General features: G+C 71.9%; 35 protein-coding genes and 1 riboswitch (1 of these 36 cut by a window edge). Of the genes, 17 read left to right on the top strand and 18 right to left on the bottom strand.

Features of this window, described 5'->3' with window-relative positions; all coding sequences use genetic code 11:
* Window positions 1-275: 275 nt before the first annotated feature.
* The 6 genes from ACIQU6_RS11845 to ACIQU6_RS11820 all read right to left on the bottom strand — a co-directional run bounded on the left by ACIQU6_RS11845 (window position 276) and on the right by ACIQU6_RS11820 (window position 7441).
* Entirely contained in the window at window positions 276-1652 is a 1377-nt protein-coding gene (locus ACIQU6_RS11845) for an aminotransferase class V-fold PLP-dependent enzyme (RefSeq protein WP_403481466.1), read from the bottom strand.
* A gap of 198 nt (window positions 1653-1850) precedes the next feature.
* A riboswitch (SAM riboswitch) is annotated at window positions 1851-1968 on the bottom strand.
* Window positions 1969-2053: 85 nt separating this feature from the next.
* Window positions 2054-3118: an anthranilate phosphoribosyltransferase gene (trpD, locus tag ACIQU6_RS11840; protein ID WP_403481465.1), complete on the bottom strand. Its 1065-nt coding sequence runs from the start codon at window positions 3116-3118 to the stop codon at window positions 2054-2056.
* Window positions 3119-3259: 141 nt separating this feature from the next.
* Window positions 3260-4897 carry a ubiquinol-cytochrome c reductase cytochrome b subunit gene (locus ACIQU6_RS11835; RefSeq protein WP_274916099.1) on the bottom strand — a complete coding sequence of 546 codons (1638 nt, stop codon included), beginning with the start codon at window positions 4895-4897 and terminating at the stop codon, window positions 3260-3262.
* Window positions 4894-5937, bottom strand: coding sequence for a Rieske 2Fe-2S domain-containing protein (locus tag ACIQU6_RS11830; RefSeq protein ID WP_403481464.1), 1044 nt, complete (start codon window positions 5935-5937; stop codon window positions 4894-4896). Before ACIQU6_RS11830 ends, ACIQU6_RS11835 begins: the two co-directional genes overlap by 4 nt.
* Complete coding sequence (locus ACIQU6_RS11825; RefSeq protein ID WP_403481463.1) at window positions 5934-6743, bottom strand: c-type cytochrome; 810 nt, start codon at window positions 6741-6743, stop codon at window positions 5934-5936. Before ACIQU6_RS11825 ends, ACIQU6_RS11830 begins: the two co-directional genes overlap by 4 nt.
* A 77-nt stretch (window positions 6744-6820) precedes the next feature.
* Window positions 6821-7441, bottom strand: coding sequence for a heme-copper oxidase subunit III (locus tag ACIQU6_RS11820; RefSeq protein ID WP_403481462.1), 621 nt, complete (start codon window positions 7439-7441; stop codon window positions 6821-6823).
* Between the two features lie 284 nt (window positions 7442-7725).
* On the opposite strand from ACIQU6_RS11820, the gene ACIQU6_RS11815 reads away from it, so the two are divergent.
* Window positions 7726-8139, top strand: coding sequence for a hypothetical protein (locus ACIQU6_RS11815; RefSeq protein ID WP_274916095.1), 414 nt, complete (start codon window positions 7726-7728; stop codon window positions 8137-8139).
* 27 nt (window positions 8140-8166) lie between these two features.
* Here ACIQU6_RS11815 and ACIQU6_RS11810 read toward each other — a convergent pair whose 3' ends face one another.
* The 4 genes from ACIQU6_RS11810 to coxB all read right to left on the bottom strand — a co-directional run bounded on the left by ACIQU6_RS11810 (window position 8167) and on the right by coxB (window position 12660).
* The gene (locus ACIQU6_RS11810; RefSeq protein WP_403481461.1) at window positions 8167-9444 is read right to left on the bottom strand and encodes an Ig-like domain-containing protein; all 1278 of its coding nucleotides are present in this window, start codon (window positions 9442-9444) and stop codon (window positions 8167-8169) included.
* A 131-nt stretch (window positions 9445-9575) separates the two neighbouring features.
* Window positions 9576-9974, bottom strand: a complete 399-nt coding sequence (locus tag ACIQU6_RS11805) for a cytochrome c oxidase subunit 4 (protein ID WP_403481460.1) — start codon at window positions 9972-9974, stop codon at window positions 9576-9578.
* On the bottom strand, window positions 9971-11701 hold the full coding sequence (ctaD, locus tag ACIQU6_RS11800; protein WP_274916092.1) for a cytochrome c oxidase subunit I: 1731 nt from the start codon (window positions 11699-11701) through the stop codon (window positions 9971-9973). The genes ACIQU6_RS11805 and ctaD overlap by 4 nt, the downstream gene beginning before the upstream one ends.
* Window positions 11698-12660: a cytochrome c oxidase subunit II gene (gene coxB / locus ACIQU6_RS11795; RefSeq protein ID WP_274916091.1), complete on the bottom strand. Its 963-nt coding sequence runs from the start codon at window positions 12658-12660 to the stop codon at window positions 11698-11700. The genes ctaD and coxB overlap by 4 nt, the downstream gene beginning before the upstream one ends.
* A 282-nt stretch (window positions 12661-12942) precedes the next feature.
* On the opposite strand from coxB, the gene ACIQU6_RS11790 reads away from it, so the two are divergent.
* Window positions 12943-14343: a cysteine desulfurase/sulfurtransferase TusA family protein gene (locus ACIQU6_RS11790; protein WP_403481459.1), complete on the top strand. Its 1401-nt coding sequence runs from the start codon at window positions 12943-12945 to the stop codon at window positions 14341-14343.
* Between the two features lie 58 nt (window positions 14344-14401).
* Here ACIQU6_RS11790 and ACIQU6_RS11785 read toward each other — a convergent pair whose 3' ends face one another.
* Window positions 14402-15376: a carbohydrate kinase family protein gene (locus ACIQU6_RS11785; RefSeq protein ID WP_403481458.1), complete on the bottom strand. Its 975-nt coding sequence runs from the start codon at window positions 15374-15376 to the stop codon at window positions 14402-14404.
* Window positions 15377-15684: 308 nt separating this feature from the next.
* Here ACIQU6_RS11785 and ACIQU6_RS11780 point away from each other — a divergent pair, with 308 nt between their 5' ends.
* Window positions 15685-17148, top strand: coding sequence for a hypothetical protein (locus ACIQU6_RS11780; RefSeq protein ID WP_403481457.1), 1464 nt, complete (start codon window positions 15685-15687; stop codon window positions 17146-17148).
* Window positions 17149-17241: 93 nt separating this feature from the next.
* On the opposite strand, the gene erpA is transcribed toward ACIQU6_RS11780, so the two are convergent.
* The gene (gene erpA / locus ACIQU6_RS11775) at window positions 17242-17595 is read right to left on the bottom strand and encodes an iron-sulfur cluster insertion protein ErpA (protein ID WP_274916087.1); all 354 of its coding nucleotides are present in this window, start codon (window positions 17593-17595) and stop codon (window positions 17242-17244) included.
* A gap of 329 nt (window positions 17596-17924) precedes the next feature.
* On the opposite strand from erpA, the gene nadA reads away from it, so the two are divergent.
* Window positions 17925-19112: a quinolinate synthase NadA gene (gene nadA, locus ACIQU6_RS11770; protein WP_403481456.1), complete on the top strand. Its 1188-nt coding sequence runs from the start codon at window positions 17925-17927 to the stop codon at window positions 19110-19112.
* 308 nt (window positions 19113-19420) lie between these two features.
* Complete coding sequence (locus tag ACIQU6_RS11765; RefSeq protein WP_403481455.1) at window positions 19421-20338, top strand: 4Fe-4S domain-containing protein; 918 nt, start codon at window positions 19421-19423, stop codon at window positions 20336-20338.
* Between the two features lie 123 nt (window positions 20339-20461).
* Here ACIQU6_RS11765 and ACIQU6_RS11760 read toward each other — a convergent pair whose 3' ends face one another.
* From ACIQU6_RS11760 to ACIQU6_RS11740, 5 genes are all read right to left on the bottom strand, one after another.
* Window positions 20462-23635, bottom strand: coding sequence for an efflux RND transporter permease subunit (locus tag ACIQU6_RS11760; protein WP_403481454.1), 3174 nt, complete (start codon window positions 23633-23635; stop codon window positions 20462-20464).
* Between the two features lie 233 nt (window positions 23636-23868).
* Window positions 23869-24555, bottom strand: coding sequence for a response regulator (locus ACIQU6_RS11755; protein ID WP_403481453.1), 687 nt, complete (start codon window positions 24553-24555; stop codon window positions 23869-23871).
* 16 nt (window positions 24556-24571) lie between these two features.
* On the bottom strand, window positions 24572-25882 hold the full coding sequence (locus ACIQU6_RS11750; protein ID WP_403481452.1) for a sensor histidine kinase: 1311 nt from the start codon (window positions 25880-25882) through the stop codon (window positions 24572-24574).
* An 81-nt stretch (window positions 25883-25963) separates the two neighbouring features.
* Window positions 25964-26242, bottom strand: coding sequence for a hypothetical protein (locus ACIQU6_RS11745; RefSeq protein ID WP_403481451.1), 279 nt, complete (start codon window positions 26240-26242; stop codon window positions 25964-25966).
* Between the two features lie 82 nt (window positions 26243-26324).
* Complete coding sequence (locus ACIQU6_RS11740) at window positions 26325-27107, bottom strand: PspA/IM30 family protein (RefSeq protein ID WP_274919269.1); 783 nt, start codon at window positions 27105-27107, stop codon at window positions 26325-26327.
* A gap of 343 nt (window positions 27108-27450) precedes the next feature.
* On the opposite strand from ACIQU6_RS11740, the gene ACIQU6_RS11735 reads away from it, so the two are divergent.
* Window positions 27451-28047, top strand: coding sequence for a DUF3043 domain-containing protein (locus ACIQU6_RS11735; protein WP_403481450.1), 597 nt, complete (start codon window positions 27451-27453; stop codon window positions 28045-28047).
* 65 nt (window positions 28048-28112) lie between these two features.
* On the opposite strand, the gene ACIQU6_RS11730 is transcribed toward ACIQU6_RS11735, so the two are convergent.
* Window positions 28113-28325, bottom strand: a complete 213-nt coding sequence (locus ACIQU6_RS11730) for a hypothetical protein (protein WP_274916079.1) — start codon at window positions 28323-28325, stop codon at window positions 28113-28115.
* Between the two features lie 210 nt (window positions 28326-28535).
* Between ACIQU6_RS11730 and ACIQU6_RS11725 the strand changes: the two genes are divergently transcribed.
* From ACIQU6_RS11725 to aceE, 11 genes are all read left to right on the top strand, one after another.
* Window positions 28536-29780, top strand: a complete 1245-nt coding sequence (locus ACIQU6_RS11725) for a bifunctional adenosylcobinamide kinase/adenosylcobinamide-phosphate guanylyltransferase (RefSeq protein WP_403481449.1) — start codon at window positions 28536-28538, stop codon at window positions 29778-29780.
* A gap of 62 nt (window positions 29781-29842) precedes the next feature.
* Window positions 29843-30490, top strand: coding sequence for a class I SAM-dependent methyltransferase (locus tag ACIQU6_RS11720; RefSeq protein ID WP_403481448.1), 648 nt, complete (start codon window positions 29843-29845; stop codon window positions 30488-30490).
* Window positions 30491-30587: 97 nt separating this feature from the next.
* A complete protein-coding gene (cobT, locus tag ACIQU6_RS11715) occupies window positions 30588-31634 on the top strand; it encodes a nicotinate-nucleotide--dimethylbenzimidazole phosphoribosyltransferase (protein WP_403481447.1) in 1047 nt (348 codons plus the stop codon).
* 105 nt (window positions 31635-31739) lie between these two features.
* Window positions 31740-33488, top strand: a complete 1749-nt coding sequence (locus tag ACIQU6_RS11710; protein WP_403481446.1) for a phosphatidylglycerol lysyltransferase domain-containing protein — start codon at window positions 31740-31742, stop codon at window positions 33486-33488.
* Window positions 33485-34201 (top strand): hypothetical protein, encoded by a 717-nt coding sequence (locus tag ACIQU6_RS11705; protein ID WP_403481445.1) that lies wholly within the window; start codon window positions 33485-33487, stop codon window positions 34199-34201. The genes ACIQU6_RS11710 and ACIQU6_RS11705 overlap by 4 nt, the downstream gene beginning before the upstream one ends.
* 52 nt (window positions 34202-34253) lie before the next feature.
* Window positions 34254-35060: an adenosylcobinamide-GDP ribazoletransferase gene (locus tag ACIQU6_RS11700; protein ID WP_403481444.1), complete on the top strand. Its 807-nt coding sequence runs from the start codon at window positions 34254-34256 to the stop codon at window positions 35058-35060.
* Window positions 35061-35249: 189 nt separating this feature from the next.
* Entirely contained in the window at window positions 35250-36794 is a 1545-nt protein-coding gene (locus tag ACIQU6_RS11695) for a leucyl aminopeptidase (protein ID WP_403481443.1), read from the top strand.
* 313 nt (window positions 36795-37107) lie between these two features.
* On the top strand, window positions 37108-38496 hold the full coding sequence (gene lpdA / locus ACIQU6_RS11690; protein WP_403481442.1) for a dihydrolipoyl dehydrogenase: 1389 nt from the start codon (window positions 37108-37110) through the stop codon (window positions 38494-38496).
* Between the two features lie 53 nt (window positions 38497-38549).
* On the top strand, window positions 38550-40283 hold the full coding sequence (gene sucB, locus ACIQU6_RS11685; protein WP_403481441.1) for a 2-oxoglutarate dehydrogenase, E2 component, dihydrolipoamide succinyltransferase: 1734 nt from the start codon (window positions 38550-38552) through the stop codon (window positions 40281-40283).
* A gap of 195 nt (window positions 40284-40478) precedes the next feature.
* Window positions 40479-41102 (top strand): GntR family transcriptional regulator, encoded by a 624-nt coding sequence (locus tag ACIQU6_RS11680; protein ID WP_403481440.1) that lies wholly within the window; start codon window positions 40479-40481, stop codon window positions 41100-41102.
* A 316-nt stretch (window positions 41103-41418) separates the two neighbouring features.
* Window positions 41419-44086, top strand: the 5' portion of a protein-coding gene (gene aceE / locus ACIQU6_RS11675) for a pyruvate dehydrogenase (acetyl-transferring), homodimeric type (protein WP_403481439.1). The gene runs 8 nt beyond the window's last position; 2668 of the gene's 2676 nt are visible here — the first part of the coding sequence; it begins with the start codon at window positions 41419-41421; the stop codon falls past the right edge of the window.

Here is a 44086-nt window from a genome sequence, read left to right as displayed (position 1 = left end):
TTCTTTCCCCCCCACAACGGGGTGGGGCGGGGCGGGTGGGGTGGGGGTGCCAGACGTAAAGCGAAGCAGTCTGGCACCCCCACCCCGCAGGCCCGTCACCGCACCCCAACAGCACCGCGCAGCGGACCGGCGGACCCGTCGGCTCGCCCCGCGCAGCGGACCGGCAGCGGACCAGACAACGCGACCCGCCCCGCCCAAGCGGACCGGCCCGCGCCGCAAGGCGCAAAGACAGCGACCCGCGCGGCGGGAGAGCCAACAACGTGGGAAGCAAACCGCTACGCGCTACGCGCGGGCACGCAACGGCCGTCCTCCACCCGGTACTTCCACCGCGCGCCGTCGGCGACGAGTTCCCGGACCGCCCGGACGAACCGGGCGAGGTGCTCGTCCGGCGTCCCCGCACCGAAGCTGACGCGGATCGCGTTCAGGGAGCGTTCGCCGGGGGCCGCCTCGGGGGCGCCGCACTCGCCCGGGTCCTGGGGGGCGCTGCCCAGGAGCGTGCGGACCAGGGGGTGCGCGCAGAACAGGCCGTCGCGGACGCCGATCCCGTACTCCGCGGAGAGGGCCGCGGCGAAGTGCGAGCTGTTCCAGCCGTCGACGACGAAGGAGAGGACGCCGACGCGCGGCGCGTCGTCGCCGAAGAGGGAGAGGATCCGGACCTCGGGGACGTCGGCCAATCCCGCCCGGACCTGGGCGATCAGCTCCTGTTCGCGGGCGACGAGGCCGTCGAAACCGGCCTCGGTGAGCGCCCGGCAGGCGGAGGCGATGGCGTAGGCGCCGATGACGTTGGGGGAACCTGCCTCGTGCCGGGCGGCGGTGGTGTGCCACTCGACGTCCACCCCGCCGTCGGCGCGCCGGGCCACCTTGCGGCTGGCGCCGCCGCCGGCCAGGTACGGATCGGCGTCCTGGAGCCAGTCGGCGCGGCCGGCCAACACCCCGGCGCCGAACGGCGCGTACAGCTTGTGGCCGGAGAACGCGACCCAGTCGACGTCGAGTTCGCCGAGGTCCACCGGGTGGTGCGGGGCGAGTTGGGCCGCGTCCAGCACGATCCGGGCGCCGTGGGCGTGCGCGGCGGCCGCCAACTCCCGTACCGGCCACAGCTCCCCGGTCACGTTCGAGGCGCCGGTGACGCACACCAGCGCGGGGCCGTACGGCTCGCGGGCGGCCAGCGCCCTCTCCAGGGCGTCCACCGCCTGCCGCGGGGTGCGCGGCGCGTTGAGGTAGGTCACGGCCAGGTCCGCGCGGCGCTCCCAGGGCAGCAGCGAGGCATGGTGCTCGGTCTCGAAGACGAACACCCGGGTGCCCTGCGGCAGCGCGGCGGCCAGCAGGTTCAGCGAGTCGGTGGTGGAACGGGTGAAGACGAGCTGGTCGTCGGGGCGGCAGCCGAGGAAGTCGGCGACCGTCTTGCGGCTGTTCTCGAAGAGATCGGTGGAGAGTTGGGAGAGGTAGCCGGCGCCGCGGTGGACGCTGCCGTAGTACGGCGCGTAGCCGGCCACGTCGTCCCAGACCCGCTGGAGCGCGGGGGCGCTGGCGGCGTAGTCCAGCGCGGCGTAACCGGCCTCGCCGCCGGTCACCAGCGGGACGGTGACATCCCGTCCCAGCACGGGCAGCGGGGCACAGACGGCGCGGTCGGCGGCAGCGGCGGAAACAGACATGGCGAACTCCCGTGAGAGGTAAGCGAATTCACCGCGGTGGGGGCGTCCTCGGGGGCCCGGGGGGCGCGGAGGAACGGCCGACACGGCACTGCGGTGTGAAAGAAGAAGAGCTGAAGGGCGCGGGAACGGGGCCGACGGCCCTAGCGCATTCGCTGCATCACGGGGGGGCTCCCTCGGGGACCAGGATCCCTGGCGAGGGATCCGCGCTTGCCGCAGACCTCGCTGCCTGCGGCCTGGTCATCACCCGGGGCACCCCGCCACGGAAGGAGGGTTGCCGGACAGCGGGCCGGGGCCTGTGTCGCTGTCACTCGTGACCTGGGCATGAATCATGCCACACGATCTTCGGTGCGCAAGCCCCGGTCCGCATTCCGGACCGGGACCTGCGTCACATCCGCCGGCCGTCAGGCGTTGCTGGCCGCCGCCCAGCGCTCCAGGGTCCGCTTGGCCGCCCCGGAGTCGAGGGACTCGGCGGCCCTGCCGAGGCCGTCCCGGATCCGCTCGGTCAGCGGGGCGCCGGACGGCTCCAACGCGGCCAGCGCCGCCGCCGCGTTGAGCAACACCGCCTCCCGCACCGGGCCGGTCTCGCCGTCCAGCAGCCGGCGGGCGACCTCCGCGTTGTACGACGCGTCCGCGCCGCGCAGCGCAGCCACCGGCACCAGGTCGATGCCGACGTCCCGGGGGTCGAACGGCTCCTCGCGGACCGTGCCGTCGCGCACGATCCACACCCGGGAGGTGGCGGTGGTGGTCAGCTCGTCCAGCCCGTCGTCGCCGCGGAAGACCAGCGCGGAGGAGCCACGCTCGGCGAGCACCCCGGCCAGGATCGGCGCCATCCGGGCGTCCGCGACGCCGGTGGCCTGGGCCTTGACCCGGGCGGGGTTGGTCAGCGGGCCCAGCACGTTGAAGGTCGTGCGGATGCCCAACTGGCCGCGGGCGGCCGCCACATGGCGCAGTGCGGGGTGGAACTTGGCCGCGAAGCAGAAGGTGATGCCGGCCTCCTCGGCGACCTCCACGACCCGGCGCGGGCTCAGGTCCAGATTGACGCCCAGCTTCTCCAGCACGTCGGAGGCGCCGCTGGCCGAGGACGCGGCGCGGCTGCCGTGCTTGACGACCTTGGCGCCGGTGCCGGCGACCACGATCGCCGACATGGTGGAGATGTTGACGGTCTTCGCCCCGTCGCCACCGGTGCCGACGATGTCGACGCTGGGGCCGGGCACGTCGATCAGGCTGGCGTGCGCGTACATCGTCCGCACCAGGCCGGAGATCTCCGCGACCGTCTCGCCCTTGGCGCGCAGCGCGACCGCGAAGCCGGCGATCTGCGCGTCGGTGGCCTGACCGCGCATGATCCGGTCCATGACCCAGGCGGTGTCGTCCGCGGTGAGGTCCTGGCCGTCGAGGAGGGTGTTCAGCACGACCGGCCAGGAGCGGTCCGCCACGCTGCCGCCGCCCGCCGGGGTCACAACGTTCATGGTCCACGCTCCTGGTTCGTCTCTCGCCTGTGTCGTCACCCTATCGACCTCCGCGGACGCCGAAGGGCCCCGTCCACAGGAATGGACGGGGCCCTCTGGGTGGCGTACTACCAGCGGTGCGCGCGGGGGCGCCCGCGGGGATCAGTGGTGGCCGTGGCCGCTGGTGATCTCCTTGTACTCCTCGACGGTCGGCTTGGCGATGACGTTGTCCTCGCCGTAGTAGCCCTTGGAAAGCTTGGCGCGCAGCTTCTGCGTGCGCTTGAGCTTGCGCCGAACGCCGTTCTCGTCGACCTCCGGACCGAGTTCGAGCGGCTCGGGCTGCTCGTGCTGGGTCAGGAAGTGGAGCTGCTCCTGGTTGAGCGGCTCGTGGACCTCGATGAACTCACCGTGCGGCAGGCGCTTGATGATGCCGGACTCGCGCCCGTGCAGCACCTTGTCCTTGTCGCGGCGCTGGAGGCCCAGGCAGATCCGCTTGGTGGCGATGAAGGCCAGCACCGGCCCGACGAAGAACGCGATCCGGACGAACCAGGTGATCGCATTGATCGACAGGTGGAAGTGCGTCGCCCACAGGTCGTTGCCGCCACCGATCAGCATCACGAAGTACGCGACGAGCCAGGCCACACCGAAGCCGGTGCGGGTCGGGGTGTTGCGCGGGCGGTCCAGGATGTGGTGCTCGCGCTTGTCGCCGCGGACCCAGGACTCGATGAACGGGTAGACCGCGATGGCGACCAGGACCAACGGGAAGATCAGGATCGGGATCAGCACACCGAAGTTGATGGTGTGGCCCCAGAAGTTCCACTCCCAGCCCGGCATGACACGCACCAGGCCCTCGGCGAAGCCCATGTACCAGTCCGGCTGCGCACCGGTGGACACCTGGTCCGGCCGGTACGGGCCGATGGCCCACACGGGGTTGATGCTGGCGACCGCGGCGATCACCGAGATCACACCGAAGACCAGGAAGAAGAAGCCTCCGGCCTTGGCCATGTAGACCGGCAGCAGCGGCATGCCGACCACGTTGTTGTTGGTCTTGCCGGCACCCGGGAACTGCGTGTGCTTGTGGTAGAAGACCAGGATCAGGTGCGCCACCAGCAGGCCGAGCATGATGCCCGGCAGCAGCAGCACGTGGACCGCGAAGAACCGCGGGATGATGTCGTGCCCGGGGAACTCGCCGCCGAAGATGAACATCTGCAGGTACGAGCCGACCAGCGGCATCGCCAGGATGACGCCCTCGATGAAGCGGACACCGGTGCCGGAGAGCAGGTCGTCCGGGAGCGAGTAACCGGTGAAGCCGGTGAACATGCCCAGGACGAACAGCAGGAAGCCGAACAGCCAGTTGACCTCACGCGGCTTGCGGAACGCACCGGTGAAGAACACCCGCATCATGTGGACCATCATCGCGGCCAGGAAGACCAGCGCCGCCCAGTGGTGGATCTGCCGGATCAGCAGACCACCGCGCACGTCGAAGCTGATGTTCAGCGTCGACTCGAAGGCCTGGGTCATCTTGATCCCGTGCATCGGCACGTAGGACCCGTGGTAGGTGACCTCGGCCATGCTCGGGTGGAAGAACAGCGTCAGGTAGACACCGGTCAGGATGATGATGATGAAGCTGTAGAGCGCGACCTCACCCAACATGAAGGACCAGTGGTCCGGGAAGATCTTGCGCATGTTGGACTTCGCCAGGCTGTAGATGCCCAGCCGGCCGTCGGCCCAGTCGGCGATCCGCTCGCCCCGCGGCGCCTGGCCACGGCGCGTGGTGGTCGCGGTTGTCTCGTTACTCATCCGCGCTCCCAGAAGCTCGGGCCGACGGGCTCCGCGAAGTCGCTTACGGCTTCGAGATAGCCGTCCTTCACCGTGATGTGCAGCTGCGGCAGGGCGTGACCGGCCGGGCCGAAGATCACGCGGCCACCGTCGGAGAGGTCGAAGGTCGACTGGTGGCAGGGGCACAGCACGTGGTGCGTCTGCTGCTCGTACAGGGAGATCGGGCAACCCACGTGGGTGCAGATCTTCGAGTACGCCACGATGCCCTCGTGCGACCAGGCCAGCTCCTGCTTGTCCTTGATGTTCTGCGGCTGGATCCGCACGAGCATCAGGGCGTCCTTGGCGATCTTGTTGGCGAAGTCCTCGTCGCTCTCCTCCAGGCCCTGGGGCTTGGCGAACGTGAGGGAGCCGACCGCGATGTCCTCGGGACGCAGCGGGAGGTTGGTCGACTGGTTGACCAGGCGGACGCCCTTCTTCCAGCCGGTGGTCCGCAGCTTCTTCTCGGGCAGCGGACCGAGGTCACGCAGCAGCACGACGCCGGAGAGCGGCACCAGGGCCATCGCACCGAACATCGTGTTGCGGATCAGCTTGCGCCGACCGAGCTGCGACTCCTTGGCACCCTCCGCGAAGTCCGCCAGGACCTTCGCCTTGACGTCGGGGGTGGCCTCGATCGGGTGCCGCTCCTGCGCCACCTCCTCGTCCGACATCAGCGTGCGGGCCCAGTGGACCGCGCCGGCGCCGATGCAGAAGAGCGCCACACCCAGCGTCAGGCCGAGCGCGAAGTTCAGCCCGCTGATGTGCCCCAGCGGGAAGATGTAGACGATCTTGTCGATCGGGATGGCCACGTACGACGCGATGAACGCGACGGTGGCGAGCATGGACACCATGAAGAGGAAGGCGACGGTGCGCTCGGAGCGCTTGGCGGCCTGCTCATCGATGTCCTGGACGCGGTGCTCGTGGGGCGGCAGCCCGGGGTCGGCGAAGGGGTTGTCCGCCTTCCCTACCGCGCCCTCGTGAGTCGTCTCCCGCTCACTGGGAAGGTTTTCTTCTGTCTCACTCATGACTTCTTGGCCTTCGTAGTCCGGGCTGCGACCCAGATGGCGACCGCGACACACGCACCCAGCCCGAAGATGTAGCCGAAGAGACCTTCGGTCACCGGGCCCAGACCACCGAGTTCCATACCGCCCGGGGTCGCGGTCTTGTCGCCGTTGACGGCGCCGAGGTACGCGACGATGTCCTTCTTGTTCTGCGGGCTCAGCGTGCCGTCACCGAAGGAGGGCATGTTCTGCGGGCCCGTCTGCATGGCCTCGTAGATGTGCTTCGGGTCCACGCCTTCCAGCGTCGGTGCGAACTTGCCGTTGGTGAGGGCACCGCCCTTACCGGTGAAGTTGTGGCACTGCGCGCAGTTGGTGCGGAACAGCTCGCCGCCCTTGGCGACGTCGGCGCCCTCCGCGCTGTACTGCGTCTTGTCGGGCACGGACGGGCCCGGGCCCAGCGACGCGACGTAGGCCGCGAGCTGGTCGATCTGCGCGTTGGTGTAGATGTTCTTCTTCCGCGGCACCTGGGCGCCGGGCTGCTGGGCCGGCATACGGCCGGTGCCCACCTGGAAGTCGACGGCGGCGGCGCCCACGCCGACCAGGCTCGGGCCGTCGGAGCTGCCCTGACCGCCGGTGCCGTGGCAGCTTGCGCAGCCCACGGCGAAGAGCTTCTTGCCCTCCTTGATGGCAAGAGACTGGGCGGTGTCATCGGCTTGAGCCTTGTCCGCCGGCGCGAACGCGGCGTACAGCCCCCCAGTGACCGCCAGCGCGAAGAGTAGGACGACGAGCGCCGCCAGCGGATGGCGCCGTCGTGCGGAGAGCTTTTTCACGGATTACCCCGGTGTCAGGATCTTCTGCGTCGATGCTTTGGCTATGTCTGTCCGATATACGAGTCCGGCCGGACCTGTTACCGGATCAAGTAGATCGTGGCGAAGAGGCCGATCCAGACGACATCGACGAAGTGCCAGTAGTAGGACACGACGATGGCCGCGGTGGCCTGTGTGTGGGTGAACCTCTTGGCCGCGTACGTCCTGCCCAGGACCAGCAGGAAGGCGATCAGACCGCCCGTCACGTGCAGTCCGTGGAAACCGGTGGTCAGGTAGAACACCGAGCCGTACGGGCCGGACGAGAGCGAGAGGCCCTCGTGCTTGACCAGATCGGTGTACTCGAAGACCTGACCGCCGATGAAGATGGCACCCATGATGAAGGTGACCACGAACCACGCGCGCAGCTTCTTGACGTCGCCGCGCTCGGCGGCGAAAACGCCGAGCTGACACGTCAGCGAGCTGAGCACCAGGATCGTGGTGTTGGTCGCGGAGAACGGGAGATTGAGCGCATCGGCGGATTGCTTCCAATACGCCTCGCCCGTTACGGACCGGAGGGTGAAGTACATCGCGAAGAGGGCCGCGAAGAACATCAGCTCGGAACTCAGCCAGATGATGGTTCCGACGCTGGTGAGGTTCGGCCGATTGACCGACGGGTGCGCGTGCCCGGTATCTACTGTCGTTGCTGTCGCCACGACCGACATTATGTCGGTCGCTTATCCCGCCCTCACTCCGGGGGGTGCCGTTCGGTGTGTCAAGGCCCTATGGCCTGCTCGTTCGAAGCGTCCCGACAGTCGCCCGATGGGGGGAAGCGCGCGGTGCCGAGCGGCCGTCGGCCCCTGGAAAACCCGGTCCTGACGGGGCGTCGGCCGCCAACGGAGGCCGTACGGCCTCTCCTATCGGGGCCCGGTCCGGGAGTAGCATCGCGCAACGGTTTGATCCAAAAGCCGTGCCGCTACGTAGATGCCGCGACAAAGGTGGAGGAACGATGCAGGCGACTGCCACGGTGCTGGTCTACAGCGACAACGCCAACACCCGCGAGCAGGTCCGGCTGGCGGCCGGACGGCGCCCGGCCCCCGACGCCCCGCAGATCGAGATCCTGGAGTGCGCGACCGCCCCGGCCGTCCTGGAAGCCCTGGAGCAGGGCGGCATCGACGTCTGCGTGTTGGACGGCGAGACCGCGCCGGCGGGCGGCATGGGCGTCTGCCGGCAGATCAAGGACGAGGTCTTCCAGTGCCCGCCGGTGCTGCTGCTGATCGGCCGCCCCCAGGACGCCTGGTTGGCCACCTGGAGCCGCGCGGACGCCGCGGTGACCCATCCGTTGGACCCGGTGGCGTTCGCCGACGCACTGGCCGGTCTGCTGCGCCGACGGAGCCTCACCCAGGACGTGGTGCCGGCCTGAGGGCCCTGAGCGGTCGCTGAGCGGCCCTCAGACCTGCGGACGCAGCCGGGCGTCGGCGGCGGGATTCTGCTCGCGCTCGGCCGCGCCTGTGGTCATGGGGGCCTTGCTCTTGAGCGCGCTGCCGGCCCGCCAGTCCTTCCAGGGCATGTTCCAGTCGCCGAAGCCGTTGTCGAACGGCGTCATGGTGTCGCCGCTGCTGTTGACGACCTTGACGACGTCGCCGACCCGGACGGTGTTGAAGAACCACTGGGCGTTGCCGGTGGACATGCCGGTGCAGCCATGGCTGACGTTGGCGGCGCCCTGGGAGCCGACCGACCAGGGGGCGGCGTGCACGTACTCGCCGCTCCAGGTGACCCGGGTCGCCCAGTAGACCGGCAGGTCGTAGGAGTCCGAACTCCCCTCGGCGATACCGACGGTGGCGCTGCGCATCCGCACGAAGCTCTCCTTGCCGAGCACGACCTTGACGCCGTTGCGGGTGGAGAAGCCCGGCTTGCCGGTGGTGACCGGGATGGTGTTGATGACCTTGCCGTTGCGCGTCACCGTCATCTGGTGCGCGCCGGCGTCGGTGACCGCCTCGACCCGGTCACCGGTGGTGAGCCGAACGGGCTTTGCGGGGCCGCCGTAGAGGCCACCGGTGATCTTCAGGCCGTCGAGGTTGCTGTGCACGGCGACGGTGGCGTGGGCCGGCCAGTAGTCCTTGGGGCGGAAGTGCAGCTTCTTGTTGTCCACCCAGTACCAGGCGCCCTCCACACGGGGCGAGGAGTCGACCTTCAGGGCGCTCTCGACGACGGCCCGGGCCTTGGGGTCGGTGACCGGCTTGCTCAGCTCGGCGGTGACCGGCTCGCCGACGCCGTACTCCCCGCTCTGCGGGCCGAACTTGACGGTCAGCCGGTCGCCGACTTCCTTGGTGTTGACCACCAGGGTCTTGCGGCCCGGGGTGCCGTCCTCCTCCTCGGTGCTGACCTGCACCGTGTAGCGGGTGCCGGCAGCCAGCGGCACGGTGGTGCGCCAGTGCCGTCCGTCGGCGCTCAGTTCGCCGCGTACGTAGCGGCCGGTGACATCGGTGGCGGTGACGTCCGTGATCCGGGAGTCGTCCCCCTTGAGGGAGACCTCAAGCGGCTTGTCGGGGTCCGCCTTCTGCTTGCCGTCCGTCGGGGTGTTCGCCGATATCTGGTCGGACGCGTCGTAGGGGTTGGCCGAGAGGGTTTCCGACGACGAGCCCCCGCACGCGGTGGTGCTCACCGCGAGGGGCACGAGCAGGAGGCCGCAGCTCAGCACCTTCCGGGTTCGAGGTCTGTGACTCATGCCCCAAACGTAGGAAGAATCCCCCTTGGTGGCGCGCTGGAGGACTGCAAACGGGTCGGTCCCGGACACCTGTTGGGGTGTCCGGGACCGACCCGTGCGGCGTGTCTGCCGCGCTTCTCGCCTGGTGTGTACTACTGGGTGCGGTTCTCGCCGCGGTAGTACTCGAAGACCCAGCCGAAGAGGGCCGCGAGGATCACCGGCAGGGAGAAGTACAGCAGCCAGAAGCCGAAGACCACGCCCAGGAAGGCGAGCGCGCCGCCGACGCCCAGGAAGAGCGGCTGCCAGCTGTGCGGGCTGAAGAAGCCCAGTTCACCGGCGTCGTCGGCGACCTCGGCGTCCTCGTTGTCCTGTGCGCCCGCGTCGACCCGCCGGGCCGTGAAGGCCAGGTAGTAGCCGACCATGATGCACAGGCCGAACGCCAGGAAGAGCGCCGTGGTACCGGCCGGCTCCTTCGACCACACGCCGTAGACGACCGCCATGGCGAGGATGAAGACGCTCAGCCAGATGAACATCTTGCCCTGGATCTTCACTTGCCCGCCTCCTTGCCGCCGGCCAGCGCCTTGTCACCCTCGCGACCGTTGTGCAGCGCGTCGAGCGCCGCGATCTCGGGGTGGTGCAGGTCGAACGCCGGGGATTCGGAACGGATCCGCGGCAGGGTGAGGAAGTTGTGCCGCGGCGGCGGGCAGGAGGTCGCCCACTCCAGCGAACGGCCGTAGCCCCAGGGGTCGTCCACCTCGATCTTCTCGCCGTACTTGGCGGTCTTCCAGACGTTGTAGAAGAACGGGAGGATCGACATGCCGAGCAGGAACGAGCTGATCGTGGAGATGGTGTTCAGCGTCGTGAAGCCGTCGGCGGCGAGGTAGTCCGCGTAGCGGCGGGGCATGCCCTCGGCGCCCAGCCAGTGCTGGACCAGGAACGTGCCGTGGAAGCCGATGAACAGCGTCCAGAACGTGATCTTGCCGAGGCGCTCGTCGAGCATCTTGCCGGTGAACTTCGGCCACCAGAAGTGGAATCCGGCGAACATCGCGAAGACGACGGTGCCGAAGACCACGTAGTGGAAGTGGGCCACCACGAAGTACGAGTCGGAGATGTGGAAGTCCATCGGGGGCGACGCCAGGATGACGCCGGTCAGACCACCGAAGGTGAAGGTGATCAGGAAGCCGATGGCCCAGAGCATCGGCGTCTCGAAGGAGAGCGAGCCCTTCCACATCGTGCCGATCCAGTTGAAGAACTTCACGCCGGTCGGCACGGCGATGAGGAACGTCATGAAGGAGAAGAACGGGAGCAATACGCCGCCCGTCACATACATGTGGTGCGCCCACACCGTCACCGAAAGGCCGGCGATGGAAATCGTCGCGGCGATCAGGCCGATGTAACCGAACATCGGCTTCCGGGAGAAGACCGGAATGACCTCGGAAATGATGCCGAAGAACGGTAGGGCAATGATGTACACCTCTGGATGGCCGAAGAACCAGAAGAGGTGTTGCCAGAGCAGTGCGCCGCCATTGGCCGCGTCGAATACGTGGGCACCGAATTTACGGTCCGCCTCCAGGGCGAACAGCGCGGCGGCCAGCACCGGGAAGGCGAGCAGGACCAGCACACCGGTCAGCAGCACGTTCCAGGTGAAGATCGGCATCCGGAACATCGTCATGCCGGGGGCGCGCATGCAGATGATGGTGGTGATGAAGTTGACCGAGCCGAGGATCGTGCCGAAGCCGGAGAAGGCCAGACCCATGATCCACATGTCGGCGCCGACGCCCGGCGAACGCACCGCGTCCGAGAGCGGCGAGTAGGCGAACCAGCCGAAGTCCGCGGCACCCTGCGGGGTGAGGAAGCCGGCGACCGCGATGAGCGAGCCGAAGAGGTAGAGCCAGTAGGCGAACATGTTCAGCCGCGGGAACGCCACGTCGGGCGCGCCGATCTGCAGCGGCATGATCCAGTTCGCGAAGCCGGCGAACAGCGGCGTCGCGAACATCAGCAGCATGATCGTGCCGTGCATCGTGAACGCCTGGTTGAACTGCTCGTTCGACATGATCTGCGTACCCGGGCGGGCCAGTTCGGCGCGCATGAGGAGCGCCATCAGGCCGCCGATGCAGAAGAACGCGAACGACGTGACCAGGTACATCGTGCCGATGGTCTTGTGGTCAGTGGTCGTGAGCCACTTGACGGCAGCGATACCGGGTTGCTTCTTGCGTACGGGTGGTGCTGCCGGAGCCGATTCGGCGGCGGCACCCTGAGGTTCGTTGAGGATGCTCACTGGTTCTTGGTCTCCGCATTCCTGGCGTGGTCAGTCTGCTTGATACCCGCCGGCAGGTACCCGGTCTGACCCTTCGCCGCCAGGTCCTTCAGGTGCTGCCGGTACTTGGCAGGCGAAACGACCTTGACGTTGAAGAGCATCCGGGAGTGGTCGACGCCGCAGAGCTCCGCACACTTGCCCATGAAGGTGCCCTCCTTGTTGGGGGTCACCTCGAAGACGTTGGTGTGGCCCGGGATGACGTCCTGCTTCATCAGGAACGGCACCACCCAGAAGGAGTGGATGACGTCGCGCGAGGTCAGCACGAACTGGACGGTCTCGCCCTTCGGCAGCCACAGCGTCGGACCGGGGTTGCCGGTCTGCGGGTTGCGGGTGGCCGGCGTGCCGTAGTCGTAGACGCCCTCCGCGCCCTGCGGCGCGGACTTCTTCCACTTGTCCGGAATCGCGGCGAGCTCAGGAGAGTTGATGTTCGTGGTCGACTTGTTGCCGTCCACGTTCTCCAGGTAGTTGAACGCCCAGCTCCACTGGAAGCCCACGACGTTGATGACGTGGTCCGGCTTCTTGGAGGTCTTGAGGAGCGCGCTCTCATCGCGGGCGGTGAAGTAGAACAGCACCGCGATGATGATGAACGGGACGATCGTGTACAACGCCTCGATCGGCATGTTGTACCGCGTCTGAGCGGGGACCTCCACCTTGGTCCGGCTACGGCGGTGGAAGATCACGCTCCAGATGATCAGGCCCCACACCAGCACGCCCGTTGCGAGGGCGGCGGCCCAGGAGCCCTGCCAAAGAGAGAGGATCCGCGGCGCCTCGTCGGTGACGGGCGTTGGCATGCCGAGGCGGGGGAAGTCCTTGTATGTGCAACCAGTCGCGGTCGCCAGGACCAGGCCCGCAGCAAGCACCTGCGGCAGCTTCCGCCGCATCGGGCGCCGCGACGAGCGGTCGGAGCCGTTGGGACTCACGTAGCGCCTTCCCGAGAGTCTCGCCCGAGCGGTCGGCTGCGGCCTTACTCGCTGGTCGGTCGCCGCCCTGCTTCGGGCAGGGGTTTGGATGTTTATGCGGACCAAACCCTACTGGACGCTATTTGGGGTCGCGCGGGGAGGGTGCCCAACGCGCCGCGCGGCACCCCTAAGGGGTAGCCGAGCCCGTGCGGAGCAGGCGTTTTGGGGCCCGACGGCCGCCCGCCGGCGGGCATCTGACGGGCCGCCCGGCAACGGCCCCACCGGTGCTCTACCGTCTCGTACGTGCCCTACTTCGACGCCGCCTCCGCCGCCCCGCTGCATCCCGTCGCCCGGGAGGCCCTGCTCGCCGCGCTCGACGAGGGGTGGGCCGACCCGGCCCGGCTGTACCGCGAGGGCCGGCGGGCCCGGCTGTTGTTGGACGCGGCGCGGGAGGCCGCCGCGGGGGCGGTCGGGTGTCGCGCCGACGAGCTGACGTTCACCCCATCGGGGACGCATGCGGTGCATTCGGGCATCTTCGGTGCGTTGGCGGCCCGTCGGCGGGTGGGGCGGCGGCTGGTGCACTCCGCCGTCGAGCACTCCTCGGTGCTGCACGCCGCCGAGGTGCACGCGGCGGACGGCGGGACGGTGACGGAGGTTCCGGTGGACCGAGCGGGCCGGGTGGCGGCCGCTGAGGTGGCCGCCGCGCTCGGCGGGGACGCCGCGTTGGTGTGCCTGCAGTCCGCCAACCACGAGGTGGGCACCGAGCAGCCGGTGGCGGAGGTGGCCGCGCTCTGCCGGGCGGCCGGGGTGCCGCTGCTGGTGGACGCGGCGCAGTCGGTGGCGTGGGGACCGGTGCCGGGTCCCTGGTCGGTGCTGACGGCGAGCGCCCACAAGTGGGGCGGGCCGCCCGGGGTGGGGCTGTTGGTCGTCCGCAAGGGAACCCGGTTCGCGCCCCAGGGACCGCTGGACGAGCGGGAGTCGGGCCGTAGCCCGGGGTTCGAGAACCTGCCGGCCGTGGTGGCCGCGGCGGCGTCGCTGCGCGCCCTGCGGGCCGCCGTGGAGGGCGGGGCGGACGAGGCGGGGCGACTGCGCGGGGTGGTGGACCGGATCCGGGCGCGGGTGCCGGAGCTGGTGCCGGACGTGGAGGTGGTCGGCGATCCGGTGCGGCGGCTGCCGCATCTGGTCACCTTCTCCTGCCTCTATGTCGACGGGGAGGCGCTGCTGCACGAGTTGGACCGCGCCGGCTTCTCCGTTTCCTCCGGTTCGTCCTGTACGTCCAGCACGCTGACGCCCAGCCATGTGCTGCGCGCGATGGGGGTGCTGTCGGAGGGCAACGTCCGGGTCTCGCTGCCGTGGGGCGCTCAAGAGGCGGACGTGGAGCGGTTCCTGGCGGTGCTGCCGGAGGTGGTCCGGTCGGTGCGGGAGCGGTTCGGGGCGCCGGCGGCGGGGCCGGTGCGGCCGGCGGCGCCGGAGGCCGCGCCGGGCATCGTGGTGGACGCGCTCGGCCGGCGCTGCCCGGTGCCGGTCATCGAGTTGGCGAAGGTGATCGGTGAGGTGCCGGTCGGCGGGACGGTGACCGTGCTGTCCGACGACGCGGCGGCGCGGCAGGACATCCCGGCGTGGTGCGCGATGCGGGAGCAGGAGTACGTCGGCGAGGAGCCGGCGGAGCGCGGCGTCGCGTACGTGGTGCGGCGGCGCGGTTGAGCGCGGTCCCGTCCGGGGGCGGCGTGGTGTGCGCGGCCCCCGGACGGGTCCGGTGACCTCAGAGCAGGTGCTGCTGGACCTCGCCGGCGGCCTCGTGGCCGTACGCCTTGGTGAAGCGGTCCATGAAGTGGCTGCGGTGCAGCTCGTACTCCTGGGTGCCGACGGTCTCGATGACCAGGGTGGCGAGCATGCAGCCGATCTGGGCGGCGCGCTCCAGGCCGACGCCCCAGGCGAGGCCGGCGAGGAAGCCGGCGCGGAAGGCGTCGCCGACGCCGGTGGGGTCGGCCTTCTCCTTCTCCTCGGGGACGCCGACCACGATGTCCGGCTGGCCGACCCGCTCGATGCGGACGCCGTTGGAGCCGAGGGTGGTGACGCGGGTGCCGACCTTGGTGAGGATCTCCTCGGCGGTCCAGCCGGTCTTGGACTCGATCAGCCCGGCCTCGTACTCGTTGTTGAAGAGGTAGGTGGCGCCCTCCATGAGGGTGCGGATGTTCTCGCCGTCCATCCGCGCGATCTGCTGGGAGAAGTCGGCGGCGAACGGGATCCCGCGGGTGCGGCACTCCTCGGTGTGCCGGATCATCGCCTCCGGGTCGTCCGCGCCGATCAGCACGAGGTCCAGGCCGCCGACCCGCTCGGCGACGGTCTGCAGCTCGATCAGCCGGGCCTCGCTCATGGCACCGGTGTAGAAGGAGCCGATCTGGTTGTGGTCGGCGTCGGTGGTGCAGACGAAGCGGGCGGTGTGCAGGACCTCGGAGATGCGCACCGAGCGGGTGTCGACGCCGTGCCGGTCGAGCCAGGCGCGGTACTCCTCGAAGTCGTTGCCGGCGGCGCCGACCAGGATCGGCCGGATGCCGAGCTGGCCCATGCCGAAGCAGATGTTGGGCGCGACCCCGCCGCGGCGGACGTCGAGCTGGTCGACGAGGAAGGAGAGGGAGACCGTATGCAACTGGTCGGCGACCAACTGGTCGGCGAAGCGACCGGGGAAGGTCATCAGGTGGTCGGTGGCGATGGAGCCGGAGACTGCGATACGCACGGCGGGTCTGCTCCTGCGGAGGGCGTGGGGTTGGCGGACGGAGGGCAACGCTACCGGGCGGGACCGTCGGTGACTGCCGGTTCCCGGTCATCCGGACAGCAGGAAAACACCCCATAATAGGGCGATTCGGGGGCGCGGAGGGAAGGCGCCTTGCACCGGGCGGCCCGGCCCGTGAGGGCCGTCACAGGCACCGCGGGGCGAGCGGCGGCCGGCGCGCGGGGAACCGCATGCGCCCCCGTTCCGTCCCATCGGCGGCCACCCGCTGGGTGGCACGTCAGATGACCGGCGGAGCGTGAAGGAGCGAAGCGGTGAGTACCGAGGACACCCCCCAGAGCCAGGACACCCCGCAGGCCCCCCGTCCGGCCCGGCGCGGCCGGCGCACTCCCCTGGTCGTCGCGTCGGTCGCCGGCGCGGTGCTGGTGGCCGGGGGCGGCGCGTACTGGGCCTCGTCGGCGTCCGGCAGCGCGGGGGCGGGCGCGGCCAAGGGCGACCCGCCGCCGCTGGTGCTGGACTCCGCGTCGATCGCGGTCGGCGAGCCCGGGCCGCAGCACGACCGGTACCGGGTGACGGGGCAACTGCCAAACGGGCCACGGTCCGCGCCCGTCTACCGGCCCGCGGGCGACGTGGGCCAGCCGGCGGTGGAACGGCTGGCGAAGGCGTTGGATGTGTCCGGATCGGTGCGGTCGGACGGCGCCTGGTGGCAGGTCGGCGGGCCGGGCCCGGACGGGCGGGGCAGCACGCTGCGGGTCGCCAAGTCCGGCGCGGGGAGTTGGACGTTCAGCCGGTACGGCGGCGGGAGCGACACCAAGTGCCCGCTGACGGACGGGCGGTCGGGCTGTCCGTCGTACCGCGGGGGCACGGACGGCGGGGGCGGGGACGCCGGCGGCGGGCCGGTGTCCGAGGCGAAGGCGCGGGAGGCGGTCCGACCGGTGCTGGCCGCGGTCGGCCAGTCGGACGCCCGGCTGGACGCGGGCCAGACGTACTCCGCGGTGCGGGTGGTGACCGCGGACCCGGTGGTCGGCGGGCTGCCGACGTACGGCTGGCAGAGCCGGCTCCAGGTCGGCTCCGACGGGCAACTGGTGGGCGGCAGCGGCGAGTTGGCGAGCCCGGTCAAGGGCGCGGAGTACCCCGTCCGGGACGCCCGGACCACGCTGGGCACGCTCAACGGCGGCGGCCGGACGATGCGGCCGCTGGCCGACTGCCCGTCGGTGCCCACCTTCCAGCACAAGGACGCCAAGGCCGCGCAGGGCGGGATCGCGCCGTGCGAGCCGGCCCCGAACGGGAAGCAGCCGACCCCCGAGGTGACCGGTGCGGTCTTCGGGCTGGCCGCGCGGTTCTCGCAGGGCGGGGAGGTGTTGGTGCCGTCCTGGCTCTACACGGTGCGCACGCCGGGCGCCACGGGCGGACCGGCGAGCACCTCGACGGTGGCCGGGACCGCGGTGGACCCGAAGTACCTGCGCGGCAGCGAGCCGTCGTCGCCGCGACCGTCCACGCCCGGGGCGACGTCGATGGCGCTGTCCGGCTACGCGGTGGCCGACGGCGGCCGGACGCTGACCGTCCACTTCTGGGGCGGGGTGTGCAGCACGTACGAGGCGAGCGTGACCGAGTCGTCCGACGCCGTGCGGGTCTCGGTCACCGGCGAGGAGAAGCGGCCCGGGCAGATCTGCGTGAAGATCGCCAAGGACTTCACCAAGACCGTGACGCTGCACGCGCCGTTGGACGGCCGGAAGGTCGTGGACGGGACGTCCGGCAAGGCGGTCCCGCTGCGCTGAGCGCTCCCCCGCACCGAGCCCGCACATGACGGAGGCGGCGCCCCCATCGGGAGCGCCGCCTTCGCACGTCGTGGCCCGTGGGCCCGGCCCGCCTTAGCTGAAGGAGTCGCCGCAGGCGCAGGAGCCGGTGGCGTTCGGGTTGTCGATCGTGAAGCCCTGCTTCTCGATCGTGTCGACGAAGTCGATGGAGGCGCCGCCCAGGTAGGGGGCGCTCATCCGGTCGGTGACGACCTTGACGCCGTCGAAGTCCTTGACGACGTCGCCGTCGAGCGAACGCTCGTCGAAGAAGAGCTGGTAACGCAGGCCGGAGCAGCCGCCGGGCTGGACCGCCACCCGCAGCGCGAGATCTTCCCGGCCCTCCTGCTCCAGCAGGCTCTTGACCTTCGACGCGGCCGCGTCGGACAGGATGATGCCGTCGGTGACGGTGGTCTCGTCCTGAACGCTCATCTACATCTCTCCCGGGTTGTACGGACCGCTTGCCATCGGTTGCGAACCACTCCAACCGTCGGCGTCCCGGATTAATTCCGGCTGCGCGTGATCTGTCCTTCTCTTCTTCTCATGCTCGCACACCGACGGTGGGACGCCGGTGTGCCTTCCTGCACACGGACGCCCGCGGGGCCCGGCGGTTGATGCGTCACATCGACACTATGGCCATCGTCAAAGTGACGTGAAGCGGCTATGATAGATAGCGTCAAATAGACGAAAAGGCGGAGTCGCAGCGCATCCTGCCGTCCCCGCAGAGACCGTCCGCAAGGACTTTCCGCAGAGAAGAGAGGGTGCGTGTCGTGACCACCGCCCAGCCCCTGGACGTCCAGCCGACCCCGCTGGCGCTGCTCCTGCTCGGCCGCGAGGCCGACCCGAGGAGCGAGCGCGGCGTGGAGTGCCCCGGCGATCTGCCGGCCCCCTCCGACCCGGACCTGGTCGAGCGCGCCCGCGCCGCCAAGGCCAAGCTGGGCGAGCGGGTCTTCGTCCTCGGGCACCACTACCAGCGCGACGAGGTCATCGAGTTCGCGGACGTCACCGGCGACTCCTTCAAGCTGGCGCGGGACGCCGCGGCCCGGCCGGACGCCGAGTACATCGTCTTCTGCGGTGTGCACTTCATGGCCGAGTCGGCCGACATCCTCACCGGCGACGACCAGCAGGTGATCCTCCCCGACCTGGCGGCGGGCTGCTCGATGGCGGACATGGCCACCGCCGAGCAGGTCGCCGAGTGCTGGGACGTGCTGACGGGAGCCGGCATCGCCGAGGCGACGGTCCCGGTCTCGTACATGAACTCGTCCGCCGACATCAAGGCGTTCACGGGCAGGCACGGCGGCACCATCTGCACCTCGTCCAACGCCAAGCGGGCGCTGGAGTGGGCGTTCGGCGAGGGAGAGAAGGTGCTCTTCCTGCCCGACCAGCACCTGGGGCGCAACACCGCCGTGCGGGACCTGGGCATGTCCCTGGACGACTGCGTGGTCTACAACCCGCACAAGCCGAACGGCGGGCTGACCGCGGACGAGCTGCGCGGCGCGAAGATGATCCTGTGGCGCGGCCACTGCTCGGTACACGGCCGCTTCTCGCTGGAGTCGGTCGAGGACGTCCGCGCCCGGATACCCGGCGTCAACGTGCTGGTCCACCCGGAGTGCAAGCACGAGGTCGTGGCGGCGGCGGACCACGTCGGGTCGACGGAGCACATCATCAAGGCGCTGGAGGCGGCGCCGGCCGGCTCGAAGTGGGCGATCGGCACCGAGTTGAACCTCGTGCGCCGCCTGGCCAACCGCTTCGCGGCCGAGGACAAGGAGATCGTCTTCCTCGACAAGACGGTCTGCTTCTGCTCGACGATGAACCGCATCGACCTGCCGCACCTGGTGTGGGCGCTGGAGTCGCTGGCCGACGGCAAGGTCGTCAACCGCATCCGGGTCGACGCGGAGACCGAGCACTTCGCCAAGTTGGCGCTGGAGCGGATGCTGGCGCTGCCGTAGCGGCAACGGGAACGGCACGGGCGGGGCGGCCTCTCGACGGGGCCGCCCCGCCCGTTGTGCGCCGGCCGCTGGCCGGTGCGCTCGACCGCCGCCGGCGCGGGGACCGCGCCCCGGGCGCCGTCGGACACTCTCATGTCGCGGACATGACATCAGGGCGCAACCCTCACCCTGAGAGACCCCGTGACCAGCAGAAACAAGACTCCGCACCCCTTCCTCTTTTCCGGCCCGGCGCGGGAACCTCGGGACCAGGAGAACCAGGGGAACCATCGGGCCCGGCAAGGCCCAGGGGTCGAGGAGGCAGAAGGACCGTGAGCGGCACCGAGGACGACCGTGCGGCGCGCCAGGCGGAGAGCGCCGCTGGCGAGTGGTACGTGGACGACCGCTGCACCAACTGCGATGTGGCGCGGCAGCTCGCGCCGGGGCTGATCGAGGAGGTCGACGGCCGGTCCGAGGTGGTCCGGCAGCCGCACGGGGCGGAGGAGGAACGGCGGCTGCACGCCGTGGCGTTCGCCTGCCCGACGCGTTCGGTGCGGCGGCGGGGCGGGCGGGTGGCGGCCGAGTCGGACCCGTTCCCGCTGCGGCTGGACGACGCGGTCAGCTTCTGCGGGCACAACTCGCCGCACACCGCCGGCGCCAACGCCTACCTGCTGCGGCGGCCGGACGGGTCCCAACTGATGGTCGACACCCCGCGGTTCGCCGAGCCGTTGGCCGCGCGGTTCGAGGCGGCCGGGGCGGTGACCGACGTGCTGCTCACCCACCGGGACCACGCCGCGCACGGCCGCCGCTACGCCGACCGGTTCGGGGCCCGGCTGTGGATCCACGAGGGGGATCTGGACGCGGCGCCGGACGCGGACCGGGTGCTGCGCGGCACCGACCCGGTGAAGATCGTCGAGGGGGTGGCGGCCCATCCCCTGCCCGGGCACACGCTGGGCAGCGTGCTCTACGTCGCGGACGAGCGGTACTGCTTCAGCGGCGACAGCTTCTACTGGTCGCGGGCCACCGGGGACATCGAGGTGGCCGAGAGCGTCACCTGGTACTCCATCACGGAGTTGGCGGCGTCGCTGGCCCGGACCGTGGACCGGCTGCGCTTCTCCTGGCTGCTGCCCGGGCACGGGGACCGCAAGCGGCTGCCGGCGGCGGAGATGGGGCGGCGGATGCGGGAGTTGGCCGCCCGGACCGGGGAACTGCGGCCGCGGGCGGTGGACTTCACGGCGGTGCGGTGGTGACCGGCGGCCGGGCGGCCCCGTGACGCGAGGAGCCCCCGCGGCCGCTGGTGCGCGGCGGCGGGGGCTCCCCCTGTGGCCCTTTCCGTCAGGCCGTCCTTCTGGGGCATCCGGAGCGGACGGGCGTCACACCCCGGCCGGCTCCGGCGTCCGGTCGGCGTCCGCGGGGGCCGCGGGGCCGCCGTCCTGCCCGGCCCGCTTGGCCGCCTTCTTCTTCGCCCGGCGCTCCTTGCGGAGCTCGATGATCGCGTAGAGCGTCGGGACGAGGAGGAGGGTGAGCAGGGTGGAGGTGATCAGACCGCCGATCACGACCACGGCCAGCGGCTGGGAGATGAAGCCGCCGTCCCCGGTGATCGACAGCGCCATCGGCAGCAGCGCCATGATCGTGGCCAACGCGGTCATCAGGATCGGGCGGAGCCGGTGCCGGCCGCCCTCGATGACCGCCTCGACGACGCCGTAGCCCTTGGCCCGGTACTGGTTGATCAGGTCGATCAGCACGATGGCGTTGGTGACCACGATGCCGATCAGCATCAGCATGCCGATCATGGCCGGGACGCCCATCGGGGTGCCGGTGGCCACCAGCAGGCCGAGCGCGCCGGTCGCCGCGAACGGGATGGAGATCAGCAGGATCAGCGGCTGGACGATGGACCGGAAGGTGCCCACCAGCAGCAGGAAGACGATCGCGATGGCCGCCAGCATGGCCAGGCCCAGCTTGCCGAACGCGTCGGTCTGGTCCTGGGAGACGCCGCCGACGGTGGCGGTGGCGCCGGCCGGCAGCTTCAGCGACGTGATCTCGCTCTGCAGTTTGGCGGAGACCGCGCCGGTGTTGTCGCCGGTCGGCTTGGCGGTCACGGTCGCCGAGCGGGCGCCGTCGATCCGGGTCATCTGGACCGGCCCGGCCACCGTCTTGACGGTGGCCAGGTCGCCGAGGCGGGCCGTCCCGGACGGGGTCGGCAGCGGCAGGTCCTTCAACTGGGCCTCGGTGGTGGCCGGGTGGGCCGACCTGATCACCACGTCGCGCTCGGTGTCGTCGAGCACGGCCTTGCCGCTGGGGGTGCCGGAGACCGCCTGGGCGACGGCCGCGCCGAGCGTGGCCTGGGTGTAACCGGCCGCGGCGGCCTTGTCGTTGGGCGTCACGGAGATCCGCGGCACGCTCTGCGCCAGGTCGCTCTGGACGTCGGTGACGTGGTCCAGGCCGGCGACGGCCTTGCGGACCTGCTCGCTGGCCTGCTGCAGCACGCCGGCGTCGGCGGCCTTGACCACCACGCTGAGGTTCTGGTTGCCGAAGCCGCCGCCGCCCGCGGTGACGGAGGTGTCGCCGGCGGCCGGGCCCAGCTCGGCCAGCGCGGCGTGCAGGTCCTTGGTGACCTTGTCGGAGTCGGCGGAGTCCTTGAGCTTGACCTGGTAGCTGGCCTGGTTGGCGCTGGAGCCGCCGCCGAAGGCCGCCATCATCCCGGAGGAGCCGACGGTGACCTGGTAGTCCTGCACGTCCTTGTTGGCCGCGAGCACCTTCTCGACCCGCTTGGCCTGCGCGTCGGCCGCGCTCAGGCTGGTGCCGGGCTTGAGCTCCTGCTTGATGCTGAGGGTGTCCTGCTTGCCCTGGTCGAAGAAGGTGGTCTTCAGCAGCGGCGCCATGCCGAAGGTGCCGAGGAGGATCACCACGGCGATCAGCAGGCTGATGCCGCGGCGGCGGGTGGCGAAGCGCAACACCGGGACGTAGAGCCGCTGCAGGGCGCTGCGGGACTCCTTCTCCTCGGCCTTGCGGCGCAGTTCCTCGGGGTCGGTGCCGGCGGGTATCCGCGGGGCGCGCAGGAACCAGTACGACAGCACCGGCACCACGGTCAGCGAGACCAGCAGCGAGGAGAGCAGGGCGACGGTGACGGTGATGGAGAAGGAGCCGAAGAGGGCACCGACCATCCCGCCGACCACGCCGATCGGGAGGAAGACCGCGACCGTGGTCAGCGTCGAGGAGGTGATCGCGCCGGAGACCTCCTTGACGCCCTTGAGGATGGCCTCGCGGCGCTCCTCGCCGTAGCCCAGGTGCCGCTTGATGTTCTCCAGGACGACGATCGAGTCGTCCACGACCCGGCCGATGGCGATGGTCAGGCCGCCCAGGGTGAGCATGTTCAGCGACAGGTCACCGGTCCACAGCACGATCAGGGTGATGACCACGGACAGCGGGATGGAGACCGCGGTGACCAGCGTCGAGCGCAGGCTGAGCAGGAAGACCAGGATCACGATCACGGCCATGACCAGGCCGAGCAGTCCCTCGGTGGTCAGCGACTCGATGGACTTGGAGACCTGCGGCCCCTGGTCGGAGGCGATGGTGACGCGGGAGCCGGCGCCCAGGTCCTTGTGGATGGCGTCCAGCTTGCCCTTGACGGCGTCGGAGATGGCGACCGCGCTGCCGTCCTGGTTCATCGTCACGCTGACCGAGAGGCTGGGCTTGCCGTCGGTGCGGGTGAGGGAGGTCGGGGTGGCCGAGGTCTCCTTGACGGTGGCGACGTCGCCGAGCCGGACCGCCTTGCCGCCCTGGCCGCCGCCCATCCCGCCGGCCGCCGGGGTGACCATCAGGTCCCTGATCTGCCCGACCGAGGTGAAGCCGGCGCCGACCTGCACGGTCTTGCTGCTGCCGTCCTCGGAGAAGGCACCGGCCGGCACCGCCGTGCCGCCGGCCTGCAGCGCCTGGCCGAGCGCGGCGGAACTCAGGCCGGCCGCGGCCAACTTGGCGTCGTCCGGGGTGACCGCGACGATCCGGTCCTGCACCCCGCTGACGTTGACCTGGCCGACGCCGTCGATGTTCTTCAGGTCCGGGACGACGGTGCGGTTGAGCTGGTCGGCGAGGGTCTGCTGGTCCTTCGTCGTGGAGGAGACGGCGAGGACGACGGTGGGCAGGTCGTCCGTGCCGCCGGAGACCACCTGCGGGTCCACGTCCTTGGGCAGCTTCGCCCGGGCCCGGTTGACGGCCTGCTGGACGTCGGCGACCAGGGTCTTGGAGTCGTTGCCGTAGTCGAACTCCGCCATCACGACGCCCGAGCCCTCGCTCGACGTCGAGGTGACGCTCTTGATGCCGTTGACGGCCTGGAGGCCGTTCTCCAGTGGCTCGACGACCTGCTTCTCGACGACGTCGGGCGAGGCGCCCTGGTACGGGGCGACCACCGAGACCATCGGCAGGTCGATGGAGGGCAGGAGCTGCTGCTTGAGCTGCGGGATCGCGATGGCGCCGAAGGCGATCGCGACGATCGACATCAGCGCTATCAGGCCCCGTTGTACGAGGCTGATTCGGGACAGCCAGGACATGGGTGCGGGTCTCTCTTCTGTTCAGAAAAGCGGGTATCGGGGGCGGGGAACGCCGGCGGGAGCCGTGTTCGGGCCCGGCGGAGGGCCGAGACCGGCCCACCTACACCCTCCGCCACGGCCGGACCGGTTTTCCTCGCTCGCAGGTCGGTTTCCGGCCGCCCCCCGTACCGCGTCCGTAGTACGGGCCCCTCCACCCGCCCTGCACCCCTGGGCGTACGGGCGCCCGCTCCCGCTCAGTGCGCCCGCGGGCGGACCAGCCCCGACTCGTAGGCGATGACGACGAGTTGGGCCCGGTCGCGGGCGCCCAGCTTGGCCATCGCGCGGTTGACGTGCGTCTTGACGGTGAGCGGGCTGACGTCGAGCTGCTCGGCGATCTCGTCGTTGGAGAGCCCGCCGGCGACCAGCACCAGCACCTCGCGCTCCCGGCCGGTGAGCGTGGCCAGCCGCTCGGTCTTCGGGCCGCCGGCCCCGTCGCCGCCGGTCCCCTCGCCCTGCGCGAGGAACTTGGCGATCAGGCCCTTGGTCGCGGCCGGCGACAGCAGCGCCTCCCCGCCGGCCGCGATCCGGATCGCGTGCAGCAGCTCGTCCGGCTCGGCGCCCTTGCCCAGGAAGCCGCTGGCGCCGGCCCGCAGCGACGCCACCACGTAGTCGTCGACCTCGAAGGTGGTCAGGATGACCACCTTCACGCCGGCCAGCTCCGGGTCCTGGCCGATCATGCGGGTGGCGGCCAGGCCGTCGGTGCCCGGCATCCGGATGTCCATCAGGACCACGTCCGGGCGCTCGGCACGGGCCAGTTCGTACGCCTGCGCCCCGTCGGACGCCTCGCCCACCACCCGCATGTCCGGCTCGGAGTCCACCAGGATCCGGAACGCGCTGCGCAACAGCGTCTGGTCGTCGGCCAACAGCACCTTGATGGTCATCCCGCCGCCCTCGCCCTCATGTCGTCCCCGCGGTACGCGCGCCGCCCAACGGCAGCGTGACCCGCACCTGGAAGCCGCCGGCCGCGCGGGGCCCGGTGACGAGCGTGCCGCCCAGCGCCTGCACCCGCTCGCGCATCCCGATCAGACCATGGCCGCCGCCGGGCTCGGTCACGGCCCCCTCCTCGGAGTCCTCCGACCCACCCGCCGCGGCGCCGCGGCCGTCGTCGAGGACGGTCACGGTCAGCGCGCCGTCGGTGTGCACGATCCGCACCGTGGCGCGGGCGCCGTCGCCGGCGTGCTTGCGGACGTTGGTGAGCGCCTCCTGGACGATCCGGTAGGCGGTCAGGTCCACCGAGGCGGGCAGCGCCGGCCCGGCCCCGGGCGGCAGCTCCAGGGCGACCGGCAGGCCGGCCCGGACGAAACCCTCGACGAGCTGGTCCAGGACGCCGAGGCCGGGCGCCGGTTCGGTGGGCGCCGTCGGGTCGTCGGACTGCCGCAACAGGCCGACCGTGGCGCGCAGTTCGTCCAGCGCCGACCGGGACGCCTCCCGGACGTGCGCCAGCGCCTGCTTGGCCTGGTCGGGCCGGTTGTCCATGACGTGCGAGGCGACCCCGGCCTGGACGTTGACCAGGGCGATGTGGTGGGCGACCACGTCGTGCAGCTCCCGGGCGATGCGCAGCCGCTCCTCGGCGACCCGGCGACGGGCCTCCTCCTCGCGGGTGCGCTCGGCGCGTTCGGCGCGCTCGCGGATGGCGTCGACGTAGGCCCGGCGGCTGCGGACCGCGTCGCCGGCGGCCGCGGCCATCCCGGTCCAGGCGAAGATCGCGAGGTTCTCCTGGGCGTACCAGGCGCGGTGGCCGAAGAGCATCGCCGCGGCCGTCAGCACGACGCAGGTCAGGGCGCCGATCCGCCAGGTGGTGGGGCGGTCGGTGCGGGAGGCGACGGTGAACAGGGCGATCACCGCGGCGCCGGCGACCGGGGCGCGCGGGTCGTTGGACTGGGCGACCAGTTCGACGATGGTCAGCGCGCCGGTCACGGCCAGCACCGTGCGGGGCAGCCGACGGCGCAGCACCAGCGCGCCGCAGGCCAGGACGGCCAACACCACGGTGGTGGCGGTGAGTTCGCGGGCGCCGAACCGGGGCAGGTGGGCGCCGTGCGGGCCGTGCGGCCCGGCCACCGCGCCGCACAGGATCGCCACGAACGCCACCGCGGCCACGACGGCGTCGAAGGTGAGCGGATGCGTCAGGTTCCACTGGCGGAGCCGGGCGACCCGGGTCGCGTCCGGGACGGCGTCGCGGCGCACGGGGCAGGGGCTCGGGGCGGTCACATCAGGAAACGGTAGCGCCCCGGTCCCACGCGGGGGCCGGGGCGCTGCCATAGTGCGCTGGGTGTGCGGTGTGCCGGCTGGTCAGCCGGGGATCAGGCCGTCGTCGCTGAGCATCTCCCGGACCTCGGCCAGGCTGGCGTCCGGGCCGGGGAGGATCAGTTCGGAGGGTTCCAGGGCGTCGTCCGGCAGCGGGGAGCCCAGGCGACGGACCGACTCCAGCAGGGCCCCGAGGGTGCGCCGGAATCCGGCTTCGTCACCGCTCTCCATCTCGGCGAGCAGTTCGTCGTCCAGCTTGTTGAGCTCGATGAAGTGGGCGTCGTCCAGCTTCACCTGCCCCTCCCCCATGATCCGTACGATCACGACGGCCTCCCTTGGTTCCGGTCGGGCGGGGTCGCGGCGGCGCCGGACCGCCTCCCTGAGCGGGGCGGCCCGCCGCCGTCGGTCACTGCTTGTCGAGACGCGGGTGCTGCTGCTGCGGGGCCTGCTGGGCGGCACCGCCCTGGCCGCCCTCGATGGCCTGCTGCTGGGCGGACGGCCCGGCCAGCTCGGCCTTCATCCGCTGCAGCTCCAGCTCGACGTCGCTGCCGCCGGAGAGCCGGTCCAGCTCGGCGGTGATGTCGTCCTTGGCCATGCCGGACGGGTCGTCCAGCGCGCCGGAGGCCATCAGCTCGTCGATGGCGCCGGCCCGGGCCTGGAGCTGCGCGGTCCGGTCCTCGGCGCGCTGGATCGCCAGGCCGACGTCGCCCATCTCCTCGGAGATGCCGGAGAACGCCTCGCCGATCCGGGTCTGCGCCTGGGCGGCCGTGTACGTGGCCTTGATCGTCTCCTTCTTCGTGCGGAAGGCGTCGACCTTGGCCTGGAGCCGCTGCGCGGCGAGCGTGAGCTTCTCCTCCTCACCCTGGAGCGTCTGGTGCTGCGTCTCCAGGTCGGTGACCTGCTGCTGCAGCGCGCTGCGCCGGGTCAGCGCCTCGCGGGCCAGGTCCTCGCGGCCGAGCGCCAGCGCCTTGCGGCCCTGGTCCTCCAGCTTGGCGGACTGGCCCTGGAGCTGGTTGAGCTGCAGCTCCAGGCGCTTGCGGGAGGTCGCCACGTCGGCGACGCCGCGGCGTACCTTCTGCAGCAGTTCGAGCTGCTTCTGGTACGAGTAGTCGAGGGTCTCGCGCGGGTCTTCAGCCCGGTCAAGGGCCTTGTTGGCCTTCGCGCGGAAGATCATCCCCATCCGCTTCATGACACCATCGCTCATGGGCCTCGCGCGCCCCCTTCTGACCCGACTTTCATCGGGCTTAGGCTCCAGCACATCTACAGACCCCACAGTACGGGCCCTGCTTCCATTACCGCACTGTTCGGGCCCGGATGCGCTCCTCCTCCAGGACGATCAGGACGCCCGGCTTCTCCAGCCCAGGGAGTAGGGCGGCCCCGAGGCGCCGCCGCACTGCCCGGTCTGTCCGCATGTGCCCGCCGCGCGCGGCGGCCGCCGCCCGGTGTCGAGGGCGCCTCCCCGCAGTGGCTGAGACAGAGCGTTCCCGGTCGGCCCCTGGCTCATTCGCGGCGAGCACGTACTCTTGGGTGTTGTGTTCCGAAGCCGTTCGAAGGATGAGCAGGCCGCGGCCTCCAAGGTGACCGCGTCCGAGCCCAAGCAGCCCCGCGATCCGCAGGCCCCCAAGGGCCGCCCGACGCCCAAGCGCAGCGACTCCCAGTCGCAGCGCCGCACCCGCGCGCAGACACCGACCAACCGCAAGGACGCCGCCAAGGCGCAGCGGGAGGCCCGCCGCGTCGACATGGCCCGCCAGCGCGAGGCGCTGGCCAACGGCGACGAGCGCTATCTGCCGGTGCGCGACAAGGGACCGGTGCGCCGTTTCGCCCGCGACTACGTCGACTCCCGGTGGTGCGTGGCGGAGTTCTTCCTGCCCGTGGCCGTGATCATCCTGGTGCTGACGATGATCCGGGTGCCGCAGATCCAGTCGCTGGCGCTGCTGCTGTGGCTGGTGATCATCGTGCTGATCGTCGTGGACTCGGCGGTGATCTGGTTCAAGTTGGGCAAGCGGCTCGAAGAGCGCTTCCCCAAGGAGAACGCCAAGGGCGCCCGCGCCTACGCGGTGATGCGCACGCTCCAGATGCGCCGGCTGCGGCTGCCCAAGCCGCAGGTCAAGCGCGGCCAGCGGCCCTGACCTTCTAGGCAGGACCCTCTAGGCAGCGGACACGGGGGCCGGCGCGCGCCGGCCCCCACTTCCGCTCACTCCTCGTCAGCGTGCAGGCTCATCGGCCCCGGGTAGATCTCGCTGCCGTCCTCGAAGAGCCGGACCTGATCGACGCCGCCGTCGAGGAGGTTGCGCCACTGCTCCCCGATCCAGGACTCGGCGTCCCCCTGGGTCGTGAATTCCTCCGGTTCCACGGTGGGCACCGCCTCCGAACCGTCCGTCTTCTCGAACCGCCACGTCCACGCCATGTGCGCCTCCTGGAGTCCCACCGGGTCCGCCGATCCCCGGCGCGGGCCGGACACCCCGCCCCACGCCGTGCCTGGTGATCGTGGATCCCCACTTGATCGGAAGCCTAACGGCCCTGTCGAGAGGCACTCCGTACTCCGCGGCCGCCCAACGGCGGTGTCCGGTGGGCGCCCCGCGCGCTCGCGCCGTCCGAACACGAGAGACTTACGCGCGTGGACCTGACTCTCCTCGGCACCGGGGCCCCGCAGGGGCTGCCGCGCCCCGACTGCCCGTGCGCCGCCTGTGCGACCGCCGTCGGCGACGAGGCCCGGGCGGCGACCGCCCTGCTCGTCGACGGCGCGCTGCTGCTCGACCTGACGCCGGGACCGGCGTTCGCGGCCGCCCGGGCGGGCCGGTCGCTGGGCGGGGTGCGTCAGGTGCTGCTCTCGCATCCGCACGACGGGCCGGCGCTGGAGGTGCCGGCGGGGCTGCCGCAGCCGGGCCGGGTCGCCGACGGGCGGGCGTTGGCGCTGCTAAGCGGGCACCGGGTGCGGGCGGTCGCGGTGGACGTCCCCGGCACCGGGTACGAGGTCACCGGCGGCGACGGCGAGCGGCTGCTGTACCTGCCGCCGGGCGCGGCCCCGGCCGGGCTGGGCGAGGCCAACGGCACCGCGGGCGGCCCGACTTCGGCGGCGGGCGGCCCAGGGCCGTACGACCTGGTGCTGCTGGACGTGCTGGCGCGGCCGGAGGCGTTGGCCCGGCTGCGGGCGAGCGGCGCGGTGGACGCGGCGACCGACGTGGTCGCGGTGCACCTCGACCACGCGGTGCCGCCCGGGCCCGAACTCCACCGCCGGCTGGCCGCGTTGGGCGCCCGCGCGGTGCCGGACGGCACGTCCCTGGTGGTCGGCGAGTACCACGCGGTGCCCGATCTGCCGCGCCGGACGCTGGTGTTGGGCGGGGCGCGCAGCGGGAAGTCGGTGGAGGCCGAGCGGCGGCTGCTGGCGTTCCCCGAGGTGGTGTACGTGGCCACCGGCGGCACGCGGCAGGGCGACGAGGACTGGGCGCAGCGGGTGGCGCTGCACCGCGAGCGGCGCCCGACGGGCTGGCGGACCGCCGAGACCTGCGATCTGGTGCCGCTGCTGGCCGCACCCGGGACCGCGCCGCCGCTGCTGATCGACTGCCTGGCGCTGTGGCTGACGCACGCCATGGACGAGGTCGGGGCGTGGGACGACGCGGCCTGGGAGGCGGGCGGCCGACGGGCGCTGCGGGAGCGCTGCGAGGCGCTAGTGGCGGCCGTGCGGGCGGCCCGGCGGCGGGTGGTGGCGGTGAGCAACGAGGTCGGTTCGGGCGTCGTCCCGGCGACCCCGGCGGGGCGCCGCTTCCGGGACGAACTGGGCCGGCTGAACGCGGCGTTCGGCGCCGAGTGCGAGCAGGTGCTGCTGGTGGTCGCGGGCCAGGCGCTTGCGCTGCGCGGCTGACGGCGGCCCGGCGCGGCCCGTGTCCGCTTGCCCTGGGGCGCGCCGACCGGTCCGCTGGAGCCGTGACCGAACCTTTCCGGTATGACGGACCTGCCCCTCTCGTCGGCGCCGTCGGGCCGTCCTCGCCTCCGCCCGCCCCCTGCTCCCCCACCGGCCCGTCCGCCGTGGCCGCCCCGGGCCGTGCCCCCGCCCGCCCCGGTGAGCTGAGCGCCACCGCCGAGGCGGCCGTCCGCGGCTATCTGCGGCACCGTCCGGACGCCACCGTGGTCGCGCTCGGCGAGGGGCTCGGCACCGGCTTCGGGCGGCTCGACAACGGGCGGCTGACCTGGCTGTCGGTGCTGCCGACGGCGGACGCCGCGGCCCGTCGGATGGTGCTGCCGGACGGACCACGGCGGCGCACCGTCGCCCGTACCGGGCCCGGCGCGGACTGGCCCGCCCTGGTGGGCCCGGTGGAGCGCGGGGTCGTCGTGGCGGTGTCGGGGGCGCCCGCGGGCACGCTCCGGGAGTTGCTGGGGGTGTGCGCGGCGCACTTCCCGGGCGGGGCGTTGGTGGTGGACGCGCTGCCCTGGTGGGCCGCGGCGCTGGCGCTGCCGGCCCGGCTCCACCCGGGCGTCGCCGCGGTGCGCACCCGGCCGCTGGCCGCGGACGGCCGGTCCGGTCCGCGGCCGGTGGTCTGCGCGGTGCGGTTCGCGGCGCGGGCCGCCCGGTGACGGACCGTCGGCGGAGCGCGGCGCGCGCCGGCGGCGGCCGCGGCGCCGTTCCTGCCGCGCGCCGCGCCGGCGCGCCGATGCCGGTAATCTGCGCCCAATGAGCGCCCTGAACCTCGATGACTTCGCCCACCTGATCGAGCGCCCCGACGGCGATGTGCGCCGGACCGCCGAGGAACGGCGGGCCCGGACGGCCGTGCCGCCCGGTGCCTTTGGCCGGTTGGACGAGCTCGGCGGGTGGCTGGCCGCCGTCCAACAGCGGGTGCCGGTCCGGCCGATCGAGCAGCCGCGGGTGCTGCTGTTCGCCGGCGACCACGGCATCGCGCAGCTCGGCGTCTCGGCCCGGCCGGCGGGCGGCACCAAGGACCTGGTGCGGGCCGTCCTGGACGGGGCGAGCCCGGTCGCGGTGCTGGCGCGCAGCGCCGGGGTGCCGGTGCGCGTGGTGGACATGGCGGTGGACTGCGACCCGGAGGAGCTGCCGGCGGAGGTCACCCGGCACCGCGTCCGGCGCGGCTCGGGGCGGATCGACGTCGAGGACGCGCTGACCGCCGACGAGGCGGAGGCCGCGTTCCGGGCCGGCATGGCGCTCGCCGACGAGGAGGCGGACGCGGGCACCGACCTGGTCGTCCTGGGCGACCTGAGCGTGGGCGGCACCACCGCCGCGGGCACCCTGATCGCCGCGCTGTGCGGCACGGACGCCTCGGTCGTCACCGGGCGGGGCGGCCACCCGATCGACGACCTGGCCTGGATGCGCAAGTGCGCGGCGATCCGGGACGCGCTGCGGCGGGCCCGGCCGGTCCTGGGCGACCAGTTGGAGCTGCTGGCGACCGTCGGCGGCGCGGACCTGACCGCGCTCACCGGCTTCCTGCTCCAGAGCGCGGTGCGCCGCACCCCGGTGATCCTGGACGGCGTGGTCTCCGCGGCGGGCGCGCTGGTGGCGCAGCGGGTCGCGTTCCGGGCGCCGGACTGGTGGGTGGCCGGCCAGGCGAGCGGCGAGCCGGCGCAGGCCAAGGCGCTGGACCGGATCGCGCTCAACCCTCTGCTCGATCACGGCGTCACAGCGGGCGAGGGGACCGGGGCGCTGCTCGCCTTCCCGCTGGTGCGGGCGGCGGCGGCCCTGGCGGCGGAGCTTCCGGTACGCGACTGATCCGCCGGTGCGCCCGCGCGCCGCCCGGCCGCGACCGCACCGACCGGTCCGGCGACGGCTCCCCGTAAGATCGCGTTTTGCACGTTTTTATCGGGAGACATCGCTTTGAGTCCGGAGGAAGAGCGCCCCCATGGCCGGTGGGCGCGACGCGGCGCGGCATTCGGCATCTGGTACCTGCGCGCCGTCACGTTGATCAATGTCCTCGGGGCGGTGTGGGTGTCGTTCGGCAACGACATCCGGCGGCACAACGCCGCGGACTTCTTCACGCCGTACCTGCTCACCGCCGGCTTCGCCTCGGGCGCCTTCTCGCTGTTCCTGGCGGTGACGCTGCGCCGGCGGAAGCGGGCGGCGTGGATCTTGAACCTGGTGCTGTCCGGGGCGTTCCTGCTGCTGGTGACCGTGGTGATGGCGCTCTCCCCGGAGTTCCGGGCGCACCCGCAGAACTGGGCGTCGCTGGCGCTGACGCTGCTGTTCACCGCGGCGCTGGTCGCCGGCCGCAAGGAGTTCTACGCCAAGGGCGACCGGGCCAACCCCAAGCTGGCGGCGCTGACCGCGGCCGGCGGCCTGCTGGTCACCTCGGTACTGGCGGCCCTCCTGGTGACGGCCACCAACCAGGCGTCCGGCGCCTCGACGTTCGTCGAGCGCTGGCGGTACGGCCTGCTGCGGCTGGTGTCGCTGGCCGCCGACGACCGCGCCTTCCCCGGGATCGCCACCCCGAACTGGGTCAACGGCACCATCAACGTGCTGAGCGCGGCGCTGCTGGTGGCCGTGTTGTGGGCGGCGTTCCGGTCCGTGCGCAGCACCGACCCGATCACCGCCGACGACGAGGAGCGGCTGCGCGGGCTGCTGGCCCGGCACGGCGACCGGGACTCGCTGGGCTACTTCGCGCTGCGCCGGGACAAGAGCGCGGTGTTCTCCCCCAGCGGGAAAGCGGCGGTGACGTACCGGGTGGTCGGCGGGGTGTCGCTGGCGTCGGCCGATCCGCTGGGTGATCCGGAGGCGTGGCCGGGGGCGATCGAGCGCTGGCTGGCCGAGGCCCGGGAGCACGGCTGGGCGCCCGCGGTGATGGGCGCGAGCGAGGAGGGCGGCACGATCTACGCCCGACACGGGCTGGACGCGCTGGAGTTGGGCGACGAGGCGATCGTGGAGACCGCCGAGTTCACGCTCGCCGGCCGGGCCATGCGCACCGTGCGGCAGGCGTACCACCGCATCCAGCGGGCCGGCTACACGGTCCGCATCCGGCGGCACGAGGACATCCCCGCCGACGAGATGGCGCGCCTGGTGCGCCTGGCCGACGACTGGCGCGACGGGGACACCGAGCGGGGCTTCTCGATGGCGCTGGGGCGGCTGGGCGACCCGGCGGACGGCCGCTGCGTGATGCTCGAATGCCGGGACGCGGACGGGGAGTTGCGGGCGCTGCTGAGCTTCGTGCCGTGGGGCGCGAAGGGGCTGTCGCTGGACCTGATGCGGCGGGACCGGGAGTCCGACAACGGGCTCATGGAGTTCATGGTGCTGGAGCTGATCCAGCGGGCAAACGAGGTGGGGATCACCCAGCTCTCGCTGAACTTCGCGATGTTCCGCTCGGTCTTCGAACGGGGGTCGCGGCTCGGCGCGGGTCCGGTGCTGCGCCTGTGGCGGTCGCTGCTCGGCTTCTTCTCCCGCTGGTGGCAGATCGAGTCGCTCTACCGCGCCAACGCCAAGTACCGGCCGGTCTGGGAGCCCCGGTACATGCTCTTCGAGAAGAGCACCGACGTGCTGCGGATCGGTATCGCCGCGGCCCGCGCCGAGGGTTTCCTCGAAGCGCCAGGTCTGCCGAAGTGGCTGAACCGCAAGCATTTGGAGAACGTGAGATGAATCGGGCCCGGGCGGTGCGGCGGGGGGTTGCCGCGCTGCGCCGCACCGCGCGCGCCGAATGGGGACCGCTCCTCGCGAAGGTGTGGTCGACGCTGGCGGTGCGAAGACTCCGGGCGATCCCGCTGACCTTGGGCGCGGTCTTCCTGACGCTGGCCTTCCACGTCGTCCAGAACCAGTCCTGGGGCCTGCGCACGGTGCAGAACATCGGCTCGGTGCAGGCGTACGAGCACCTGTGGCTGGCGCTGCTGCGCACTCCGCTGTCGCTGTTCGTCCCGGCGTTGGACCTGCCGGTGTGGGGCGCGCTGGCACAGGTCCTGGTGGTCTTCGGGATCGCCGAGATCTGCCTGGGACGCTGGCAGACGCTGCTGATCGCCTACGCGGCCACGCTCGCCGGGACGACCTACGCCCGGCTCGGCCTGTGGATCGGCCCGGACAGTCCGATCGGGCTCCCGGACGCCGACAAGTTCGTGGTCGACACCGGCCCGTCGGCGGCGGTGGTCGGCCTGGCGGTGGTCGTCTGCTGGCGCTACCGGGCCCGCCTCACCTGCGTCGGGGTGGTCGTCGCGATGCTCGTCGAGGTGGCGCTCATCAAGAACAACCTGGCCGGCAAGGAGCATGTCGCCGCGGTGGCCGTGGCGTTGGCGATCTGCCTGGCCTGGGACTGGTGGCGGCCGCGCAAGCCGTGCGACGTGCAGTTCTCGGGCGGCGGGTGAACGGCCCGGCACGGCCGGCGCTCGCGCCGTCCGCCCCGGGTACCCTGCCGCGGTGACCGACACCGCTCCCCCGCCCCCCGCCGCCTCCCCCGTCGACGCGCTGCGCTTCGCGTTCGGCACGCTGACCGTGCTGCCGGTGCGGGTGACCCGCTGGGACCGGGCCGCGGCGCGCGGCGGGATGCTGTGCGCGCCGGTGGCCGGGCTGGTCGTCGGCCTGGGCGCGGCGGCACTGGGCGGGTTGGTGCTGCTGCTCGGCGGCGGGCCGCTGTTGGCCGCGGTCGGCAGCGCGGTGGTGCCCGCGGTGCTCACCCGGGGCCTGCATCTGGACGGGCTCGCGGACACCGCCGACGGGCTGGGCAGCGGCAAGCCCGCCGAGGAGGCGCTGCGCATCATGAAGCGGTCCGACATCGGGCCGTTCGGCGTCATCACCCTGCTGTTCGCCCTGCTCGCCCAGGTGGCCGCGCTGTCCGGGCTGTACGCGGCGGGGTGGGCGGCCGGCGCGGCCGGCGCGGTGGTGGCGGCGGTCGTCGCCCGCGCGGCGCTGACCCTGGCCTCCCGGGCGGGGGTGCCGGCGGCCCGCCCGGAGGGGCTGGGCGCGGCGGTCGCCGGGGCCGTGCCGGTGCCGTTCGCCGCGGGGTGCGCGGCGCTGGTGGCGCTCGGCTGCGCGGCGCTCGGCGCGGGCGTCGGCGCCCCGTCCGGCGCGCTGCACGCGGGACTTGCCGCGCTGGCGGGACTGGCCGCCGGGGAACTGCTGCTGCGGCACTGCCGGCGCCGGTTCGGCGGGGTGACCGGCGATGTCTTCGGCGCCCTGGCGGAGACCGCCGGCCTGACCGCCCTGGTCCTCCTCACCCTCGACTGAACCGCACGCACCCTCAACTCCCCTTTTTCCAGGGTGACTTGGCCGCATCGCCGCACCGACGGCCGGCCACCCCTCAGGTCCCGGTGCCGTAACCGGCCCTGCCCGACGGGCCGGCCGAGCGTAGGCTCGGCCGCAGCAGCGCACATGCGCACATACGGAAACCCCTGACGGAACAGGACCTTCATCACCGTGACTGCACTGACCCTCAGTTCTTCTTCCGCCGCAACGGTGCGTGCGGATGTCGTCGTCGTCGGCGTGGCCAAGGGCGCCAAGGGCGTCGTGGTGGCCCCCGGCGCCGAGGCCGTGGACAAGGCGTTCGGCGGCAAGTTGGCCGCCGTGCTGGAGACCCTCGGCGCGAGTGGTGCCGAGGGCGAGGTGACCAAGCTCCCGGCGGCCGACGGCATCAAGGCGCCGGTCGTGCTGGCGGTCGGCCTGGGCGAGGCCCCGGCCAAGGGCGAGGACCACGACCACGAGGCGCTGCGGCGCGCGGCGGGCAGCGCGGCCCGGGCGCTGACCGGCACCAAGAAGGCCGCCTTCGCGCTGCCGACGGCGGACGCCGGCGCGGCCGCCGCGGTGGGCGAGGGCGCCCTGCTCGGCGCGTACACCTTCACCGCGTTCCGCGGCGACAACGGCGCCGGCAAGGGCGCCAAGGGCAAGAAGAGCGACGCCAAGTCGGCGCCGCTGGCCGAGGTCACGGTCCTCGGCGGCAAGCCGCGGGACAAGGAGTTCAAGGCCGCCGCGGAGCGCGCCCAGGTGGTGGCCGCGGAGATGAACCGCGCCCGCGACCTGATCAACATGCCCTCCAACGCCCTGGACCCCAAGGAGTTCGCGGCCCAGGCCCAGGCCGCCGCCAAGGAGTTCGGCCTCACCGTCGAGGTGCTGGACGAGAAGGCGCTCAAGAAGGGCGGCTACGGCGGCCTGATGGGCGTCGGCCAGGGCTCGGAGGCGCCGCCGCGGCTGGTGCGGATCGCGCACACGCACGCCGCCGCCGAGAAGACGCTGGCGCTGGTCGGCAAGGGCATCACCTACGACTCGGGCGGCATCTCGCTCAAGCCGGCCGGCCACAACGAGACGATGAAGTGCGACATGAGCGGCGCCGCGGCGGTCTTCGCCACGGTGGTGGCCGCCGCCAGGCTGGACCTCCCGGTGAACGTCACCGGCTGGCTGGCGCTCGCCGAGAACATGCCGTCCGGCAACGCCACCCGCCCCGGCGACGTCCTGACGATGTACAGCGGCAAGACCGTCGAGGTGCTCAACACCGACGCCGAGGGCCGGCTGGTCCTGGCCGACGCGCTGACCCGGGCCTCCGAGGAGGCGCCGGACGCGATCGTGGACGTGGCGACGCTGACCGGGGCGATGGTGCTGGCGCTGGGCCACCGCCACTTCGGGATCATGGCCAACGACGACGCCTTCCGCACCGCGCTCCACGAGATCGCCGAGGAGGTCGGCGAGGACTCCTGGCCGATGCCGATGCCCGGCCACCTCCGCAAGGGGATGGACTCCCCGGTGGCCGACCTCGCCAACATGGGCGACCGGATGGGCGGCGGCCTGGTCGCCGGCCTCTTCCTGAAGGAGTTCGTCGGCGAGGGCATCGCCTGGGCCCACCTGGACATCGCCGGACCGGCCTTCCACGAGGGCGCGCCCTGGGGCTACACCCCCAAGGGCGGCACCGGCTCCGCGGTCCGCACCCTGCTGCGGCTGGCCGAGCACACCGCCGAGGGCGACCTCGGCTGACCGGGCTCCCCGGTCCACCGCACCAGTACGGCCCCGGGTCCGCCGCGCCCGGGGCCGTCGGTACGCTGGCGGCGAAGCGTGTTCGCCCTGAACGAAATCCGCACGTGAGTACGTACGAGTAACCCCGATGAAGCGGCCGATCCGCCGCCCGGAGCCCGGCCCCGCGTCCCGCCTTCGTTGAACAAGTGCGAAGATGGGTTCTCGGCAGGACAGGGCCCCCCTTACCCAGGGCCGAAGTTAAAGCGGCCGAACAACAGCCGCGATCCGGTCGTCGTGGACCGGCTCCGGCGCACCCATGCATGGAGGACGTGACGTGGCGAACGACGCCAGCACCGTTTTCGACCTAGTGATCCTCGGAGGCGGTAGCGGTGGTTACGCCGCTGCCCTGCGCGGGGCGCAGCTTGGTCTCGACGTCGCCCTGATCGAGAAGAACAAGCTGGGCGGCACCTGCCTGCACAACGGCTGCATCCCCACGAAGGCTCTGCTGCACGCCGGTGAGATCGCCGACCAGGCCCGCGAGGCCGACCAGTTCGGTGTCAAGACCTCCTTCGAGGGCATCGACATCGAGGGCGTCCACAAGTACAAGGACGAGGTCATCTCGGGCCTGTACAAGGGTCTCCAGGGTCTCGTCGCCTCCCGCAAGGTGACCTACATCGAGGGCGAGGGCCGGCTGTCCTCCCCGACCTCGGTCGCGGTCAACGGCCAGCAGGTCCAGGGCCGTCACGTCCTGCTCGCGACCGGCTCCGTGCCCAAGTCGCTGCCGGGCCTGGAGATCGACGGCAACCGCATCATCTCCTCGGACCACGCGCTCACGCTGGACCGCGTCCCGAAGTCGGCCATCATCCTGGGCGGCGGCGTGATCGGCGTCGAGTTCGCCTCGGCGTGGAAGTCCTTCGGCACCGACGTCACCGTCATCGAGGGCCTCAAGCACCTCGTCCCGGTCGAGGACGAGAACAGCTCCAAGCTGCTGGAGCGGGCCTTCCGCAAGCGGGGCATCAAGTTCAACCTCGGCACCTTCTTCGACAAGGCCGAGTACACCGCCGACGGCGTCAAGGTCACCCTCGCCGACGGCAAGACCTTCGAGGCCGAGGTGCTGCTGGTCGCCATCGGCCGCGGCCCGGTCTCCGCCGGTCTCGGCTACGAGGAGCAGGGCGTCGCGATGGACCGCGGCTACGTCCTCGTCGACGAGTACATGCAGACCAACGTGCCGACCGTCTCGGCCGTCGGTGACCTCGTCCCGACCCTCCAGCTCGCACACGTCGGCTTCGCCGAGGGCATGCTGGTGGCGGAGCGACTGGCCGGCCAGAAGGTCGTCCCGATCGACTACGACGGCGTCCCGCGCGTCACGTACTGCCACCCCGAGGTCGCGTCGGTGGGCATCACCGAGGCCAAGGCCAAGGAGCTGTACGGCGCGGACAAGGTCGTTGCGCTGAAGTACAACCTGGCGGGCAACGGCAAGAGCAAGATCCTCAAGACCGCGGGCGAGATCAAGCTCGTCCAGGTCAAGGACGGTGCCGTGGTCGGCGTCCACATGGTCGGTGACCGTATGGGCGAGCAGGTCGGCGAGGCCCAGCTTGTCTACAACTGGGAAGCCCTGCCGGCCGAGGTTGCGCAGCTCATCCACGCGCACCCGACGCAGAACGAGGCGCTCGGCGAGGCCCACCTGGCCCTGGCCGGCAAGCCCCTCCACTCCCACGACTGACCCCAGTCCCGGGCGCGACCACATCCGTACTTGCGATAGGAGCAACTGAAACCATGGCGGTTTCCGTAACCCTGCCGGCGCTCGGCGAGAGCGTCACCGAGGGCACCGTCACCCGTTGGCTGAAGGCCGAGGGCGAGCGCGTCGAGGCCGACGAGCCGCTGCTGGAGGTGTCGACCGACAAGGTCGACACCGAGATCCCGGCCCCGACTTCGGGTGTGCTGGCCTCCATCAAGGTGGCCGAGGACGAGACGGTGGAGGTCGGCGCCGAGCTGGCCATCATCGACGACGGCACCGGCGCCCCCGCCGCTGCCCCGGCTCCGGCCGCCGCCGAGGCCCCGGCCCCGGCCGCACAGCCCGAGCCGACCCCGGCCCCGGTGGCCGAGGCCCCCGCCGCCGCCCCCGCGGGTGGCGCCGAGGGCACCGACGTCCTGCTCCCGGCGCTCGGCGAGAGCGTCACCGAGGGCACCGTGACCCGCTGGCTGAAGGAGGTCGGCGAGGAGGTCGCGGAGGACGAGCCCCTGCTGGAGGTGTCCACCGACAAGGTCGACACCGAGATCCCGGCCCCGACCTCCGGCACCCTGCTGGAGATCCTCGTGGGCGAGGACGAGACCGCTGAGGTCGGCGCCAAGCTGGCGGTCATCGGCGCCAAGGGCGCGGCCCCGGCCGCCGCCCCCGCCCCGGCCGCTCCGGCCCCGGCCGCCGCGCCCGCGCCCGCCCCGGCGCCCGCTGCCGCCCCGGCTCCGGCGCCCGCCCCGGCTCCGGTCGCTGCCGCTCCGGCTCCGGCCCCCGCGCCGGCGCCGGCTCCGGTCGCGCCCGCCCCCGTCACCCCCGCCCCGGCGGCCGGTGAGGCGGACGGCGCCTACGTCACCCCGCTGGTGCGCAAGCTGGCCGCGGAGAACGGTGTCAACCTCGCCACGGTCAAGGGCACCGGTGTCGGTGGCCGGATCCGCAAGCAGGACGTCATCGCCGCCGCCGAGGCGCTGAAGGCCGCCACCCCGGCCCCGGCCGCCCCGGCCGCCGCCGCTGCGCCGGCCAAGGGTGCCCCGGTCATCGAGGCGTCGCCGCTGCGCGGTCAGACCGTCAAGATGCCGCGGATGCGCAAGGTCATCGGCGACAACATGATGAAGGCCCTGCACGGCCAGGCGCAGCTCACCACCGTGGTCGAGGTGGACATCACCGCGATCATGCGGATGCGCAACAAGGCCAAGGACGCGTTCGCGCAGCGCGAGGGCGTCAAGCTCTCCCCGATGCCGTTCTTCGTCAAGGCCGCCGTCCAGGCGCTGAAGGCCCACCCGGTCGTCAACGCCCGGATCAACGAGGACGAGGGCACCATCTCCTACTTCGACACCGAGAACGTCGGTATCGCGGTGGACGCGGAGAAGGGCCTGATGACCCCGGTCATCAAGGGCGCGGGCGACCTGAACATCGCCGGCATCGCCCGTAAGACGGCGGAGCTGGCGGGCAAGGTCCGCGCCAACAAGATCACCCCGGACGAGCTGTCCGGCGCGACCTTCACCATCAGCAACACCGGTTCGCGCGGCGCCCTGTTCGACACGGTCATCGTGCCGCCGAACCAGGTCGGCATCCTGGGCATCGGTGCCACCGTCAAGCGTCCGGTGGTCATCAACCACCCGGACCTGGGCGAGACCATCGCGGTGCGCGACATGACCTACCTCGCGCTCTCCTACGACCACCGTCTGGTGGACGGCGCCGACGCCGCCCGCTACCTGACCACGGTCAAGCAGATCCTGGAGGCCGCGGAGTTCGAGACCGAGATCGGTCTCTGACACCCGGCACTCACTCCCCCGGAGTTGAGTGAGGATCACCACTGACCGCCGACTCCCCCCGGGGAAGCGGTAGTTGGACAAGGGGCCGGCCCCGACTCGTCACGACGGGTCGGGGCCGGCCCTTTCGCGCGCCCGCCGCCGGCGATAATGGCCACAGCACGCCTCGCGGCCCCACCCGCTCTGAAGGAGCACGTCATGACCCCGCCCGTCGTCCACTCGCTGCGCGAGCAGATCCGCGAGCACATCCTGGAGGGCATCGTCAGCGGTCGTTGGCAGCCGGGCGAGCGGATCGTCGAGCGGCGGATCGCGGTGGAGCTGGAGGTCAGTCAGACACCGGTCAGGGAGGCGCTGCGGGAGCTGGAGTCGCTCCAACTGATCGAGTCGGCGCCGAACAAGGGCGTCCGGGTCCGCAACCTCACCGCGGACGACCTCAAGGAGAGCTACCCGGTCCGGGCCGGACTGGAGCAGGTGGCCGCGGAGTTGGCGGCCGGCCGGCTCGCGGGGGACACCGCGGCGCTGGAGCGCGAGGTGGCGGCGCTGCGGGAGGCGGACGCGGCCGGCGACGGCGAGGCGCAGGTGCGGCACACCGTGGCCTTCCACCGGGAGATCGTGCGGGCGGCCGGGAACGCGGTGCTGCTGCACACCTGGGAGTCGCTGGGCGTGGAGGTGTGGACGACGCTGTCGATCCGCTGGTTCAGCCCGGAGCCGCGCTCGCACGCCCAGGACCACCAGGAGTTGGTGGACGCGTTCCGGCGGCGCGACCCGCGGATCGGGGCGCTGCTGAAGGCGCACGTGCTGAGCTGCGCGCCGAGGGTCTGAGGCGCCAGGGAAGACGTCGAGCCGCAGCGGTCCCGCGGGTGTGCGGCGGGGCCGCTTCGTCGTGTCCGGGCGGCGAGCGGCGGGCCATCGGTTCCGGGGTGTGGCGGCGGCGCTCCGGGGCGTAACGGAGGCGGGCTCCGGAGCTGGCACGGAGTGCCCCGAATTGCGACACCCCGTGCCGACCTGCGGTTTTTCTCTCGATCCACATTGATCGATCATCGATCACGGAGTTATCGTCGATGACCGGGGCGCGACACCCCTGCCTGCCGAATGCCTGCCGAACTCGCATTCCCACCCGTCCGGAAAGGGGCCACCCATGCCCGATCCCGTGCGCCTGCCGTACAGCCAGCTCGACCAACTCCCGGACCGCGATCCCGAGGAGACGGCCGAGTGGCGCGAGTCGCTGGACGCCGTCACCAAGGCAGCGGGCCCGCATCGCGCCGCGTACCTGATGCGCCGGGCGCTGGAGCACACCGCGCGCGCCGAGGGCGGCGAGCTGCCGTCCCTGCTGGAGTCGGACTACGTCAACACCATCCCGACCTCCGCGCAGCCGGAGTTCCCCGGTGACGAGGCCATGGAGGCCCGCATCACCGCCTGGAACCGCTGGAACGCGGCCGCGATGGTCACCCGCGGCTCCAAGCTGGGCCTGGGCGGCCACATCGCGACCTTCGCCTCGGCGGCCTGGCTGTACGAGACCGGCTTCCAGCACTTCTTCCGCGGCAAGGAGACCGACGGGTCCGGCGACCAGCTCTACATCCAGGGCCACGCCTCCCCCGGCATCTACGCCCGCGCCTTCCTCGAAGGCCGGCTGGACGAGGAGCAGCTCGACCACTTCCGCCAGGAGGCCGGCGGCGAGGGCCTGCCCTCGTACCCGCACCCGCGGCGGCTGCCCTGGCTGTGGGAGTTCCCCACCGTCTCCATGGGCCTCGGCCCGCTCTCCGCGATCTACCAGGCGCGCTTCAACCGCTACCTGGAGCACCGCGGCATCAAGGACACCGCCAACTCGCACGTGTGGGCGTTCCTCGGCGACGGCGAGATGGACGAGCCGGAGTCGACCGCCGCACTGGCGCTCGCCGGCCGCGAGGGTCTGGACAACCTGACCTTCGTCATCAACTGCAACCTGCAGCGCCTGGACGGCCCGGTCCGCCCCAACTTCAAGATCGTGCAGGAGCTGGAGGCCCAGTTCCGCGCCGCCGGCTGGAACGTCGTCAAGGCCCTGTGGGGCGAGGCGTGGGACGAGGTCTTCGCGCTCGACACCGACGGCGTGGTGCTCCAGCGGCTGCGCGAGACCCCGGACGCGCAGTTCCAGACCTACGCCACCCGGGACGCCGCCTACCTGCGCGAGCACTTCTTCGGCGCCGGCGACGCCCTCAAGGCGATCGGCGCGAGGTTCTCCGACGCCAAGCTGCTGGAGCTGTTCCAGACCTCCCGCGCCGGCCACGAGCCGCGCAAGGTGTACGCCGCCTACAAGGCCGCCGTCGAGCACAAGGGTGCGCCGACGGTCGTCCTGGCGCAGACCGTCAAGGGCTACACCCTCGGCGCGGGCTTCGAGTCCCGCAACGCCAACCACCAGATGAAGAAGCTGACGATGGCGGAGTTCCGCACCATGCGGGACCTGCTCGAACTCCCCATCCCGGACAGCGCGTTGGAGGGCGACCTGGTGCCGTACTGGCGCCCGGCCGAGGACTCCCCCGAGATGCGGTACCTGCGCGCCCGCCGCGCCGCCCTCGGCGGCCCGGCGCCGGCCCGCAAGGTCGTGGCCAAGCCGCTGCCGCTCCCCGCGGACAAGGCGTTCGACGCGCTGAAGAAGGGCTCGGGCAGCCAGGAGATCGCCACCACCATGGCGTTCGTCCGGCTGGTCAAGGACCTGATGCGGGACAAGGAGACCGGCAGGCGCTGGGTCCCGATCGTCCCCGACGAGGCCCGTACCTTCGGCATGGAGTCGCTCTTCCCGACCGCCGGCCTGTACTCCCCCAAGGGCGCGACGTACGACCCGGTCGACCGGGACCAGTTGCTCTGGTACAAGGAGGCCAAGGACGGCCAGATCCTCAACGAGGGGATCACCGAGGCCGGTTCGCTCGCCGACTTCACCGCCGCCGCCACGTCGTACGCGACGCACGGCGAGCCGATGATCCCGTTCTACATCTTCTACTCGATGTTCGGCTGGCAGCGGACCGCCGACCAGTTCTGGGCGCTCGCCGACCAGTTGGGCCGCGGCTTCGTGATCGGCGCCACCGCGGGCCGGACGACGATGACCGGCGAGGGCCTCCAGCACGCCGACGGCCACTCGCACCTGATCGCCTCCACCAACCCGGCGGCGCTCTCCTACGACCCCGCGTTCGCCTACGAGGTCGCGGTGATCGTCAAGGAGGGCCTGCGCCGGATGTACGGTCCGGACGCCGAGGACGTCTTCTACTACCTGACGGTCTACAACGAGACCAAGGTGCAGCCGGCGATGCCGGAGGGCGTCGAGGAGGGCATCCTCAAGGGCCTCTACCGCTTCCAGGAGGCCACCGCCGCCGAGGGCGCCGAGACGCCCCGGCTCCAGCTGCTGGCCTCCGGCACCGCGATCCACTGGGCCCTGGAGGCGCAGCAACTGCTCGCCGCCGACTGGGGCGTGGCCGCCGACGTGTGGTCCGCGCCGTCCTGGACGGAGCTCCGCCGGGACGCCCTGGAGTGCGACGCGGCCCGTCTGGAGGGCGAGGACCGGATCCCGTACGTGACCCGTGCGCTGGCCGGTGCGCCCGGCCCCGTCGTCGCGGTGAGCGACTGGATGCGGGCGGTACCGGACCAGATCGCCCCGTGGGTCGAGCAGGACTGGGTCTCCATCGGGACGGACGGCTTCGGCCTGTCCGACACCCGGGAGGCGGCCCGCCGCCACTTCGGCGTCGACCCGCAGTCGGTGGTCGTCCAGGCGCTGGCGGCCCTCGCCCGGCGCGGGGACGTCAAGCCGGAGAAGGTCAAGGAGGCCCGCGAGCGCTACG

The sequence above is a fragment of the Streptomyces sp. NPDC090442 genome (genome assembly GCF_044769405.1).
In the GTDB taxonomy this organism is placed as follows: domain Bacteria; phylum Actinomycetota; class Actinomycetes; order Streptomycetales; family Streptomycetaceae; genus Streptomyces.
The sequence above is the reverse complement of the archived record's forward strand: the minus strand, read 5'-3'. Positions and strand labels throughout refer to the sequence as shown.

What these genes read in the sequence shown, in the direction of transcription:
- ACIQU6_RS11845 (WP_403481466.1), bottom strand. Translation starts at nt 1,652, where the DNA reads ATGTCTGTTTCCGCCGCTGCCGCCGACCGCGCCGTCTGTGCCCCGCTG.
- trpD (WP_403481465.1), bottom strand. Translation starts at nt 3,118, where the DNA reads ATGAACGTTGTGACCCCGGCGGGCGGCGGCAGCGTGGCGGACCGCTCC.
- ACIQU6_RS11835 (WP_274916099.1), bottom strand. Translation starts at nt 4,897, where the DNA reads ATGAGTAACGAGACAACCGCGACCACCACGCGCCGTGGCCAGGCGCCG.
- ACIQU6_RS11830 (WP_403481464.1), bottom strand. Translation starts at nt 5,937, where the DNA reads ATGAGTGAGACAGAAGAAAACCTTCCCAGTGAGCGGGAGACGACTCAC.
- ACIQU6_RS11820 (WP_403481462.1), bottom strand. Translation starts at nt 7,441, where the DNA reads ATGTCGGTCGTGGCGACAGCAACGACAGTAGATACCGGGCACGCGCAC.
- ACIQU6_RS11815 (WP_274916095.1), top strand. Translation starts at nt 7,726, where the DNA reads ATGCAGGCGACTGCCACGGTGCTGGTCTACAGCGACAACGCCAACACC.
- ACIQU6_RS11810 (WP_403481461.1), bottom strand. Translation starts at nt 9,444, where the DNA reads ATGAGTCACAGACCTCGAACCCGGAAGGTGCTGAGCTGCGGCCTCCTG.
- erpA (WP_274916087.1), bottom strand. Translation starts at nt 17,595, where the DNA reads ATGAGCGTTCAGGACGAGACCACCGTCACCGACGGCATCATCCTGTCC.
- ACIQU6_RS11760 (WP_403481454.1), bottom strand. Translation starts at nt 23,635, where the DNA reads ATGTCCTGGCTGTCCCGAATCAGCCTCGTACAACGGGGCCTGATAGCG.
- ACIQU6_RS11755 (WP_403481453.1), bottom strand. Translation starts at nt 24,555, where the DNA reads ATGACCATCAAGGTGCTGTTGGCCGACGACCAGACGCTGTTGCGCAGC.
- ACIQU6_RS11740 (WP_274919269.1), bottom strand. Translation starts at nt 27,107, where the DNA reads ATGAAGCGGATGGGGATGATCTTCCGCGCGAAGGCCAACAAGGCCCTT.
- ACIQU6_RS11730 (WP_274916079.1), bottom strand. Translation starts at nt 28,325, where the DNA reads ATGGCGTGGACGTGGCGGTTCGAGAAGACGGACGGTTCGGAGGCGGTG.
- cobT (WP_403481447.1), top strand. Translation starts at nt 30,588, where the DNA reads ATGAGCGCCCTGAACCTCGATGACTTCGCCCACCTGATCGAGCGCCCC.
- ACIQU6_RS11705 (WP_403481445.1), top strand. Translation starts at nt 33,485, where the DNA reads ATGAATCGGGCCCGGGCGGTGCGGCGGGGGGTTGCCGCGCTGCGCCGC.
- sucB (WP_403481441.1), top strand. Translation starts at nt 38,550, where the DNA reads ATGGCGGTTTCCGTAACCCTGCCGGCGCTCGGCGAGAGCGTCACCGAG.
- ACIQU6_RS11680 (WP_403481440.1), top strand. Translation starts at nt 40,479, where the DNA reads ATGACCCCGCCCGTCGTCCACTCGCTGCGCGAGCAGATCCGCGAGCAC.